This window comes from Streptomyces hokutonensis, from assembly GCF_042751305.1.
GTDB lineage: Bacteria > Actinomycetota > Actinomycetes > Streptomycetales > Streptomycetaceae > Streptomyces > Streptomyces hokutonensis_A.
On sequence record NZ_JBHYWD010000001.1, the window covers coordinates 626,797 to 683,544 of the forward strand.

Consider the following 56,748-nt stretch of genomic DNA (forward strand, 5'->3'; position numbering starts at 1 on the left):
GGTCGGCTTCGCCGAGTGCCACGGACGTCCGCTCACCGAGGCGAGGGGGGACCGGCCGGGGGGGGGGGGGGGGGGGGACAATAAACAACCCGGGGGGGGGGTGGTGGGGGTTGTCCGCCGCGCCGGGCCCCTCGCCCCCCCCCGCCCCCGGCTCTCGCACACACCCCCCCACCGCCCACCCGCAGCCACCAAGGCGCGGCCTGAGGCTGCGCGCCCCGGTGAAGTTCATGCCGCCGCCGCTACGTCCTCGCGGAGTTCGACTCCGCCTCGGCGGCATCGCGCAGCGCCGACGCCGGCACAACCCGGGGCAGGACCGCTCGCGCGATCAGGCCGTGCGGTGCGGCGTCCTCGAGTTCGAGCCGGGCTTCGCCGGCGGTGAGCAGGGCCTTGGCGATGGCCAGGCCGAGGCCCGAGCCGCTTCTGCCGACGGGCTGTCGTCCGCGCCAGAAGCGGTCGGCCGCCCGGTCTTTGTCACCGCCCGTCATACCGGGGCCCTCGTCCTCGACCTCCACGTACACCCAGGTGTCGTCGGAGCGGGTCCGGATGGTCACCCGGCCGCTCGGCCGGGAGAAACTGATGGCGTTGTCGAGGAGGACGTCCAGCACCTGGTCCAGGGCCCCGGGCAGGCAGACCGCGGCAACCGGACGGCCCTGGACCGCGATGGTGACATCGGCCTCCTCCGCCCGGTCGCTCCAGGCCTGGGCGCGGGACTCCACGACCGAGCGGACCTCGACCGTGATGGTCCCGGAGCCTGCGGCCGAGGCGTTGGCCAGGGCGAGGAGTTCGTCGAGGATCCGGCTGAGGCGGTCCGCCTCGGTGATGGCCACCACCAGGTCCTTCTGCCCCTCCTGCGGGACGACCGTTTCCAGCGCCTCCACCCGGACCCGAAGGGCGGTCAGCGGATTGCGCATCTGGTGGGACGCGTCGGCCACGAAGCTGCGCTGGGCTTCCAGGACCGAGACCAGTCGGTCCGTCATCGCGTTGACGGCTTCGGCCAGGTCGCGCAGTTCGACCGGGCCGCGGTGGGCGGGAGCGCGTACCGAGTACTGGCCCTGGGCGATCTTCCGAACCGTCTCGTGCAGTTTCCGGGCCGGACCGAGGCTCCACCGTACGAGGGGTATGGCCACCAGAGCGGAGGCCAACAGCCCTATCAGGCCTGCTCCCAGGAGCAGTAGGAAGTCTTCCGTCACCTCCGAACGCAGGGACGAGGTGGGCGCGATCGTCGCCACCGCTCCGGCTGGTTTCCCGTGCTGAAGAATCGGCTCCGCCACGAACAGGGGCCGTGCCCTCACGTTGAAGGAGTAGTCCAACGGGACCGTGCTCCGTCCCCCGAGCGCCTTCTCCAGAACGTCCTCCCACTCGTCCTCGTTCACCAGCGTGCCCGGGCGTGTGCTGCGAATCTGCTTTCCCTGGGTGTCGAACAGGAGGACCACGGTGTCGTGGTCGCGGGCGTAGGCGTCGGCTCTGTTGGCCCAGGCCTGTTCCGGCTCCGGATTGTCCGCGTCGGCTGCGGCGGCGGAGGCGAGCACAAAGGTGTCCGAAACCTGGCGGATCACCAGATGGTGATAGGTGTTCATGGCCAGGCTGATGCCAAGAGGAATCTCCGTGGCCAGCAGGAGCAGCGCGGTGAGGGTCAGGTATGTGATCAGCAGACGGCGGCGCACGAAGGATGCCTCCAGACGGGGGTGGTCATCAGGGCCTGGCGGGTGGATCCCCGTGGAGGAACGGGCGAGGTCTGGCGCGTGCGATCACAAGGCGGAGGAGGGAGGCAACGCGAACGGGGTCTCCCTGATCGGGCGAAGCCGAGAGCTTGGGGGAGTTGTCGACTGACGACAACGCCGTGAGTGCCGATGCCAGGGCCCGTGCCGCCACGGAGATCCACACACCACGCTCTAAGCGGCAGGAGGAGTGCCGAGGCGGAATCCGACGCCGCGCGTCGTCTCGATCCACTCGTACGATCCGAGTTTCTGGCGCAGCGCCCCGATGTGGACGTCCAGGGTGCGCGTCGAGCCGAACCAGTTCTCGTCCCACACCCGGGCGATGATGGCTTCCCGGGTGTGGACGGTGTCCGGCTGTTCCATAAGCATTGCGAGCAACTCGAACTCCTTGCGGGTGAGTTGGACCGGCAGTCCGTCGAGGGTGACGTCGCGGCTGCGGAGATCCAGGGAGAGGGGGCCGGCGGTCACGATCTCCTGGGCGGTGGCGCCGCACGACGGGTCGTGTCCTCCCGGGCCAACCCCGCAGCGGCAGGACCGGCGCGTCACCGCCTCCATCCGCGCCCGCAGCTCGTGGACGGAGTACGGCTTGACGACGTAGTCGTCGGCTCCGGCGTGGAGGCCCAGCACCTTGTCGATCTCGTCGGTCCTTGCGGTGAGCACGATGATCGGTACCGAGGTCCGGGCCCGCATCCGTTTGCACACCTCGATACCGTCCAGGTCCGGCAGACCCAGGTCGAGTAGGACCAATTCACAGCCGTCGAGGCTGGCCAGTGCTTTGGCCGCCGTAGGCGCGGACACGATGTCGTGCCCTTGCTGGCGCAGCGCCGCGCACAGTGCATCGGCCACATGCTCGTCGTCCTCGACCAGCAGAACACGCATAATTCCCCCATGAAGGGTCCAATTTCACACTCCACACAGCGGAGTGGACAGTTTCGAGCTTAGTTGAACCCCGGCACGACATACAGAGCTACAGACTTGTCATTCATTTGAACGTCACCTGCAGATCCGATGCATTCCCGGCCGGTAACGTCGTACTCGACCACTGTGCACCGGTTCCGACGATCCCGCCGGAGCTGGAAATGGAATGGTGTCTTCCGTAGCCGCGTTCCCCGACGTGGCCTGTGCGGCAGCGAGCGATCCTCTCCTGGCCGGCCCATCTGATCCTGAGCCGGAGCGTTCGGATCGAGGAGTGAGAGCGATCGGCATCGGAAGGAGCCGCATGCGCCAGCCGACCATCGTGGGAAGCATCGAGATCGCTGCCCGCCCGGCCACGATCTACGGCCTCATCACGGATCTCTCGCGCTGGGACCGGTTCGTCGTCGAGACCCGCGTTCCCGCCCGGGCCGTCCCTGACGGCCTTGCCCCTGGTACGACGTTCCGTGCCTGGAACCGGAACGGCCTGTGGCGCTGGCGCACGACCACCAGAGTGCTGCAGGCAGTGCCGCCCCGAAGCCTGGCCTTCGAGGTCACGTCATTAGGCATGCCTGTGGCCACTTGGCGTTACGACATCGTGCCCACAGCTCGCGGTAGCCGGGTCACCGAGAGCACCCGTGACATGCGCGGCAGGACCATGTGCCTGGTGTCCGTGGCGGCCACCGGGGTGGTCGACCGCATCGCCCACAACCGGCGCAATATCGAACGGACCCTGGCCCGGCTCAAGGCCGAGGCAGAGAAGCCGGCATAGCTTCATCCGGCGTTTCCCTCTTCTCTTTCACGCACCCTGAAACGGTTGTTACTTCCTCACGCCTTCGTTCATGGGATGTCCAGCGCGGATGCCATTCGTGGCGGGGAAGACCTGACATCCAATTGCAGTCCACTTGAACCGTCGTTGTATCACAGGTGTTTAGTGTTGGGAGCGTCGCAGCGGCGAAGGGGAACCTCCTCGCCGCCCCGTATCCAGAAATTCCAGCGATCTGGCCAACCGACGTGAGGGCTCGCGGAAAATGATATATCTGGAACATGAACGCGCAGTTCTTGAAAACCTTCTTCCCGGGCTCGATGGCGCCCTGACCGCTTCCCCATTGCACACCTGGGAATCACCGGACAATCCAGGGTTGAAGGAATTTCGCAAAGCCGGCGGTCCCGCCCTGCTGGTGCCGGTCGAACACGGTGGCAAGGGCGCCGACCTGCTCACCGCGGTGCGTGTGCAGCGCGCGGTGGGCTCGCGGTCCCCGTCCCTGGCGGTCGCCACCACCATGCACCACTTCTCGGTGGCCTCCCTGGTGGAGACCGCGGCCCAGAGCGACGGCATGGAGTGGATGCTGCTGGCGGCGATCGCCAAGGACAACCTGCTGCTCGCCTCCGCCTTCGCCGAGGGCCGCACCGGCCAGGGCATCCTCAACCCCTCGATCACCGCACGGGTCGACGGGGACAAGGTGTGGCTGACCGGCACGAAGAAGCCGTGCAGCCTCTCCAGGTCCATGGACCTGCTCACCGCGTCCGTCGCCCTGCCCGACGCGGACGGAACACCCCGGCTGGCCGTCGCCGTCGTCCCGGCCACCGCACCCGGCCTGGAAGTGCGGCCGTTCTGGAACAGCCCGGTGCTGGGCGGCGCGGAGAGCGACGAGGTCGTGCTGTCCGACGTGGAAGTGCCCGCCGATCTGCTGGTGCGTACCGACGTCACCACCGACGGCGAACTCGACCGCCTCAACACGGTCGGGTTCCTGTGGTTCGAGGCACTCATGACTGCCAGTTACCTTGGCGCCGCCTCGTCCCTGGTGGAGCGCACCCTGGGCAACACCCGGATCGCCCCGGCAACCCGGGCGCATGCGGTCACCGCCGTCGAAGGCGTCGTCCTGATGCTGGAAGGGCTCGCCGCGGGAGCCGCTGCCGGGCCGGTCGACGAAGGGACGCTGGCCCGGGCCCTGGTCTGCCGCTACGCCGCCCAGGACGCCATCAGCCGCGTAATGGAACTGTGCGTCGAGGCACTGGGCGGGATGGCCTTCATCTCCTCCGGTGACATCGCCTACCTGCACTCGGCCTGCCGCGCCCTGGCCTTCCACCCGCCCGCCCGTGCCCGGATGTCCGAGCCGCTGGTCGAGTACTTCGCGGGCAGCCCGCTGCGCATCCCCTCCTGACGGCACGCCTCTACGCACAACCTGCTCTGTCCGGCACGGCGGGCCCAACCGAGGCCAAGCCGTCGGTGGGCACTGCCCCTGTACGGCGTCCTGCCGCACGACCGCCGGCGACGGACCGCGCCGTAATCCCTGTCGACCGACTCCCCGAGGTGCACCATCGTGTCTGCTTCCCGTCCCAACGTCCTACTCACCGGCGCCTCGGGCGTCCTCGGCACCGCCCTGCTGGCCGAGCTCCCCTCCTCCTGCCACGTGACCGCCCTGGTCCACCACTGCCCCTGCCCGGTCGCCGACGACCAGCTCACCGGCGACCTGACCGCCCCCGGCCTCGGTCTGAACCGTGAGACGTACCAGGCCCTGGCCCGCCAGGTGGACGCCGTCGTGCACTGCGCCGCCGTCACCGACTTCACCCGCGGGCCCGAGGCCACCCACGCCACGAACGAGGCCGGCACCCGTGCGGTGGCCGAGTTCGCCGCCGACGCCGGTGCGACGCTCTACCACGTCTCCACCGCGTTCGTCGCCCGGCACGAACTGACCCGCTCCCGGCTGGGCCGTGACACCGGGGAAGCCGCCGCCCGGCCGGAGGACTACCTGGACTCCAAACGCGCCGGCGAGCAGGTCGTGCGCGACTCGGGCATACCGGCGGTGATCATCCGTCCGTCGATCGTCATAGGCGACTCCCGTACGGGGGAGATCTCCGCGTTCCAGGGACTGCACAACATCCTGCAGATGCTGCTGCGCGGTCTCATGCCGCTCGTCCCGCTGCCCGCCACCTCACTCATCGACTTCGTCCCGCAGGACCTGGTGGCCCGAACCATCGCCGCACTGATCGCCGAGGAACGCCGCGACGGCGAGGTCTGGGTGACCGCCGGGCCGCAGGCGCTCCGCGCCGAACAGGTGATGGACGTGGTCGCCGACACCTGCGCCGAACTCGGACTGAACCGGAAGATGCCCCGCTTCGTCGGCACCGACATGGTCGACCGGCTGATCCGGCCGGTCTTCCTGGCCGACGGTCTCCCGGACCGTATGCTGCGCCGCTTCGACGACATGCTCGCCATGACCGCGCTGTTCGCCGACGCACCCACCTTCCCCACCTCGCTCGGCGAACTGCCGGGCGGGCCGCCGCCGGTGACCCGGTCCAGGTCGGACTCCGCGCTGCGCAGCTCGATCCTCTACCTCGCGGAGACCAAGCGGATCGGCGAGGTCACCGCCACCGGCAGCCCGGTCCGGACGGCCCCGGCGGGGGTGCCCGCATGACGCCGGTGACCGCGCCGACCGTACGCGGTACGGCGCCGCAGGAATCGTCGGTGGCCGACGTGCTCGACGCCTACCGGAAGCACCTGGGCCGGGGGAGGGCCCGCCTGGCGTCCATGACCGGCGGCGTGATGGAGATCGCCTCCTACGGCGCCCGGGTCTTCGCCGCGGACGGCAGGGAGTACGTCGACTGCGGCGGCTACGGGGTCTTCCTCCTCGGCCACTGCCACCCCCGGGTCGTCGAGGCCGTGGTCGCCCAGGTCCGCCGCCACCCGCTCGCCTCCCGCCTGCTGCTCGAACCGGTGGCGGCCGCCGCCGCGACGGCGCTCGCCGAGATCACCCCGCCCGGACTGGACTACGTGCACTTCGTCAACTCCGGTGCGGAGGCGACCGAGACGGCCATCAAGCTGGCGCGCGCCCACGGACTGCAGCGACTCATCTCCGCTACGGGCGGCTATCACGGCAAGACCACCGGTGCCCTCGCGCTGACCGCCAAGCCGTTCTACCAGGACCCCTTCCGGCCGTTGCTGCCTGCCGAACACATCCCCTACGGAGATGCCGAAGCCCTGGCCTCCGCTCTGGCCGCCGGGCCCGCGGCCTGTGTCGTGATCGAACCGGTGCAGGGGGAGGGCGGAGTCGTCCTGCCGCCTCCGGGCTACCTCCGCGATGTCCAGCTGCTCTGCGTCCAGTACGGAGCGTTCTTCGTCCTGGACGAGATCCAGACCGGCCTCGGCCGCCTGGGCACTTGGTGGGGCGCGGACACCGAGGACGTACGCCCCGACGTACTCCTGGTCGGCAAGAACCTCAGCGGCGGGGTCATCCCGGTGGCCGCGGCGGTAGCCACCGCCGAGGCGTACGCGCCCTTCGACCGCGACCCGTTCCTGCACACCTCCACCTTCGCCGGCGCCCCCGTAGCCATGGCCGCCGCGCACGCCGCGGTGAGGACCATCGCCGAGGAAGGCCTCGTGGAGCAGGCGCACCTGCTCGGGATCGACCTCATCGACCGGGTCCGCGACACCCTCGCACCGCTGGGTGACGCCGTCGCCGACATACGCGGCAAGGGACTGCTCATCGGCATCGAGATGCGCGACGAGGCACTCGCCGGCGAACTCGTACTGCACCTGCTCGAAGCGGGGCTGCTGGTCAACCACTCCCTCAACGCGCACCGCGTGGTGCGCCTGACCCCGCCGGCGGTGCTCACCCGCTCCGACCTGGACCGGATCTCCGAAGCCTTCACCGCCGCGTCCGCCGCCCTATTGAAGGGACTCCACTGACATGCCCGAGGTCACTCTCGACGTCCACGTGCCCGATACCGCCGCCCCGGAAGTCTTCGGCCTGCTGCGCGACTTCGCCGCCTACCCCAAGTACACCGACGCCATCCGCGAGGTCCGCGTCACCGAGGTCGACGACCGCACCGTGGACTCCCACTGGTCGGCCAACTTCCGTAACGGGGTGCTGTGCTGGTCCGAGCGCGACCGCATCGACCCGGCCGCGCTCACCATCGAATTCACCCAGCTCGACGGCGACTTCGAGACCTTCGAGGGCGGCTGGTACGTCCAGCAGGAAGGGCCCGACACCCGCGCCCGGTTCGCAGCCGCCTTCGACCTCGGTATCCCCAGCCTCGCCTCGCTCATCGACCCCATCGCGTCCCGCACCCTGCTGGACACCATGGCGCTGATCGCGCAGGGGCTGTTCGGGTCCCGCATCACCCTGCACGAGCCGGAGCCCGTCGCGGCCGATGCCGGCGGTCGGCCGTGACCTGGCACACCCCCATCGCCCTGCCGCCGCTCCCCGGCTCCGCCCCCGCAGGTCCCGGCGGACCCTGCGCACAGCCGTCAGCCCAGGCGTTCCGCGACGTCATGGCCCACCTGCCCGCCGGGGTGAGCGTCATCACCACCGACGGAATCCACGGCCCGGCCGGCATGACGGCCAGCGCCGTCTGCTCCCTGTCCCTCGACCCGCCCCTGGTCCTGGTGTGCGTCGACAACAACAGCCGCACCCTGGTCCGTATCCGCGACCACGGCACCTTCGCCGTCAACGTGCTGCGCCAGGACCAGGCGAACCTCGCCAAGGACTTCGCCGACCGCGACACCGACCAGCGCGAGCGCTTCGACGCGGCCTCCTGCCGGCACGAGGCCGACGGGTCACTCGTCCTCGACGGGGCACTGGCCTGGCTCTCCTGCCAGGTCCAGGACACCTATCCCGGCGGCGACCACACGATCCTCACCGGCCGCGTCAACGCTCTCGGATACACCCACAGCCAGCCCCTGATCTGGTACTCACGCCGCTTCCACGCCCTCGCCTGACCGCCACCCGAACCCCAACAGCTCCCCACCCAGGAGGACCCGTGTCGAGGAAACTGACCAACCAGGTCGTCGCCATCACCGGCGGCAGCCGCGGCATCGGCCGCGCAACCGCCGAGGCATTCGTCAAGCAGGGCGCCAAGGTCGCCATCGGCGCCCGCAACCACGACTTCGCGGCCACGGTCGCCGACCAGATCGGCGCCCACGCCTACCCGCTGGACGTGACCGACCCGGCATCCGTCAAACAGTTCTGGAAGACGGTCGAGGCCGACCTCGGCCCCATCGACATCTTCGTCAACAACGCGGGCGAAATGCTGGTCAGCCGCTTCGAGAACGAGAGCGACGAGGCCACCCTCCACCAGATCAACGTCAACCTGCTCGGCACCATCAACGGCATGAAGTCCGCGCTGGGCCCGATGCGCGAACGCGGACACGGCCACATCATCAACATGGTCTCCGCCGTCGGCATGATCGGTCTGCCCGGCTGCGCCACCTACTCGGCCGCCAAGCACGCCGTGGTGGGCCTGTCAGAAGGTGTACGCGCCGAACTGCGCGGCTCCGGCGTGGACCTGTCGATCATCCTGCCCATCCCCGCCCAGACCGAACTGACCTCAGGCGTCAGCAAGGGCCGCTTCGTCCCCCTGCTCACTCCCCAGGACATCGCGGCGGCCGTGCTCCGCACCGCCCGCCGACCCCGCTACAACGTCTACGTCCCCGGCTGGACCAACCCGGTCACCCGCTCCCTGTTCCTGCTGCCCCAGCCCTGGCGCGACGCCATGGGACGGCTCCTGAAGGCCGACCAGCTGCTGCGCACCACCGACTACCAGGCCCGTATCGGCTACGAGGCCCGGCTGGGCCACATCGGGCCGAGGGAGGCGAGTCTGTGAACGCCCCGACCAAGCCGAGCTCCGTCAGCAAGGGTGCCGTCCGGCGGGGCAACGCCCCCTCCGTGACCGGCATTCGGCTCCTTGACAAGATCATCCACGTCAGCCCTGCCACCACCGTCATCATGTTCGCGCCCATCGCCATCGGCGCCACCGTCGTCTCGGTCGGCCGCGGCGGCGGCTGGTCCCTCCTCGGCTGGGGGCTCGCCGGCTACGTCTACTGGACCCTGTCCGAATACTGGGGCCACCGGATCGTCCTGCACTACGAACCCGAGCGCGGTTTCGGCGCCAAGCTGCACTACCTCCTGCACGGTGTCCACCACGAGTACCCGCAGGACGCCCGCCGCTCCATCCTCAGCCCCCTGCTGAGCATCCCCATGGTCGGGTCGGCCTTCTACTTCTCCAGCGGCCTGCTCGGTCTGCCGCTGGTCTTCGGAGCCGGCTACATCGTCGGATACCTCGCCTACGACCTGATCCACCTCTACCTGCACCACGGCAAACCGAAGAACCGCCTGCTGCGCACCCTGCGCGAGTACCACATGCGCCATCACTTCCGCGATGACACCCGGGGTTTCGGTATCAGCGCCCCCTACTGGGACGAACTGTTCGGCACCTCCATCGCCCGCTCGCCCCGGACCGGGCAGTCCGTCGGCGCCGCACCCGGCAGCAGCGCCTGACGCCCGGCCGCCCCCAAGAACCGCGTGGGCGCCCCGCCGTCACCGGGACCACAACCTGTCGTCGGTGCCCGGCCCCGGTGACCGGCGCAGGCGCCCACGCGCACGACAGCGGGCGGCCACCGGCCGCTCCTCCCGACACCCGCCGCCCCGGGCCGAGCTGCCCCCTTCCGAGGACAGGCCATGAACCCTTCCGACACCCTTGCCGCACGCCTCGCGCCCCACCCGCCCCCGCGCCCCCAGCCCCCCTACGAGGACCCCGCGTCGCTCCCTGTCTCCGGCGGGGCAGGCCAGGCCGACCCCGCCGAAGCCGAGGACTTCATCCGGATGCACCACCGCGAACACCCCGACCAGCCGCACTCCCTCCACGCGCGGCTCCAGGAGATACAGCGGCAGATCCGCGACACCGGCACCTACCGCCACAGCTCCGCCGAACTCGCCTTCGGCGCCCGGGTGGCCTGGCGCAACAGCAGCCGCTGCATCGGCCGCCTGTACTGGAACAGCCTCCAGGTCCTGGACCGGCGCGACGCCACCGCCCCCGAGGAGATCCACCAGCACCTCATCACTCATCTCCGCCAGGGCACCAACGGCGGCCGCATCCGCCCGGTGATCTCCGTCTTCGCCCCCGACGTCCCCGGCCGCCCCAGCCCGCGGGTATGGAACGACCAGCTCATCCGCTACGCCGGCTACCGCCAGGAGGACGGCAGCGTCACCGGGGACCCCGCGTACGCCGACTTCACCGAACTGGTCCAGCGGATGGGCTGGAACGCCCCCGGCGGCGCCTTCGACGTCCTGCCCCTGGTCATCAGCACCCACGACACCAAGCCGCAGCTCTTCGACGTCCCCGCCGACGCCGTCCTCGAAGTCCCGCTCAGCCACCCCGAGCACCCTTGGTTCGCCGACCTGGAACTGCGCTGGCACGCGCTGCCGGCCATCTCCAACATGCGGCTGCGCATCGGCGGCCTCGACTACCCGCTCGCCCCCTTCAACGGCTGGTACATGGGCACGGAGATCGGCGCCCGCAACCTGGTCGACGAAGGCCGCTACGACCTGCTGCCGCTCATCGCCACCCGCCTGGGTCTGGACACCGACAGCGAAACCTCCCTGTGGCGCGACCGCGCCCTGGTCGAACTCAACGTGGCCGTCCTGCACTCCTTCAACGAGGCCGGCGCCCGTATCAGCGACCACCACACCGAGTCCCGGCGCTTCCTGACCCACCTGGAGAAGGAACAGCGCGCGGGCAGAACCGTCCCCGCCGACTGGACCTGGATCGTCCCCCCGCTGTCCGGCGGCATCACCCCGGTCTTCCACCGCTACTACGACCAGGCAGACCAGCGCCCCAACTTCTACCTCGACGACCAGGCCCGCGACCTCGGCCGCGGTCAGTGCCCGTACCACGGCGGATGAACCGGACGCCGTCCCACAACAGAGTCACGGCGACACGCGCGCGCCGCTTCGACGGAGGTCCGATCCAGTGACGAGTCAGGTCAGCAGCCCGGCGGCCGAACAGCCGGTCCTTGGTGAGCAGCGCCGTCCGGCCAAGGAGATCCGGCGGCTGGATCGGGTGATCATCCGATTCGCCGGGGACTCCGGAGACGGGATGCAGCTCGCGGGGGACCGGTTCACCTCGGAGGCGGCGTCGTTCGGGAACGATCTGTCGACGCTGCCGAACTTCCCGGCCGAGATCCGGGCCCCCGCAGGCACCCTGCCGGGAGTATCCAGTTTCCAGCTGCACTTCGCCGATCACGACATCCTGACTCCGGGCGACGCCCCCGATGTTCTGGTGGCGATGAACCCGGCCGCACTGAAGGCGAACATCGACGACCTGCCGCGCGGTGCGGAGATCATCGTGAACACCGACGAGTTCACCAAGCGCGCACTGGCCAAGGTCGGTTACCCCGCCAGCCCGCTGGACGACGGCTCGCTCCAGGGCTACGCGGTGCACCCGGTGCCGCTTACGGCCCTGACCGTGGGCGCGTTGAAGGATTTCCCGCTGTCGCGGAAGGAGGCCGAGCGCAGTAGGAACATGTTCGCGCTCGGGCTGCTGTCCTGGATGTACCACCGGCCGACGGAGGGCACCGAGGGCTTCCTGCGGAAGAAGTTCGCGAAGAAGCCGGACATCGCCGAGGCGAACATCGCGGCGTTCAGGGCGGGTTGGAACTTCGGCGAGACCACCGAGGACTTCGCGGTCTCCTACGAGGTGCAGCCGGCCGCGGCGGCCTTTCCGGCGGGCCGGTACCGCAACATCTCGGGGAACCTGGCCCTGTCGTACGGCCTGATCGCCGCGAGCAGGCAGGCAGACCTGCCGCTGTACCTGGGCTCGTACCCGATCACCCCGGCGAGCGACATCCTGCACGAGCTGAGCAGGCACAAGAACTTCGGGGTACGCACGTTCCAGGCCGAGGACGAGATCGCGGGCATCGGCGCAGCGCTCGGCGCGGCCTTCGGCGGCTCGCTCGCGGTGACCACCACCTCCGGTCCCGGCGTCGCGCTGAAGTCGGAGACCATCGGCCTCGCGGTCTCCCTCGAACTGCCGCTCCTGGTGATCGACATCCAGCGCGGCGGCCCGTCCACCGGTCTGCCCACCAAGACCGAACAGGCCGACCTCCTCCAGGCGATGTACGGGCGCAACGGCGAGGCGCCGGTACCGATCGTCGCGCCGCGCACCCCCGCGGACTGTTTCGACGCCGCGGTCGAGGCCGCCCGCATCGCACTCGCCTACCGCACCCCCGTCTTCCTGCTCTCCGACGGCTACCTCGCCAACGGCTCCGAACCCTGGCGGATCCCCGAGGCCGACGAACTCCCGGACCTGCGCGTCCAGTTCGCCACACGGCCGAACCACACTGCTGCCGACGGCACTGAAGCCTTCTGGCCGTACAAGCGGGACCCGCAGACCCTGGCCCGGCCCTGGGCGGTCCCCGGCACACCGGGACTCGAACACCGCATCGGCGGCATCGAGAAGCAGGACGGCACCGGCAACATCTCCTACGACCCGGCCAACCACGACCTGATGGTCCGCACCCGGCAGGCGAAGACCGACGGAATCACCGTCCCCGACATCGCGGTCGACGACCCTTCCGGGCAAGCGCGCACTCTGGTGCTCGGCTGGGGTTCCACGTACGGGCCCATCACCGCGGCCGTCCGGCGCATCAGGCGTGCCGGCGGCGCCGTCGCGCAGGCGCATCTGCGCCACCTCAACCCCTTCCCGGGAAATCTCGGCGAAGTGCTGCGCTCCTACGACCGCGTCGTCGTCCCGGAGATGAACCTCGGCCAGCTCGCCCAACTGCTGCGGGCCAGGTACTTGGTCGACGTGCGTTCGTACACGCAGGTCTCCGGCCTGCCGTTCAAGGCCGAGCAGCTCGCCCGCGCCATCACCGCCGTGCAGGAGGAGAGCGCAGATGTCTGAGGCACCCGTCGTCGACCACCCGACGCAGGGGATCACGGCACTCTCCCTGGTCCCGAAGGCCGACGCGAAGCAGTCGATGAAGGACTTCAAGTCGGACCAGGAAGTGCGCTGGTGCCCCGGCTGCGGCGACTACGCGATCCTCGCCGCGGTACAGGGCTTCATGCCCGAACTCGGCCTGGCCCGCGAGAACATCGTCTTCATCTCCGGCATCGGCTGCTCTTCCCGCTTCCCGTACTACATGAACACCTACGGGATGCACTCCATCCACGGCCGCGCCCCCGCCATCGCCACCGGCCTGTCCACCTCGCGCCGCGACCTGAGCGTCTGGGTGGTCACCGGCGACGGCGACGCGCTGTCCATCGGCGGCAACCACCTGATCCACGCTCTGCGCCGCAACGTCAACCTCAAGATCCTGCTCTTCAACAACCGGATCTACGGCCTGACGAAGGGCCAGTACTCACCGACCTCGGAGGTCGGGAAGATCACCAAGTCGACGCCGATGGGTTCGCTGGACGCCCCCTTCAACCCCGTGTCGCTGGCGATCGGCGCGGAGGCGTCCTTCGTGGCCCGCACGATCGACTCGGACCGCAAGCACTTGACGGAGGTCCTCCGCCAGGCGGCCGCCCACCCCGGTACCGCGCTGGTCGAGATCTACCAGAACTGCAACATCTTCAACGACGGCGCCTTCGACGCACTCAAGGACCAACAGTCCGCCCAGGAAGCCCTCATCCGCCTGGAACACGGGCAGCCGATCCGCTTCGGGGTCGACGGTTCGCGCGGTGTCGTACGCGACCCGGCCACCGGCGACCTGCGGGTGGTCGATGTCACCGAGGCCAACCAGTCGGACATCGTGGTCCACGACGCGCACGCGGCCAGCCCCACCAACGCCTTCGCGCTGTCCCGCCTCGCCGACCCCGACACTCTGCACCACACCCCGATCGGCGTACTGCGCGACATCGACCGCCCGGTCTACGACGCCGACATGGCCGACCAGCTCGAACGAGCCGTCGAACAACAGGGCAAGGGCGACCTCGGCGCACTCCTCACCGGAAACGACACCTGGACCGTCACCGGGCCGGCACGCAGATAAAGCCACTGTGGCGCAGATGCGTTGCCGGCCGACAACAAGAGGAATGCACTGTGCATCCGAAAACAGACCGCAAGTTGAATTCCAGCGAATTCGCCGATCTGCGACGCACCGTCGCCATTCGCTCCGAGACCCGGAGAAACCTCGTCCTCGATCCGGGATACGCGACGCCGATGCCGCGTGAGGTGAGCATGCAGCTCACCTATCGGTGCAATCTGCGATGCGACCACTGCTACCAGTGGAGCGATCAGGGTTTCTTCCACGACTTCAGCAAGGAGAAGCAACGCACCGAGCTGGACGTGGACGTGATCGACCGGGTGCTGCAGGCCACCGAGGAGACGCGGGCCAAGGTCTTCCTCTGGGGCGGCGAGCCGCTGATGCACACCCGCTTCGCGGAGATCTCGGAGCTGCTGGCGCGGACCCCGCGCACCATCAACATGTGCACCAACGGCCTGATGCTGGAGCGCAATCTGCCCCACCTGCTGCCGCTCGGGCCAGGCCTGAATCTGCTGGTGAGCCTGGACGGCCTGGGCGGCGACCACGAGGCGCTCCGCGGACGCGGCACCTTCCCGCGCACGATCCGCAACATCAAGACGATGCTCGACCTTCAGCGCTCAGGAGAATTCCAGGGAGAGATCTCGATCTCCTGCATGGTGAGCGACCAAACCGTGGGCGGCATGTACGAGTTCATGGAGTGGGCCGAGGAACTCGGCGTCAACTCCGTCTACTTCCAGTTCCCCTGGTACATCAGCCCGCCTGTGGCCCAGTCCATGGACGAACTGTACGAGAAGTCCTTCAAATGGCTCGACCAGCCGTCCCCCGGCGCGAAACCGACCTGGCACTCCTACACCTACCGCCTGAACCCCGACCTCATCGAGACACTGCGCCGGTCCATGGCCAAGCTCGCCGAACGGACATGGCGGGTGCGCATCCGCTACCAGCCGCAGCTGGAACCCGACGAGGTCGCCGACTTCGTCCTGGGAACGCCGCAGCCGGCGCAGCAGCGCAGCCGCTGTCTGGCGGTGTCCAACCGGCTGGAGGTTCACGCCGACGGCAAGGTCAGCTCCTGCAAGTTCTTCCCCGAGTTCGTCATCGGGGACCTCTACGCGAACAGCGTTTCCGAGGTCTGGCAGGGCGAACCGTTCCGCCGGGTGCGAGAGGTACTCAGCGGCACCGGACTGATGCCCGTCTGCTCCAAGTGCATCCTTCTCTATCTGAACGGAGTGTGACCAGGTGAACGGTTATGGATCGGGTGCCTCGGTCCAGGAGCGGGTCAAGGCCGTCCTGGGCGGGATCCTCGGACAGGATCTGGTGGCCGATATCACCGACGACACCGGAATCGTCAACGACCTCGGGCTCGACTCGATCCAGATGATCACGTTCCTGCTCCGCATCGAGGACGAATTCGACCTGGAACTCGACTTCGAGAGCCTGGAGCTCGTACAGCTCGACTCGGTACGGCAGTTCTGCGAATTCGTGACGGCCGACGCGCGCCAGCAGCATCAGCGTCGGCCGATATGAGCGAGAGCAAGCTGATCCGGCTCGGCACGTTCGACGCCGAGCGCAGCTGGCGTCCGAGCGGGCTGGCCACGCTCCCCAATGTCCGCAGCCCGGGCGGCGACCGGGTGGTCGCTGCCATGGATGAGTTGCTCGCCGTACTGTGCGGCCCCGATGACCTGCTGATTACCGGGTCAGCCCTGCCGGACTCGTTCATCGGCGCCCTGGCCGGAGCCGGCATCGCGCTGCGGTACCGGGCAGTGCCGCCCGCCGTTACCGACGACGACGACACGCACCTGACGGTCGAGCAGCGGCTGCTGCACGCGCCGCCCGGAGACCTGGCCGGCTACGGCCTGGCGCCCTACGCCGTCCTGCCGGAGACCGCACCCCTGATCCGCGCCTGTGGTCTGCGGGCGGATCTGCCCGGTGTCGACGTGGTGCGCCGGGTCTCCTCGAAGACGTGGTCGAACGCGCTCGTACGGACGATGGGACTCCGCGGCGCCGGCACGGTGGCCAGGTCGGTACCGGAACTACTGGCGCAGGTGAAACAACTTGGCACCGCTGCGGCAGTGATCAAGGACCCCTACGGTGTGGCCGGTCGCGGCACCATCGCGGTGTCATCACCACGGATGCTGGCCACCGTCGCCCGGGTCCTTCAACGGCAGGTGGACCGGGGCGCGGCCGTCGAGCTGCTCGTGCAGCCCCACTACGACCGGGCCGCCGACTTCTCGGCGCAGATCCACGTCACCGGGGACGGCGAGATCCGCTGGGGCGGCATCAGGCTCATGCAGAACGAGGAGTTCTCCTACATCGGATCACGTCCCATCCCGGCAGCTTTGGAACAGCACCTCGCCCAGGCCCGCTACCGGGAGTTGATCAACGGCGTCGGTGCGGCCCTGGCCGCCGAGGGGTACCACGGTCCGGTCTGCGTCGACTCGATGCTCCTGCGCGACGGTTCCCTCGTCCCGGTTCTCGAAATCAACCCCCGGGTCTCGATGGGCCTGATCAGCCTGGCCCTTGAGCGGCGGCTGGCCGGCCCGGGCACGACGGCCCGGATGTCCGTCCGTACGGTGCGCCTGCCCGAACCGTCCACGGCCTTCCGTGTCTTCGATCAACTGACGACCGTCCTGGACGAACGTGGCGCACTGCTCCGGGCGGACCGTCCAGGGCTGCTCCCGCTGACAGCCGGAACACTGCGGCCGCCGCGAGGCCGTCTTTTCTACGCCGTGGTGGCCCGCAGCCAAGAAGAGGACCGACTGCTGGACGAGACCATGGGCGAGGCCCTGGACCTGATGGGCCGACAGCCCACCGAGGTGTCACATGCCCCATGAAATCGGGCTGCTCGGCGCAACCGGGATCGCGGAACGGGCCATCGTGCGGCCCTCGGCCGGGCGGCCCGGCGTACGGGTGCGGGCAGTCGCCGCCAGTACCGCCGACCGGGCCGAGACCTTCCGCGCGGCCCACGGGATCCCCGTCGCCCACCGCAACTACCGGGCATTGCTCGCCGACCCGGGCATCGACACCGTCTATGTGTCGCTGCACAACTCGGCTCACGCCCAGTGGGCTGCCGAGGCCGCCCGTGCGGGCAAGCACGTGATCGTGGAGAAGCCGCTGTGCCTCGGACGCCACGAGTTGCACACGCTGCGGACCGCTGCGGTGGTCGGCGGTGTCCACGTCATTGAGGCAGTCATGACCGCCCATCACCCCTGGCAGGCCGTGATCCGAGCCCTGATCGCATCGCGGGAACTGGGCGAACTGACCGGGATCCGCTCCCGGATCGCCTTCGACGTCCCGGCCGGCTCCAGCTACCGCTTCGTGCCCGAGCTGGGCGGCGGCGCGTTTCTCGACACTGCGAGCTACTGGCTGCAGGCCGTACAGGCCACGGTCGGTCTCGCCGAGGCCATCGCGGGCGGCCACTCCGGCTTCAGCGGTCCGGGCGGTGTGGACCTGGACTTCACGGCCACGCTGACCTGGCCGTCCGGTCTGCGCGCCACACTTGACGCCGCCCTGGCCGAGCAGCATTGCGCGAAGCACGAGTTCATCTTCACCGGCGGCCGGGTACGGCTGAACAACTTCCTGCGACCGGCTGCCGGACCGTTCCCCGTCAATCTGGTCATCGCCCCTCAGGACGGCCGACCCCGGGTCGAGTCCTTCGCACCGTCCGTCTACTACGACGATCAGCTCTCCCGGATCCTCCGCACACTGGACCAGCCAGGCGCTGTGGGTTGCTCGGATGCCGCCGCCGAGCGGATCGCCGTCATGGAGGACGTCTACCTCGATGCCCTCAGCGGAAGGCCCGGACGATGACCGGAGCCGTCGGAACACCCATCAACGCGGGCCCATCTATCCGTGCGCGCAAAGGACCGCTGCGCAGGATCACCGGCGCTTTGGCCGCAGCAGGCGCCGCGGGTGCGATCTGCTGGTGGGCACTGCGCGGAGTCGACCGGACAGCTCTGGCCCGAGCCCTCCACGAAACCCACCCAGGGTTGATCGCTCTGGTGACCCTGGGCTACACCGTGGCGTTCTACGCCCTGGACACCACCGGGTTCACACTGGTCTACCGCCGCCATCTCGCCCCTCATGTGCCCATCCGTGACGTAGTGACGATCGTGTGCGGCAAACAGCTTCTCGGGCTGATCTTCCCGCCTCTCACCAAGCTGATCGCCCCGGTGTACTTTCACCGCCACTGGCGGGTGGGGATGGCACGGACCCTTGGAGCCACCGAGATCCTGACCATCGCCGACGCCGCCGCGGTGATCGCATTCGTATTGGCCGGCGCGGCGCTCGGCAGTACCGGACTGTCCGCAGACGTCGTGCTGCTGGGCATCAGCGCGTGCCCGGCACTGGCTCTCCTCCTGTTCTGGGCCTGGCTGCCGGCGGCACGTCGGGTCTTCCCCCGGATACGCGGCAGTGAGTTCCTTGCCGCCTTCATCCGTAGCAGCCCCGCCCAGATGACGATGCAACTGGCGCTGCGGCTCGCCCTGGCGCTGGCAATGATCGCCGCCTGGTGGCTGTTGCTGCTCGACTCGGGCCACCGCCTCGGCCCGGGACACCTCGCGCAGTTCGGCGCGTTGTTCCTCCTCGCCACCCAACTGCCCGTCTCCGTCGGGGGGTTCGGCGGTCCGCAAGGAGTCTGTGTCCTGCTGCTCACCGACACGTGGAAGCTGCTGCCCCGCTCCGACGCGGTCGCCCTGAGCCTGCTGTGGTCCACCGCCTACCTGCTCTCCCGGGCCTTGATCAGCGCGTTCTTCGCGGCTTCCATGATCCGGTTGCTGCGGTCCGGCACCGGCCACACAACCAAGGAGTGAGTGCCGTGCACAATCGGACCAGGCAAGCGGTGAGCGGCGAGGAGCTGTCCGAAGCGGTGAGCGACGGCTTCGGCCAATGCACCGCCGTCCTGGCGACCCGCGAACTCACCGACGGGATGTTCAACGCCGTATGGCTGCTTGAGCTGGACCGCGTCGGCGCGGTGGTGCTGAAGGTCGCGCCGCCCCCGGACATGCCACTGCTCACCTACGAGCACCACATCATGCGGACCGAGGCGCTCTTCCTCCAACTGGCCGCGAACACCGCACCAATACCCGCGCTGCACCACGCCGGATTCGACCGTATCCGCATCGGCCGCGACTTCCTGGTCACCTCCGCTCTGCGAGGGACGTCGTGGCATCGCGCGCGCAAGGAGCTGACCGGCCCGGTGCGCCGCCGACTGCGGCACGAGCTCGGCCAACTGGTGGCCGGTCTGCGCCGGATCCACGGGCCCGCCTTCGGCTACCCGCAGCCGGAGACCGGACTGCACGGGAACAGGTGGGCCGAGGTCTTCCTCACGATGCTCGACGCGGTACTCGCCGACGCCGAACGCTTCGAGGTGTCCGTGCCCGTGCCACCCGGCCACGTCCGCGAGCTCGCCGCCGCGCAGATCCCGGCCCTGGACGAGGTCATCACACGGACGCTGGTCCACTTCGACCTCTGGGAGGGAAACATCGTGCTGGACACCGGCTCGGCAGGACCGCGCATCGAAGGACTCGTCGACGCCGAGCGGGCCTTCTGGGGTGACCCGCACGCCGACTTCGTCTCACTGGCCCTGTTCGACGACATCGAGAAGGACGCCGCGTTCGTGGCCGGCTACCAAGAGGCCGTAGGGCAGGTCGACTTCACACCTCGGCTGCGCCGGCGCCTCACCCTCTACCAGGCCTACTTGTACCTGATCATGATCGTCGAGGCGGTGCCCCGCGGCTACGCGGGTCCCCGGCATCTCGTCACCCAGCGCTTCTGCCGCCACAAACTCAAGGACGCGCTGCCTACCCTGGCCCTCGCCACCGGGGCCGATCGATGATCGCCGTGCTCACCTCGGGCGTGGCACTGGGAGTGCACGTACCGGGACTGCTGCTGGCCCGCCGGCTCACCGAGTGCGGCCAACCGGTCCGCGTCGACGTGCTCGAGCGGTTCCTACCGCAGGACAGGCGCAGCCGGATACCCGCGTCCAAGCACGCCTTTCACCGCGACTTCCGATTGGCACTGGCCGGACAGCGGCTGTCGAACCAGAACTCCGCGGGCCTGGACGAGGAAGCCGTCCGGGCGCTGCTCGCCGAGTGGACGGCCGCAGAGGTGGACCTGCTCGTGGTGCTCTCCGGATTCTGGCTGCCCACCGCCCGGTGGTACGCAGCACAGCGCCCCGGCGTCCGGGTCCATGCCTGCCACGTCGACTCGGTCGCGTCGCCCTCGTTCACGTCTGCCGCGTCGTCGGACACGGGAGCAGACGGGACGCGGACAGGCTGCCGGCGAGTCTGGCTGCTGGAGGAACACGCGGGTGCGATCGCCCGGACCATCCCGGTGAGCCTGGCCGAACCGGTCGGCTGGGCGCACCGGGAACCCCGCTTCCTGGTCCATGGAGGTGGCTGGGGCATGGGGACATACGCGGCCCGTGCCCGCGAACTCGCCGATTGCGGGCTGGCGTTGGACATCATCGCGTACGAGCGCGGAGACATCCCCGGCGCCGGAGCCCAGTCCCGCGCCCCTGACTGCCGGTATTTCATGATCGACCCGAGCTGGCACCCCTGGCACGACGACGGATTCCCGCCGTTCGGCCAGGTGCGGTCCGACGGCACGGCCGACTTCCGGCGATCCGTGGCGCACCACGATTCCTTCCACCTGGCCCGCAGCGCCTTGGCGATGATCAGCAAGCCCGGCGGCGGCACCCTGATGGACTCACTGGCCGCAGCGACCCCCGTCGTCCTGCTTGAGCCTTTCGGAGCACACGAGGCGCACAACGCCCGCCTGTGGGAGCGACTCGGCTTCGGGATCCCGTACGCCGCCTGGCAGCGGAGCGGGCGGTCCCCAGCGCTCCTCGAAGGCATGCACCACCGCCTGCTCGACGCCCGAGCCCGCGCCACGAGCTACCCGGACTCCCTGATCAAGGAGAGCGCACGATGAGATGCGAGATGTCCCTTTCCCAGAGGAACGCCATACAGGCGGAGGAGATCCGGCCCGGCGCCGTCACCAACCCCCGGAACACCATGAACATCGTCGTCGACGTGCAGGGAGCACTGGACCCCCAGGTCCTCGACGCGGCGTTCCGGGACCTGATCGCGCGGCACGAGCCGCTCCGGTCCCAACCGGTGGCAGGTACCACCCAGATGGAGATCGAGTCCGTCGAGGACGCCTCGCTGGAGCCGCTCGACACGTCCGGCGATCCCGCAACCGACGCGAACCGGCTGGCGGCCCTCCTGGAAGAGACTCCGGTCGATCTCGGCTCGCCCCCGTCCGTCCGGGGTTTCCTCATCACCTGCCACCCGCAAAAACACCTGATCGGTCTGGTCTTCCACCACTTCGCCGTCGATCCGACGTCCCTGCGGCTGGCCGTCACCGAACTGGCCGCGCTGTACACCGCCCGGCTGCACGGACAGCAACTGCCGCCCAACACGATGCAGTACGGCCAGTACGCGCGTTGGCAGGTCGAGCGGCTCGCCGACAGGGCAGCATCCGATCGCGAGGCATGGCAGACCGCGCTCGCCGGCGTCCACCCACCCCGGTACGAACGCGACATCTCCTTCCGACCGGGGTCGTCTCCCGCCAGCCGGGTGCTGCGTACCGAATTGCTCGACCACGCCGAAATGCGCACGGTGCTCGCCTGGTCGCGACGTCATCGCAGCACGCCGTTCACCACGCTCCTGGCCGCGTTCGCCCTCGCACTGCGGGCCCGCACCGACACCGATGACCTGTTGCTGGCCACTGTCTTCGAGCAGCGCGACCGTAAGGAAGCCCGGCAGTTGATCGGCCCTTTCATCTATCCCACCGTGCTGCGGTTGCGCACCAGGTCGGGCGAGTCCGGGCCCGACTGGGCGACCAGGGTCCGGACCTCCGTCACAGGCACTTACCAACGGGCGCAGTTCCCCCTGCGAGATCTTCTGGGAACCGTCCCCCAACTGGTTCCCGGGCTCACGGGCCAGGCGCCGACCTGGTACCGCATGTTCGAGTACCTCCCGAACGTCGACACCGGCGGTTTCGCCTTCGGCCAGGCACACGGCAAAGTCACCCACTCCACCGGCACCGAGCAGGAAGACAACCACATGGGCTTCTTCCTGCGGGTCCGACGCACCCCCCAGGGAGCTCTCGTGGGACGGACCGCCTACGACGCGGGCGAGTTCAGCGAGGCCGGCGCCCTGGCGCTGCTCGACGACTTCCGTTCACAGCTGGCACGGCTCTGCGCGACACGGGAGACCGCCTCGCGGTGACCGAGTCCCCCGACTTCTCACCGCGCCGCCAAATGCCATCGGTGACGCCAACTGCCCGGCCGGCTCGCCCCGTTGGGCACACACTCACCCCGTCGAACCCGATAGGAATCCCATGATCCGCAAAGCTGTGATCCCGGTCGCCGGCCTGGGCAGCCGCCTCCTCCCGCTGACCAAGGCCCTGCCCAAGGAGATGCTTCCCATCGGCGACAAGCCGGTGATCGAGCACACAGTGCGAGAGCTCGTCGCCTCGGGGATCAGAGACATCACCATCGTCACCTCCAGCCGCAAGACCCTGATCCAGCAGCACTTCGCCCCCGACACCGACATGGAGCTGCAACTGCGGACCACGGACAAACACGCACTCGCCGACACCGTGCGCGAACTCTCCGACCTGGCCGCGCACGTCAGCTTCATCCACCAGAACGGGCCGTACGGCAACGGCACCCCCATCCTCAACGCCTCCCGCATCATCGGCGACGAGCCGTTCATGGTCCTGTGGGCGGACGACGTCTTCGTCGCCGACGTCCCCCGTGCCCAGCAACTCATGGCTGCGTACGAAGCCACCGGCGCCCCCGTCCTGGCGCTCATGCCGATGGACCCCGCCGATGCCTCGCGCTACGGCGTCCCGGTCGTGAAGGAAGATCTCGGAGGTGGCCGACTACGCATCTCCGGACTGTATGGAGAAGCCGAAGCCGAAGGATGCACCTTCGCCGTACGCCGCGATCGGCGGATACGTGATCACTCCAGGCATCGTCGCCGAGTTGGAGGAGCAGACCCGCCGCTGGCACCTCAACCCGCAGGGGGAGATCTACCTCTCCGACGCCCTGCACACCTACGCCTCCGCCAATCCGGTCTACGGGCAGGTCATCGCCGGTACCTGGTACGACACCGGCTCCCCGCAGGCGTACCTCGAAGCCCAGTTCGCCCACGCCCTCACCCACCCCGAGTACGGCCCGGCACTGCGCCGGCTCGCGTACGGCCTCGACGTCGACGCCGGGACGAACCAGTCCGGCTGAACCCCGCGAGGAGACCGGACAATGCGCTATGGCCTCCGGGGATCTGCAGATTCCCTTTCCAGGCCAGCGGATCCACGGGGGCGCCACCGCCCGGGTGGACCTTCAGATGGAGGTGGGGGCCTGACGAGTCGCCAGAGCTGGGGTACACGGAAACGGGCGCCTCAACTCACGGCGCTGCCCTTCTTTCAGGTGGTCCAGTCGACGTTCCAGTCGCCGTAGCCATTGTTGGTTGCAACTGTGTCGACGGAGTTGAAGACGGTGACCGGGTCGCCGAGGTGGACCTGGTCGTAGAACCAGTTGGCGTCACACGTGCTCATGTCGATGCAGCCGTGACTTCCGGTGACCACGCCGAACTTGCCCGTGTTCTACGGCGCCATGTGGACGTACGTGCCGGACGGGTGAGCTGGACGTCCCACTTCACCGATCCGAGGTTTTACGCCTCGGGACCGAAGATGCCGACGGCTGAGGAGTTCATGCGGATGGTCGGGACTTGGCCCAGCACGACCACCGTGCCGTTCCAGGTCTCGAAGCCCTTCTCGCCGGAGGAGATCTGCAGGGTGCGCAGCGTCCGGCCGTTCTTCGCGACCGTCATGGTCTTCTTGTTGACGTCGAGGTGCTGGTCACGGCGTCGCCGATAGTGCAGTTCACTACGCAGTGCTGAGTGCCGCACACGCCGCCGCCCGCGGCAACGCCCGCGAGGTTCATGCGCGCATTGACGTTTGTGCCTGCCTTCTCCTCTTCTTTACCTAATGGTCTAAGTGTGTTCGTAGATGATCGAGGCCCTTTCGGTTCCCGTGCGTCGGCGCGCTGCCGGTCCGATTGTGACGTGTGTCAGACTTCTCCGAGGTCTACTAAATATTTTCGTAGTCTCACTGGGTCGGGAACCCAAGGGTGAGTATCCGGGTACCCCCCGGGGGTAAGATGTCGATTCCTGCGATCGGTAACCACGACACAGGTGGAGATCATGGCGATACGGGCAGCACACAGCGGAGGCGGCACAGTCGTCCGCTGGACGTACGGGGTGTTCCTCACCCTCTGCGTTGCGCTGGCCGTGTTCGTCCACCACGAGACGTCCGCGATGGGCACCTCCTCGTCCATGTCGATGCCGGGCCATGCCGGGCACGTGATGCCGGGTTCCGCACAGGCTGTACACGTGATGGGTGGCGATGCGTCGACGTCGGTCTCGGACGACTCCTCGCACGACGTCGAAGACGGCGGGTGCGCCATGCCCGGCATGCAGCACTGCACCTCGGCGAGCGTCGACACCGTAGAGCTCGCCGTACCGGGCCAGAGCTCGTTCGACGCTCTGGTGAACCTGAGGCAGGCCGCGGCGGGACGCACACCCGGTGCACTGATCGGCCGCGCTCCGCCAGACCTCTCCGTCCTCTCTCAACTGCGCCTATAGGCCGCGCCGGACGGCGCGCGATGTGCCGTCCCTCCGTGACCACATCGGCAGTTGCGAAACAGAGGACACAACGCAATGAACAGCATCAACCGACGCTCCGTCCTGCTCACCGGCCTGGGAGCCGCCGGAGCAGGCGTACTTGCCGCCTGTACCAATGGCTCCGGCTCCGGCGGTGGCAACGCCCTGGTCAGTCCCACCGCCTCGGCCGTCACCGCCGCCGACATGAAGCGCAAAGCCACGGGACGGCGGAAGAAGGTCGCCCTGACCGCGGCACCCGCGATGATCGACCTGGGTGGCGGGGTCATGCCCAAGACCTGGGCCTTCGACGGCCGCACCCCCGGCAAGGAGGTCCGCCTCTCCGCCGGTGACACTCTCATCGCCGAGTTGTCCAACCAGCTCCCGAACAAGACCACCACGTCGATCCACTGGCACGGCATCGCGCTGCGCAACGACATGGACGGAGTGCCGCCCGCCGTCCAGACCGCCGTGCGGGCCGGTTCCACCTTCACGTACAGCTTCATCGCCCCCGACCCCGGCACGTACTTCTTCCACCCCCACGTCGGCGTCCAGCTCGACCGCGGCCTGTACGCCCCGCTGATCGTCGAGGACCCCAAGGAGCCGCTGTCGTACGACGACGAGTGGGTCGTCCTCCTCGACGACTGGCTCGACGGCGTCACCGGCACCCCCGACGATGCCTTCGCCGAACTCAAGCGCGGCATGGCCGACATGGCCGATATGGGTGACATGGGCGGCATGGACATGGGTGGCAGTGCGAGCCCCAGCAGTTCGGATACCGGCATGGGCAACATGGGGGACATGGGCGGGATGGACATGGGCGGTTCCGCCTCTCCGTCCGCCTCGGTCTCCTCGTCCGGCGACATGTCCAAGAAGTTCATGCTCACGGGCGCCACCAGCACGCTGCTCGGCGGCGACGCCGGCGACGTGAAGTATCCGCACCACCTCATCAACGGCCGGGTGGCCGCCGACCCCGACGTCTACACCGGCAAGCCCGGCAAGAAGGTGCGCCTGCGGATCATCAACGCCGGCTCGGACACCGCTTACCGGGTCGCCCTCGGCGGCCACAAGCTGACGATCACCCACACCGACGGCTTCCCGGTCCGGCACCAGGAGGTGGACGCCCTGCTGGTAGGCATGGGGGAGCGGTACGACGTCCTCGTCACCCTCGGCGACGGCGTCTTCCCGCTCGTCGCTCTGGCCGAGGGCAAGAACGCCAGCGGCCTCGCCCTGGTGCGCACGGGCTCGGGGAGCAAGCCCTCAGCGACGGTCCGCCCGAGGGAACTCAGCGGCATGATCATGACGGCGTCCCAGCTGCAGGCCGCCGACGACGTGCGGCTCAAGTCCGCCAAGACCGACGTCACGCACCAGATCAAGCTGACCGGCGACATGATGAAGTACAACTGGTCCATCAACGGCAAGCAGTTCGACATGGCGAAGCCCGAGGCGTACCCGATCGTCATCGAGGAGGGCCAGCGCGTAAGGCTCGACTTCGTCAACACGACCGAGATGTGGCACCCGATGCACCTGCACGGCCACACCTACCAGCTCGGCACTTCCGGCCCGCGCAAGGACACCGCGATCGTGCTCCCCAAGAAGACGGTGTCCGTGTTCCTCGACGCCGACAACCCGGGCCAGTGGATGCTGCACTGCCACAACGCGTACCACGGTGAGGTCGGCATGATGGCGAACGTGGCCTACAAGGCCTGACGCTCTCCGCTCATCGCCTGGGTGCGCTCATCGGTTCGCGGTGGGCGCGCCCGCATCCGTGCGTATACGAAGGCTGAGTCCAGGAGACGGGCGTGAAATCCCCCTGGCGGGCGGCGAGTTCGCGGCGACGACCGTAGCCGCTGGTTCACAGCCCATCGACGGGCGCGGTAACACTTGACAACGTCGGACGCCATCGGCGCTGCCTCAGCATGAGCGAGGGCCACCTTCCCCGGACGCAGTATTGTCCGGGGAAGGTGGCCCGTTGTGACATCGGCGCGCGTCAGAGCACGCGTACCGCCCCGGTCGGCGGGTCCCAGGAGAGGGGCCTTTCGACGATGCCCGTGGACGGGTTCTCAGCCCCTACGAAGTTGCCGCCGCCCACGTAGAGCGCCACGTGGTAAGCGCCGCTGCCGGCGGAGCCCCAGTAGAGGATGTCGCCCGGCTGGAGGTTGCTCAGCGAGACCGGGGTGCCCGCGGTCGACTGGTCCTGCGACACCCTCGGGAGGCTGATGCCCGCCTGCTTGAACGCGGCTTGGAGCAGGCTGGAGCAGTCCCAGGAGTTGGGGCCGGTGGCGCCGAGCACGTAGGCATCGCCGATCTGTGCCTTGGCGAAGGCGATGACTGCGGCCGCCGAACCATTGGCAGTCGACGAGCTCGTCGAGGCGCTGGAGGTCGTGGAAGTTGCCAGGGTGGTCCGCTCGGTGTTGCGGGAGGTGGCCAGCTCGGCGGCGGCCTTGCGGGCCGTCTCGGCCTTCTGCTTGGCCTCCGCCTTCCTCTGCGCGTCGGCGAGGTCCGCCTTGGCCTGCTTGGCGGCACCGGCCGCGGCCGCATCGCGCTCCGCCTGCAGTTCGTAGTGCGCGGCGGCCTGCTGTGTGGCGTCCGCGGACTGGGCGACCTGAGCGGCCAAGTCGGCGGTGAGCGTGGGCAGTTCGAGGGTCTGCGTCACCGGCTCGGAGGCGTTCGCCGCGCCGGACGCTCCGGCCATTGCCAGGGTGCCGAGGACGCCACTGGCAACTCCGGCCCGCACTGCCATTCTCGACGTGTTGCGGCTGGGCTTCCTGTGGCTTGGTATCTGAGCGGTGTGGGGCATGGGGACAACTGGTACCAGGGTCTCCCCCGAATCTTCAAGGAACGTGTGGTGCGCCACATGTGTCCAGCGTGCACCCCGAATTCCGGGTGCGTCGCACCTTGTTGGCGCCATAACGGTCATTGCGGGCCTCGCGTGCAAGCCTTCAACTAAGCACCTTCGTTGTTAAGTCCGAATTGCGACTGCCTTGTCGCTGGCCAGGGTTGGTGGCCAGGCCTGGTTCCCTTGAGCGCGAGGGTCGTGTGACGCAGGTCACGAATTGCAGCTTGTTGTGGCCGTGAATTGTGGAGACGTTCGGTCGCCGGGTGGGCTCATCGGTTGGCGGGCCTCTCTGGAGCGGTCGACAGCAGCGGTGGGAACCCGACAGACCTGTACGCCCTTGCAAGCGAACCTGGATCAGACCCGGACCCCGAACTCGAACGCGCCGCCGATAGTGCTCATCGACTCGTACCGGACGACCGTGCCCGTCCGGGGGGCGTGCAGGATCTGCCCGTTGCCTGCGTAGAGGCCGACGTGATGCAGATCGCCGAAGAAGAACACCAGGTCACCTACCTGGAGATCGCTCTGTGAGTAGATACGCGTACCGATGTTGGCTTGCTCCTGCGACGTGCGCGGTATGGAGACACCGGCCTGCGCGTACGCCCAGGAGGTGAGGCCCGAGCAGTCGAAGGAGCTGGGGCCGGAGGCACCGTACACGTACGGCGTGCCGATCTTGGTCTGTGCGGCCTGGAAGGCGGCACCCGCCCGGCCGGAGGCCGGCTTCGCGTCGCTGAGCACGCTGCGTGCGCTGTCGCGGCTGGCTCGTTCCTCCTTTGCGGCCAACGTCGCCTTCTCCTGGGTGGTCAGGGTGTTGAGGAGCTTCTGCGCCTGGCCGAGCTTCGCCTGGACCTCTTTCTTCTTCTTGCCCAACTCTGTGCGGGTGTCCGCGAGGTCCTTGAGCTTGGTGGCGGCTTCCTGGCGCTGTTGGGCGAGTGCGCGTTGCTTCGCTTGGACCTTCTTCAACTGCTCGATCTGCTGGGCGCTCAGCTGGTCGAGTGTGGACGCCTTGTCGAGGTAGTCGTCCGGGTCGGAGGAGAGGAAGAGCTGGACCGACGGGTCGATGCCGCCGGTCCGGTACTGGGCGCTGGCCAGCGAGCCGAGGCCGTCTCGCAGGGTGTTCAGGTCGCTCTGGCCGCGCGCGACCTTGTCCTGGAGATCGGCTATCTCCTTCTCGAGCTTCTTCTGCTTGTCCTTGGCCCCGTCGTATTCCTCGGTGGCCTTCTCCGCCTGCTCGTAGAGGGTGTCGGTCTTCGCCTTGACCTGGTCCTTGCTCGGTTTCGGTGCGGCCTGGGCGGCCTGGGACGTCAGGGCCACGGCTGCTGCGGCGGTCGCGGTGAGGACGGTCACGCGGGTGCGGCTCGGCTGCTTTGGTCGACGGTGTGACGCCATAGAGGCGAGCTCCTTCTTCCTTCTTCCTTCAGCCGCCTGCCAACGTGCCGGAGGGCGGGACCCTCCGCCGTCACTCCTCATGAGTGAACACCTGAGCGGAGGTTCGAAGCCAGAATCTACTAACCTTCTTACGAGTAGTTCAAATCCTCGCGGGGGCCTTCTTGTCCCCGGCTGCAATCTGCCCGTTCAACTCGCCTGAGGCGCTGGCGTGGTGACGATGCGCCGCGTGACGGGGTTCGCGAATCGGGGCGTCTTGCGTGTTTGCTGTGATCGGTGCCTAATACTGCAGCCGCAGTTACGGGTGCCGGTGGCTGCTGCGGCGGCCTGAGGGCGGGCATGCGGCGTGTCGAGCTCGGCCACCGAGTGGCCGTAACTCGTCACCCGTGACGTCACCCAATCGGCAGCGCCGGAAAACGGTTCGCGCGAAGACCAGGCAGTCGGCACCCTGGTCCTCTATGTCGAAGGGGGCCGGGTGGCGGCAGCACAGGGATTTACATACGAGGGACGGGGCGACGGCTCCGTAGTGATCCTGCACCGAGGCCGCGTGGCGACGGTACTGCGCGGGAGCCGGAAGGCACAGTTCGTACGGGAGGTAGCGGATGGGGATCCACAGCTGGTGATGGCCCGCTGGACGGGTAACTACCGGCGCGGCAACGAACGGACGGCGCGCCGGCATCCGCGCAATGCGTGCTGATAGGGCAGGTGGAGTTACGGAGGTCGGTGGCCTCGGCGGCGGTAGTGGCTGAGGCGGGCGCGGTGTTGATGGCGGCGGCGCCAGCGTGACCAGTGCAGGATGTGTCCGGCCTCGTGCCGGACGCCGTGGGGGAGTCTGCTCAGCAAGCGGCGGATTTCGTTCACGCTCAGTCGGATCAGGTCGCGGTTGCCTCCCCCTTTTCGGCGGTGGCAGCCCGCAAGGGGGTCAGGTGGGCGGCGGCGGCCGTGGCCAGGGTGATAGGTCGGTACCAGGCCGGGTAGTGACGGACCTGGTAGTGATCCAGGCCGGCTTCGTTCTTCGCGGCCTGGAAGCACTCCTCGATCGCCCAACGAGCGCCGGCGGCCCGCGCAATCTCCGCCGTCGCGGTACCCGCCGGCGTGTGGGTGAGGTAGCAGGCGCGCTCACCGTCGGCGAGGCTGCGGCGGATCAGTAGGGCGTCTTCGAAGCCGTCATCACTCGCCCCGGGAAGCGGGACCAGGGCCCAGGCGTATTCACGCAGACCGTGGGCACCCTCCCCGGCCGAGCGGATCTCCCGGGCGTGCTCCGGCAGGATCGCCGAATCGGTGCGGGCGTTCTGCCCGCGCGGCCCGTACTGGTGCTTGCAGGCGATCGCCAGCACGTGGCTCAGGCGCTGCCCGGCCAGCCAGCCGCGCAGGACGGGGTCCTGGCCGTAGACCTCGTCGCCGGTCACCCAGCGAAACGGCACCTTCGCGGCAACCGCCCGCTCCAGCATCGCGCGGGCCAGCGCGGGCTTGGTGCGGAAGGTGACCTCGTCGCCGACCCTCGCGTCCGCCCGGCGGGCCGGATCCTCCATCCAGGAGGTCGGCAGGTACAACTCCCGGTCGATCAACACCCGCCCCCTCGTGGAGGCGTAGGCCAGGAACACCCCCACCTGGCAGTTGTCGATCTTCCCGGAGGTGCCGGTGTACTGCCGCTGCACACCGGCCGACCGGGTGCCCTTCTTGATGAACCCGGTCTCGTCCACGGCCAGCACACCGTCCTCGGCGCCCAGATGCTCCAGTACGAAACCACCACGAACCTCGTCACGGACCGCATCCGCATCCCGGTCGGCCTGGTTGAGCAACCGCTGCATACCGTCCGGGCACAGCTCACTGGCCTGCTCGGCCAACGGTCCAGCCGTTCTTGCGCTCCAACGGCGCAAGCAGGCCCCGCAGACACTCCCTCGCCCAGTCGCCGGACTGGACGACCGTCGTCAAGCGGCCCGGGCCGGGGGAGCGCGACACCGGTGGGGCGGGATCGCCGCACAGTACGGAGCTTCTGCCGACTCTTCGGCAGGAGCTCCGTCGCCATTGAGTGGCGGACGGTCGTCTGTTGACTCGTGCAGCGCACGCCCCGAGGCCGCGGAACTTCGCTCAGCCTGTCATGGTCGACTTCTTGCCGGACGGGGTGACGGCGAACCACATCTTTTCCTTGGCCTGGCCGTTCATCTGTCCGGCCTTCGTGTCGCCCATGTACCGGTACAGCGGCCAGCCCCCAAGGGTGAGCTGCTTCATGCCGTCCGAGCGGTCGACGGAGCCGAGGAGGCTCTCTTCCACCCCCATCGTCTGGACGGAGTCCTGTGCCATTACCGGCATCCAGGTCTTCGCGCAGTCACCGGTACACATCGACATGGACGGGGTCGGCTTGTCCATGTCGTAGCGGTAGAGGGTCATCCCCTTGTCGTCGGTGACCACGCTGCCCATGCCCTGGACTGTCTTGGCCATCAGCATGGTCGTGGTGGCCATGTGTCCGCTGGCGGAGTCACCCGTGGCGGCCGGTGTCGACGTCGCGGGAGCCGAGGTGGCCGTGGTGACCGGAGCGACGTTGGCTGGGCTCGAACTCGAGGAGCTGTCCTTCGAGCCGCCGCACGCCGCCAGCAGGAGCGTCGAGGCGAGCCCTGTGGCCGCGGCGAGGACGATACGTTGCCGGATCACGGCGTTTCCCTTCGTCGGGGGCTGGTTCTACTTACTCACTTAGTACGTCGGGCAACTCCGTTCCGCTCAGGCGCTGATGCCACATGACCCAGTCTTGACTCTTGATCGCGCGCCCGATCGGCGGGTCGCCGTCGAGTCGCCTCAATCCGGGGCGCGGGCCAGGGCCTCGATGAGGTGCGGTCCCTTGCCGAACCGCACGATCGCCTCCCGGTTGGCCTGGAGTTCGCAGTACGGCAGGTGCCGCACCTTCAGGTCCGCGACCCGTGCTGCGGCCGGGACCGGAGGGAGCACGTCGGGTTGCCCGCCGGGCGCGACCATGAGCTGCTGCCGCGTCCTGCCGTCATCCGCGCTGCTCAGGCCGCCAACGGCCCTTTTTCCCGGGCGGTTCGTTGATCTCCTGCTGCTTGGGGCCGCAGTCGTGCGCGCCGTCGACCTCTGGGAGCGGGTTCTTCTGGTTCTCGCGGATGCCGTTGCACTCCTCGGTGGGAGTCTCGGTCTCCGCGTAGGGCTTCTCCACCCGCTCGCGCACATCGTCCACCGAGGGGCTCCGGCGCCGACTGGCTCTGCGGTGGCAGGCGGCTCATGGCGCCGGTCGCTACGCCGAGGGTGGCGATCCGTGTGCGACCGGGTGGTTCCGGCCGTCGGGTCGGTGCCACCGGCGGCGGCGGGATGTCGGTGAGAACTTAGTAGATTCCTAGTTCGTGTCGCAATCGGGTCTGAGGCACAGTGATCACGCACCCGGCCTGTCGGTCAAGGCTGCTGAGCGGGTCAGCCGAGGCCGGGCGGGCAGGCGACCAACAGCGGCAGCAGCGGGACCACCAAAGCCGCGGCGGCCACGGATCCCCACAGGACGGGGTGCGCGGTCCTGCGTGGACCGAGGACCCGCTGCAGGCGGATGAGTACCGTGTGGCCACCCGCGGCGAGGGCACCCTTCGGGGCGCGCGCCGCGGCCATCTCGTACATGGCGGTGGCCAGCACCTCGTGGGAGTGACGGCGCAGCGCCCGGTCGTCGGCGATCATCTCCAGCAGCAGTGCCGTCTGCTCCCGGGCGTGGCGGGCGAGCGGCACCCATGGGAAGACCGTGTGGAACGCCTCGACAGCGGCGAGGACCAGGTGGTGGCGGCCGGCGATGTGGGCCTGCTCGTGTTCCAGGACGGCGCCGAGTTGGTCGGGCGTCAGCTGGCGTACCGCCGCGTCGCTGATCACGATCCGGGGGTGACGGCCGGGCAGGCAGTAGACGGCCGGGATGTCGTACGGCAGGACGGTGGCGCACAGGCGGGCCGAGTGGCGCCCCACCAGGTCCACGGCTTCCCGGTGTTGTGTCCGCGCCCGACGGGCTCGCACGACGTGGAAGGCGAAGCTAGCGCCGAGGGCGATCCCGATAGCCACCGGGAGGCCGACGGCCAGCCGGTCGGCGGTGTCGGGACTGGGCTGTTTCGCGCCCTCGGTCAGTCCACAGTTGTGCAGCAGGCCCAGGAGTCCCGCGTGCAGATGCTCGGTTGGCGTGGCCAGGGTGGCCGCGGTGAGCGCGGTGGCGATCGAGAACGAGACCGCCAGCGCGTGCCACACCGCCGCGGCCAGGGCGGGGGCCCGGTGCGTCCAGCTGCCGCGCAGCAGCACGTGCGGGGCTGCGAACCCCACCGCTGCCGTGTAGGCGACCAGGGCGGGGACCGCGTTCACGGCTTCGCCTGTCGGCTCACGTTCCGCAGGGCCCTGCGCAGGGCGGCGACCTCTTCCTCGGACATGTTCTCGACGAAGTGGACCAGCGCGGCCGGGCGGTCCTTGCTCTCGCCCAAACCGTCCTCCATGAGTGCGGCCGAGTAGGCCTCACGGCTGCGGACCGGCGAGTACAGCCATGCGCGACCATGCTTGCCGCGCAGCAGCCAGCCCTTGTTGTACAGGATGTTGGTGACGGTCATCACGGTGGTGTAGGCGACCGGACGGGTCTTGTTGATGTCGTCGACGACCTCACGCACCGTCGCCGGACGGTTCCACGTCCAGAAACGATCCATGATCTCCGCCTCAAGGTCCCCCAGCCGTCGCATGGCACTGACTCCCTTTCGCCACCGAATACGCAAGCACATAGTAGACGGCTGGCCTGTGGGGCTTGCGCGGATCCCACGGCGTTCTCGCAGTGGCCGCACGTCATGCCGGACACGTAGTACCGGGTCGTCAGTACGTCGGGCACGGGTTCCTCCTTGTTGGGAAGCCTCAATACCATGGGCGGGTACCGCCCGTCCGCGGGTATTCCAGTGATGTGCGGGATGCAAGGGGCCGGTGGTTCATGCCTACGATGGAGGCGTGGCAGGCTCCGCACAGCTCGCCCGACCGCAACGGACGTTGCGGTTCTGCGAGTTGCTCGTGTGCGCCTTGCTGTTCGGCCTGATCGGCACGCACGGTCTGGGGCCGGTGCCTGCGGCCTTTGACTCCGGGCATGGCGGGATGGCGGCGTCCGCGCACACGGATGTCATGGCCTCCATGCCGGACGAATGCGATCCGGGCGACGGCGGCTGCACGGGCCATGTCGGTCATGCGGACCCGACCTCTGCGTCCGCGTCCGTCGCCGGGGCCCCTGTGTTGGTGCCGGTACTGCTGCCCGATGTAGTGGAGTGCTTCGAGCCGGCGGACGTAGGTACCTCGCCGTTCGGCAGCGGCCCTGACGGCGGCCGGGCCCCGCCCTCCCTCTCCGAACTCCAACTCCTGCGGATCTGGACCGTCCCGCGCGTCGCCGCCCGCCCCGCTGATGCGGCGCCGTGCCTCGGCATGCCCTTTACGGATCCGAACACAGGAGCTCAACCATGACCGCCCACAGCAAGCTCATCCGTCGTACCGCCCTCGCTCTGCCCGCCGTTGCGGCCGCTCTCGTGCTGACCGCCTGTGGCGGCGGCAGCGGTGGTCACGACATGGGGTCGATGAACTCCGACTCCAGCCCGTCCGCGACCGCCTCGGCGAAGGCCGGCGCCCACAACGCCGCTGACGTCTCGTTCTCCAAGGAAATGATCCAGCACCACCGTCAGGCCATCGATTTGGCCGATCTCGCTGACAGCCGCGCCTCCTCGCAGGAGGTCAAGGACCTCGCCACGAAGATCAAGGGGGCGCAGGACCCGGAGATCAAGACGATGTCCGGCTGGCTCACGTCATGGGGTGAGGAGATCCCCGCGGACATGTCCGGCATGAGCCACGACATGTCGTCCTCCATCTCTGGAATGATGAGCAGCGACGACATGCACGAGCTGAAGAAGGTCTCCGGCACCGAGTTCGACAAGATGTTCCTCGACATCATGGTCCAGCACCACCAGGGCGCCATCACGATGGCCACGGCCGAGAAGGCCGACGGCAGGTACGCTCCCGCCACCAAGCTCGCGGATGACGTGATCACGGCCCAGGCTGCCGAAATCAAGGAAATGAACAAGATGCTCGGCAAAAGCTGACGTATCGGCAGGAGTGGGTGTGGCCGACCGGGAGGCCGGTCGGCCACACCTTTCCGCCCGCTCACCGGGTCGCAGAGGTCCGGTCGGCCTTCCACTTGAGGCGTCAGACGGGGGCGGGTTGAGGTTCCTTGCGCACAGTCAGGCGTCCGCTGCGGGCTAGAGCGGCGACGGAGGCGGCGCACACGAACCCGGTGACGGTCAGCGCGCACCACGTCAGCCAGAGAGCCTTGTGCCGTTCGGCGAAGTCCCAGAGGGCGCCGGTGGCCAGGTTGCCGAGGGTGATGCCGAGGCCGGAGACGGTGTTGTAGAGGCCGTAGTGGGTGGCGACGAGGCGGTTGTCGGAGAGCGTGACGACGGTGTCCATCTCGAACGGGTAGACCACTGCACTTCCGGCCGCGAGCAGCGCCACCGCCATCACCAGTGCGGTGACGACAGCGGCGGTGGCGTCCGGTGGAGTGAGGGCCAAGGGCAGGAAGGCGAGGCCCATCGCGGCCAGTCCTCGGACCAGTGCCTGCGCGGGGCTCCACCTTTTTTCTGCCCAGCCGGTGAGCCGGAGCTGACCCAGGACAGCGACGGCCGCCGAGACGACGAACAGTCCGCTCGTCGCCCAAGTCCCCTTGGATCCCAGGGCGTTCGCCGCGGCCAGGGGCAGTGCCAGGTAGACCTGGAAGGTCAGTACGTACGAGCCGATCATCGCGACGGCGAAAAGCAGGAAGGGCCGGTTGGCCACAACCGTGCGCCACTGACCCAGCACGCCGCCCGGCGTCGACGCCGTGGAGTCGCCGCGACGTGCGGGCAGTGCGTGCCACTGCATCACGGTCAGTGCGGCGAAGATCGCGGCGGCGACCGTGCAGACGAGGCGGAAGTCGGCGGCCAGCAGGGCGAGTCCGACGAGCGGGCCCAGCAGCATGCCGGCCTGGTAGTAGACGTTGAAGGTGGCGAAGGCGTCGACGCGTCGCTCACCGGCTTCGGCGGCGAGGTAGGCGCGGACGGCGGGGTTGAACAGGGCGCCCGCGAAGCCGGTGGCCGCGGAGGCGACGATGAGGGCGGGGAGGTTGTCGACCCACCCGAGAAGGCCGAAGCCGACCGTGCGCAACAGACAGCCGGCCATGATCGGGAACTTGTAGCCGAAGCGGTCGGCGATGGTGCCGCCGACGAGGAACATGCCCTGCTGGGAGAAGTTGCGTACGCCCAGGACGAGTCCGATCGCCCAGGCCGCCAGGCCGAGTTCGCCGGAGAGGTGGGCGGCGAGGTAGGGCATGAGCATGTAGAAGGCGAGGTTGATGGCGAACTGGTTGGCCATCAACATCCGCGCGGCGGGCGGGAAGGAGCGGGTCTGCCGCCACAGGGTGTTGTTCATCGGGCAGCTCCTGCCAGGGCGCCGGAGTTGACGTCCCTTCGGCCAGCCGTGGCGAGGGGGTCGATGATGCGGGTGCAGCGCGTCCAGCGGGTGACGGTCCGGTCGCCGGGGTGGGCGATCTCGTCCGGGTCGTCTGCGGGCAGGTGGCCCAGGAGGCCGTGTTCGTGGCAGTAGATGTCGTCGAAGACCGTGCCGACGTAGCGTTGCGGGCCGTCGGGGAAGACGGCGATGATCCGGTCCTCGGCAGGCTGGGTGCGGGCCAGCCAGCGGGCGACGAGCGCGACTGCTCCGACGCTCCAGCCGCCGGTGGCGTAGTGGTGCCGGGCGAGTTGGCGCGCGGCCCACACGGACTCGGGCGCGCCGATCCAGTGGACCTCGTCGAACAGGTCGTAGGCGACGTTGCGGGGGTAGATGCTGCTGCCCAGTCCGCGCATCAGACGGGTCGCCGGGGGCTGGCCGAAGATGGTCGAGCCGGTGGTGTCCACGCCGACCACTCGCAGGTGGGGGAAGTATCCGCGCAGGACGGAGGCGATGCCGGCCGAGTGGCCGCCGGTGCCGACGGAGACGACGAGCGTGTCGATCCGGCCGAGCTGGGCGATGAGTTCGTGGGCGAGTGGGGCGTAGGCGGCCACGTTGTCGGGGTTGTTGTACTGGTCGGGACACCAGGTGTCGGGGTGTGCGGCGAGGAGTTCCTCGACGCGTCGGCGGCGGGCTTCCTGCCAGCCTCCGGTGGGGTGCGGGGTGTCGACGAGGTGGACCTCGACGCCGTACGCGGTGAGCAGTCCCGTCATCAGGGGTTCCATGCCGGGGTCGGTGACGACGGTGACCGGATGGCCGTACGTGGCACCGGCGAGGGCCAGGCCGAGGCCGAGGGTGCCGGAGGTGGACTCGACGATGCGGGCCCCGGGCAACAGTTGTCCGCGTTCGTGGGCGGCTCGCACCATGTGCAGGGCGGTGCGGTCCTTGATGCCGCCGGGGTTGTGGCCTTCGAGCTTGGCCCAGAAGCCGCGGCCGTCGGCTGTGAAGGGGGTGCCGATCCACAGGACGGGGGTGCCGCCGACCAGTCCGGCCGGGGTGAGCGTCGGGCGCTTGGCGTCGGCGAGGAGCTGGGCGGGCGAGGTCAGGCCTGGCGTGGGGGTGGTCTGGTTCATGGCGTGCTTCTCCCGCGGCCGGCGGCGTCAGCGGCTGCCGGCCGTTGAGTGGTGGAAGGAGGCTGGACTGATCGGGAGCCGTTGCCAGACGTGCGGGTGCTGTCCAGGGCTGCGGCTCAGGCGGCGATCAGGTCCGCCACACGCCCAGTTGGGACCGTTCCTGCTCGACGGAGGACGCTGCGGGATCCGGGAACCGTGGTGGTCGCTTCTGCGCGCCTCCGGACAGCGCGTCGATACCTTCGGCGGGCAGCACATGAGCGACCGCTACGGCGAGCGGAGTGATGTCACGCGGCGGCTGCGTCGTCGGCTCATCCAGGTTCGAGCAGTGGTGCCCGCCACCTTCGCCGGGATCCTGTCCCTCGGCGGACGCTTCGTCAGCCGACTCGGAGGACTGGCCCAGAGAGGCGGCGGAGACGACGCGGATGGCGTCGGCACCCGCCGGGCCGGGGCCATGGGCACACGCCAGCAGGTGCATCAGCGCGGCCAGCAACACCACGAGGGCCGCCCCGGTTCGTGCCCCGGGGCGGATGTTGCGGCGTACCGACCAGACCTTCATCAACACAAAAGGTAGTCGATCATGTACATAAAGTGCGTTTAGGGAGGTGTGGCCGACGCGCACTCACGCAAGGCTCGCGTCCGCCAGGCGCCTTCCTTGCAAGCCGGAGCGGGGGCCGTTGTGGCCGGTGTGCTCGGCCGGCTGCCAGCTGTTCTTGCGGCCGGCCAGCCCCAGCGGGCCCCGGACACAGTCCCGCATCCTGCGCCGTACCTCGACCCATCTTCACGTGGCCCAGGGGACCGACTTGCACCGGGACCGTCAGCCGGGCCGTCGGTTCCGGATCCGGTGCTCCACCGCCCACAAGGCGAGGCCGATGAAGGCGAAGGCCAGCCAGGTGCCGACGAATTCCAGCGGTTCGCTCTAGTGTTCGCCGGAAGCGGCGATGCCGGAGACGACGGTGACCACAAGGGCTCCGGCGATCAGCTTGCCGGTGAGCGGGAACCTCTCTGCGGCGCGGCGCCGGGCCGGCTCATGCGTCCCACGGCGCAGCCGAACGGCGGTGTACAGCGCGAGCACCCCGCCGGCCGGCATGCTCAGGCCGACGCCGAGCCAGAGACCCGGATTCGTCGTCGGCGCCTCGACCGTCTGCTGAACGCGCCCGTCGAAGGTGATGTCGGTGCGGCGGCCGTGCCAGACGACCACTCCGATGCGGTCGCCCTTACGCAGCCTCGACAGCACGGGGCCGGAGTCGTCAAGGCTGATCCTGCCGGATACCGACGGGGGACCCGTGACCTCCAGCCAGTAGTGGCCGCCACGACCGTTGGAGTAGTCCTCCAGCTTTCCGACCACGGCAGGGATGCCCAGGTCTTTGGTGCGGCCTCGTAGGCTCGCACGGTGGAAAGGCTGTGGCGGCAGGGCACCGCGAGCACGGCAGCTCCGCCGAGGACGAGGAGCAGCGCCAAGGCCGCCAGGCCCCACGCCCGTTGCCCGGCTTCCCAGGACCTGCCCATCATCGACTCCCCGGGAGGTTCGACTCGAAACAGTCGGGGAGGGTTGTGCCCACTCACCGCAGTGGCACGTTCGGCCGTGTTCAGTTCCGTTTCGAGGGGAGCCGGGTGAGAGTCAACTCGTAGGGAGAGTCGGTCGTTGGAGACACGGGCGTCAGATGAACGGCTTTGCCTCCGCAGCGGAAGCGATCGGGGGAGAAGGACGCGGTGAGTTTCTCGCGGACGACGTAGGTTTCGCCCACCCGGAGACTGAGCTCGCCGGGGTGGCGTAGGGCCGGACTGTAATAGCCGATCTTGCCGTTTGCCGTCCGGTACCGGGTGGTGACGCTGCCACTCGCGTGAAGAACCACGGGGCGGCCGTGGAGAGTTGCCGCCTCCGAGACGCCCTTGCCGTAGTCGATGACCAGGGTGCCGTCGGGCCGGAACGTCCAGGTGCCGCCCTCGCCGGACAGCCACACCCTGCTCCCGTCGACGCGTACACGCTGCCTGGCCGGGAACGCACGCCAACCACCGAGGAGACAGGGGTCGTTCCTCCGGCCGGACGAGCCTGGGGCGTCCTGGCCGTTCATGGGGGGCTGCGCGGCCACCGCGGGAGCAGCAGGTCGCCAGATGAGGTAGTCCTGTGGAACCCCCGCAGCCGCGCCCGCGAGAGGAAGCGCCGCCAGGAGCCCCAGCGTCGTCGGCAGGAGCGCCGGGCGGCGGGTTTCCCCACGCGCGGTGTCCTCCTCACCGTCCGACGGTCGCCGACGGTGTCCGGACAGTGCCGCGACCGCGGCGCCGAGCAGTCCGGCGGGTACCGAGGCGACCACTCCCCAGGCGACGACTTCGTGCAGATGGAAGGCCACGTCGGCATCGGGCATGAACTCCCTCGCGCCGCAGACGTCCGGAGCGACGCCGGTGACGGCGACGCACAGGGATGTCCCATGGCTGACGTAGAAGCCCAGAGTGCCGAGGACCGCGGTCACGGTCACGGCCAGCGGAACCAGCACGGGCCGCAGCCTGCGGCAGATTAGAGCGGTCCCCGCCGCCGCTGCCGCCTGGAGCAAGGCGGTGACCGCCAGGTACGTGCTCGCGCGCACGACGGAGAACGGCAGGGTCCCCAGGACGGCCGACGGGTCGGCGATCCGGCGGACCTCGGACGGCAGCGCGCTCCGGGCGGCATAGGGCAGAGCGATCCCGGCCGCGACCGCCGCGAGGCCCGCGATCATGCCGACCGCCAGAGCTCTCCCGACGCCTTCGGTCGCGGCGAGGGACCCGCGCCGCCGGTAGAGCAGCAGCAGCGGGACCGCCCAGACGAGGACGAGTCCGACGGGTAGGAAGGGCGTGGCACGGACGAAAGTGAGCGGGACGTAGAAGTAGGCGTCGGCGAGGCCGCCGGTCAGAGCGGAGTACCAGCCGATCGTCCGGCCGGCGGCCGGTACCGCGTGCAGGGGCGTCGTCGTGAGGACGGCCGGGTCCAGCTGAAGGCTGTTGCACAGGGCCACGAGCGGTCCCCAGACGGCCCCGGCCGTGGTGACGATCGCGCGTCGGCGCAGCCCACGGGGCACACCCGACTCCTCCGGGGAAACACGGCGGCGCACCGACCGCGTCCACAGCGCGAGCGGGAGCAGGATCGCCAGCTGGACGAGACCGATCAGCGCGTACTGGCCGAGGGTCGGGTTGACCGCCGTCAGGTCGGCTGTTCCCAGCGAGATCTTCCCGCTGCACACCATGCCGCCCGTGAGTGCGGCCGGCAGGACGACGACGTCCCACCGGGAACGGGCCGTCTCCGGGGCAACCGGCGTGTGGCGGCCCGCCGTTGCGACCAGTGCCGAGGCCAGTGCCAACGTGGCGACGACACCGACGGGCAGCGCGAGCAGCGTCAGGCCCACCGTGACGAAGCGACCGGTGACATTCCCTGTCAGCAGTGCGAGATTGTGGAGGACCAGGCCGGTCAGGAGTCCGATTCCGGCCATCTCCCAGCCACCGGTGCGCAGCAGCCGTACGGGGTCGAGCATTGCAGCCACCCGCTGACCGGGACTGGGATGTGTGCCGGCACGAGCTGCCCAGCGCATCCATCCGGCCGGAACCCACCGCCACGCCGCGCGCCTGCACGGCCAAGGCAGCTCGGCGACCATCCGGGGGAGGGAGCTCCGGGGGGAGCCCCAGGAGTGGGCGACCGCGTCGGCGTGCAGTTCCCGTGCACGCAGGATCATGTTCCTGGCCAGGTAGGCAGTGACACTCAGCACCAGCAGGGCGACCAGCCGGTACGCCAGTTTCGCCTCGCCGCCCGGCGAGGTGGTGCCCAGCGGGCCGTCTGCACCTCCGGCATTCAGCAGCGCCCCCGGATACACCGACAGCAGTACGCAGGGTACGAGTGCCGTCGCGACGAACGACCACCAGAGCGCGACCGTCAGATAGGTGCGGCCGACATCGCGATGGCGATGGTGGGCCAGTTCGTGTCTGACGACGGCGCGGAAACCGTTCCGGTCCAGGTCGTAGCGGACCAGCAGCCCCACGTCGAGACAGATCCGGGGACGTCCTGGCAGACCGTACGCCCGGCCGCCCGTCGTGGTCGCGTAGGGATCGACCAGCCAGAGGGGAAGCTGGGACAGCCCCGTCGCGCGGGCCAGAGAGTTCAGTTCCTCCAGCACGTCGGCGTTGTCGTCCCCGGTCAGCTGGACCTTCCCGGACCATTGAGGCAGACGAAAGCTTCCGGCCCGGCGCCACCGCGATCCGGACTCGCCGCGCGAGGTCGGCCGCCGCCTGAGCCGCGGCCACCAGGGGTGGAGCGCGTACAGCAGGACGGCGACGGCCGCTTCGGCCATGAGCCCGGTCGCGATGCACCCGGCCTCGTGCAGGAAGTACGGTCGCTCGCACGCGTTGGCCATCGTGATCTGTGTGTTCAGACGGTCACTCCGCTCAACGATCCAGGCGGTCGCCGGATCGATCCGGGCCAAGCAGGGACTGACCTGAACCCGGGAAAGGCGCTCGGAGGACGGCAGCGTGGCGCACACCACGCCGAACGCCACGACACTGGACGCCAGCACCGCACTCACCAGGACCGCGAACCGCAGATCCGTTCTGGCCCGCAGTAGCCGCCCCGGCACCGTGGCAGGACCGGGCGGAACCGCGTTGGGAGCCATGCCTTCGAAGACCCCTGCACGTTCGGTCACTGCGGGATCTCCCCAGCCAGCCCATCACCCACCACCGCCGCGGCCATGAGCTCTGCTCTGTCCTGCGGCATGCCACCGTGGCGAACCAGCGTGCGCAGCACGATCCGCCGTACCTCGCGCCACTGCTCGGGCTCCAGCCGCACCACCTCGGTCGGTTCTCCCGCCGAACCGGCATCCCGCGCTCCCTCCTCCGCGGAGACGTCGGCGGTCGGTCGGGCGAACATCCTGCGGATCACATCCCGTGACGCGCCGACCGCCTTGTCACCCAGATACGCCCCCACAGCGGACGCCGCAGCCAGGAACACGGGCGTCAGCAACTGCTCCGCATCCGGCCCGCCGAACCCGAGAGGCCCGCTTCCGCGCGCCTCGGCGCAGGGCGCCAGCGCCTGCTGCGGATCACTGAAGTAGGCCGCGCACAGCATGTCGAACGCCCGGCGTTCGGCGGCGACCCGTTCCGGTGCCACGCAGGCGGCCCGATCGAGCATTGCCCGCGCCACTGCCGCCACGTCCACCGCTTCGGAGTCGTACACACGACGTGATGTCTTCACGCCACCCCCAGACCGGAGTTACCACGAGACCCCGCAGACGCGTCCCTGACACGGACCGTCCGCTCAGCTCCTATGCCGCCTGACGCTAGGGGAATTGCGGTAATACGCCGTGAATATCAGCAAATAGACAGTGATGTGCGTTGCGGTGGTGTAGGGGATGGACCCGGGCCGCCGTTCGGTCTTCCGGTTCAGCCGTTCCAGCGGGTTGAACGCGGTCAGGCGGGCGGTTCGCCGCGGCCGGCTCTGGACGGCCGCTGTCGGTGCCTCACCCGGCGCCGATCGGGCCGCACATCAGGTTGCCGGGTTCGGCAGGGTCGTCGCTGGTCCAGAACTGGGTCCACAGCGCGGCGAACTCAGGGCGGCTGAGGTAGCCGTCGGCGTCCTGGTCGAGCCGGTCGAAGGCACCGCCGGTCTCCACGGGCCGTCCGTGCCAGGTGTCGACGAGACGCTGGTGCTCGCCGCGCGAGATACGCCCGTCGGCGTTCTCGTCGACCGCGTCGAAGATGGTGTCGGCGGTGGCGGTGACGGCCTCGGGCATGGTCTGCAGCAGGTCCACCATGGCGAGGAGGTCGTCCAGGTCGATCCGGCCGTCCCGGTCCGTGTCCACGGCATCCGACAGATGCTGCCACCAGCCCCTCAGTACGCCGTCCACGCGCACGGCCAGTTCCGATCCCTCTCTCACTCGCGGCAGTCGGCCCCAGCGGTCCGCCAGGGCCACGAAGTCCGCCTCCTCCAGATAGCCGTTGCCGTCCGCGTCGAACGCCTCGAACATGGCCTGGAGCTTGGTCCGCTGGAACTCGCTGGACATCACATGTCTCCTCACGCGCAGTACTGAGGACATGCTTTCCGCGGCCGGCCGCCCCGCAACGGCGCTCGCGCTCACCGCGGCGGGTGCCCGTGCGCCCGCGAGCCCGCCCAGTGCGCCGTGCGCCGGTACTGGGCGTGCAGCCCCTCGGGCCGACGCCTTCGGGCGGGCCCGCTCCGACGCGGGACACCTGGCGGTGGCTGCCTTCGCCCGCGACGCCCGCGTCCCGGGCGTGATCACCCAGAACGTCGACGGCCTGCACCAGGCCGCAGGCAGCGAGGACGTCGTGGAACTCCAAGGCAGCCGGGACCGGGTCGTGTGCCTCTCCTGCCGAGCCGTCAGCCCGCGCCGTGAACTCGCCCGGCGCCTGGAGGCCGAGGACCCGGGCTTCGACCCGGTCGCCGCCTGGATCAACCCGGACGGTGACGTTGACCTCACCGACGTGCAGGTCGGGGACTTCCGCGTCGTGTCGTGTGCCGACTGCGGGGGCGTGCTCGAACCGGACGTGGTGTTCTTCAGTGAGGCGGTTCCTCCACAGCGCGTCGAGCACTGCCGACGGCCGGTCCACCAGCGGACCGCGCTGCTGATCCTCGACTCGTCGCTGACGGCGGTGTCCAGGCTGCGGTTCGTCCGTCAGGCGTCGCAGGAGGGCAAGCCGGTGCCGATCGTCAACCGGGACCCCAGCCGGGGCGGCCCGCACGCGTGCATCCGGGTCGCGCTGCCGCTGGGAACGGCCCTGACGGCCGTCGCCGACGACTCGGCATCCCGGTCGGCGGGCCGGCGGGCCGAGGAACAGGTCTGGATGACGGCCTTGAACGAAGCGGGGTTCAGAGGACCTCGCGTATGCCGGGAGGGGAGGGGGGCGACGGGGCGCCGCCGTCGGCTCTTGAGCTGCCGCCGGCGGCGTTGAAAACCGCGATGGAGGGTGCGTTGACTGGGGTTACAGCGCGACGGCCGCCTGCGGTGAGCGGAGCACGAGCAGGGTGATCTCGCTGGGGGCGAAGACGCGGAACGGCGGGCCCCAGAAGCCGGTGCCTCGGCTGGTGTAGAGGAGGGTGCGGTCGCCGTGGTTGCTGAGACCGGCCAGCGCGGGCTGGTCGAGGCGGACCAGGTGGTGGAAGGGCCAGATCTGGCCGCCGTGGGTGTGGCCGGACAGCTGGAGGTCGATGCCCGCGGCCGCCGCCCGGTCGACGAACTTGGGCTGGTGGGCCAGAAGCATGACGGGCAGGTCGGGGTCGGCGCCGTCCAGGGCGCCGGCGAGGTGGGCGCGGTGGCCCGCCAGGCCGGAGGACTCGGCGGTGACGTCGTCGACGCCGGCCACCACGAGGGTGTCGCCGCCGCGTTCGAGCAGCAGATGGCGGTTGCGCAGCGGCTCCCAGCCGAGCTCGTCCATCAGGTCGACCCAGCCCTGGGCCTCGCTGTAGTACTCGTGGTTGCCGGTGACGTAGACCCGGGCTTTGGCGGCTCGCACGGTACCGAGCGGGACCGCCTGGGCGCGGCGGCGCTCGGCCGTGCCGTCCGCGATGTCGCCGGTGTGACAGACCAGATCGGCCTCCAGCGTGTTCACGGTCTCGCACACCCGCTCCGACCAGCGGGCGCGGTCGAGCGGGCCGTAGTGGGTGTCGGTGATGAGGACGACCCGGGTGCCGTCCAACCCGGCGCCCAGCCGGGGGAGTTGGACGTCGAGGCGGCGCACGCGCGGCACGCGGCGGGCTTCGGCGTACCCCCAGACGAGCAGTACGGCGGTGGTGCCGAGGACGGCCCAGGCGACGATACGGGCCCGGTCCTGGCTCTCGCCGACGCCCGCCAGGGTCAGGGCGAGCCGCAGCAGGATGCCGAGCAGCACGGACCAGGTGAACAGGATCCAGCTGCCGCCCAGCAGGGTGTCACCGACGATCGCCGCCCGATCCTGCTGACGCCGGCCGTGACCGCGCCCCATCGCGAGCGGCATCCCGACCAGACCGAGGACGAACAGGGCGGTGCCGGCGAGCGTCACGGGCAGCGGCCAGTGCTGGCCGGTGTACAGCAGCACCCCGCAGGGCACGGCCCACAGCAGGACCGGTGCGATCAGGGGGAGGTAGCGCATCAGGCGGAGCAGTGGGCTCCGCCGTGGAGCGTGCGCCTCGCTGTCGGCGGGGAGGGTTTCGCTGGTGTCGGTCACGCCTCCCACTCTAGGTATGGCCGCCGCCACCGGACACGCCCAGGGTGATGTCGTCGGCGTAGTAGTCGCCCTGCACGTACCAGCCGTGGACGTAGATCGTCGCGCTGGTCTGGGACGGGCCCGTGGTGAAGGAGACGGTCAGGGGGCTGTAGCCGGCGGGGGAATTGGTCCAGGTGGAAGTGCCGCCGTTCACGCCCAGGTAGACGTAGGAGCCGCGGACCCATCCGCTGAGCGAGTAGGTGGTGTTCGGCCGTACGGTGACGGTCTGGTCGCACTGCGCGGTGTCGCTCGAACTGACCGTGCCCTTAAGGGCTTTGGAGCCCGAGTGGACGGGGGAGGAGACGATCGAGCCCGGGTTTCCGGCACAGTTCCACGGTGAGACGGCGCCCGACTCGAAGCCGGGGTTCGTCAGCACGTCGGGAATCCCAACTGCGCTCGGGGCTGCGGACGTCGGAGCGGTCGACGCGCTCGCCGAAGACGCGGGCGGGGTGGTGGCTTTGGTGGCGCCGGGGATCAGGAGGGAGCAGCCGAAGCCGGCGACCGCCGCCGCGGCGACCGCGATCACTACGGCCGCCCGGCGCTGACCGGGTCCAAAGCGCGGGCGGACCGCGGGGAGTTCCTCCGTCTCGCCGTCGGGCGGGGTCTGCGGGACAGGTACGGTCTCGGTCGCGTGGCCGCGGTAGTGCTCGTCCTGGCGTATGTCGTCGAGGAGTTGGGCCAGCGCGGCGGTGCTGCGCGGGCGCAGTACGCGAATGGGTTCCAGCGCGGTGCGGTCGTCCCCCGAGTCGGACACGGGCGGTATGGGCACGGCGCTCTCCTTACGTCACATCCCGTGGCAGAGACCGGAGTTGTTCCTGCGGATGGATACGCACCGCCTGCTGCGGAGGTTCAGCCAGAGTCTCTGAACGCCGCCGCGCGGGCCGCGCCCACCAGCGCGGCGTCGCCCGCGGGGTCGGCGGATTTCATTGCGCGAGGGGGTCGGAGCCCGGCCGCACTCTCGGCACGCGAGTCGTCCGGTGTCCAGCCCCCGACCCCGAGACCGGCGGTCAGCGCCGGGGCGACGAGGTCCCAGGAGCGGGCCATTGAGCCCCCGACGACCAGGGCGGTCGCGCCGAAGTCCAGCAGGCGCGGGCCAGCACGGCGCCCAGGCCGGTGAATACGTCTGCCGGCAACCGCCGGGCCGACTCCTCTCCCGTCCTGGCGCGGTCGGCGATGTCGCGCACACCGGCGGCGGGGTCGCCGTAGCGGGGGGCGATCGCCCGGCGGGAGACGGTGTCCTCCAGCAAGTCCCGCACGATCCCGGCTAGTTCGATCCAGGCCTCCACATGCTCGGTGGACGGCTCCTCGGGCAGCTGCGGCCGTCTGCCGTGCAGCTGCTCGATGGAGGAGGGATGGACGTCCAGGCCCTCGGTCACGTAGTCCCAGAACTCACCGATGAGCCGGTCGCGGTTCGTCGTCGGACATCGACACCAGCTTGTGCATCAGGCTCACCCGTTCCGTCGTGGTGTGCTGCCGAACGATGGTCCGCAGCACGGCCGAGCGCGCCCGGAACTGCCGTAACTGGTCCTCGACCAGGCGGAGATGAGTGACCGCCAGGTCGTGCAGCGTGGTCTCGGCGCCGAGTACCCGGCGGATGTCGTCCAGGCCTGCGCCCGGGTCGCGCAGGGTCCGCACGAGTTCGAGCCGGGCGATGGCGTGCACGTCGTACTGCCGCAAGCCGCCCCCGGTGAGGCCGGTGGGCGTGACGACGCCCTCGTCGGCAAGGGAACAGCCTGCAAAGTCCGCGTGGGTAGAATCTGAGTATAGTGTTTGGACTGTCTGTCTAGGTTCGGGAGAGGGGAAGCGTGGACAGCAACCCTGCCCTGGATGCCCAACGAGACGCGATCATCGGTGCGTTGGGGTCCGTCGTCGAGGGCATCGCGGCGACCTTCGGGCCGGTCTGCGAGGTCGTGCTGCACGACTACCGGCACCCGGAGAAGTCCGTGGTCGCCGTCGCCGGAGCCGTCACCGGGCGCTCGGTGGGTGGCGCGATGAGTGAGATCGGGCTGCGGGTGCTGGCGCGCGGGGATGAGGCCGGCGACGAGTTGAACTACCTCACCCGGACCAAGGGCGGCCACCTGCTCAAGTCCTCCACGATGGTGCTGCGGGACTCGACGGGCGCGGTGTTCGGCGCGCTGTGCGTCAACGTCGACGTCACCGCCGTACAGCAGGCGCAGGCCGTGCTCGCCGGGATCGGCGGGGGAGTCGGGGCCGGGACGGGCGAGGCGTCGGGTACGACCACCTTCGGCAACGACATCGACTCCGTGGTCGAGGCCATCGTCGACGCCCATCAGCTGCGGCAGAGCAGGACCTGGGTCCAACTCGGCCGCGCCGAACGGCTGGAGCTGTTCCGCAGCCTCGACGAGCACGGGGTCTTCGCCGTGCGCCGGGCCGTCGAACAGGTCGCCGCCCGGCTGGGCATCTCCCGCGCCTCCGCCTACAACTACCTGTCCCAGGCCCGCGCTGAGACCGGCTCCCGCGCTGAGACCGGCTCCCGCGCTGAGACCGGCTCCCGCGCCGAGACCGAACCCCCCGCCGAGACCGGCACCCCTGCCACATCCGGCGGCCCCGCCGACTCCGCTCCCGATGGAGGATCCGCGTGACGACCACCACCCCGCCCATCACCCTCGACGACGTCCGTGACGCCGCCGCGCAGATCAAGGGTGTCGCCCACCGCACACCGGTGCTGCGCTCGCGCACCCTCGACGAGCTCGTCGGCGCCGAGGTGTTCCTGAAGTGCGAGAACTTCCAGCGGATCGGCGCCTTCAAGTTCCGCGGCGCCTACAACGCGGCCTCCCGGCTGACCCCGGAGCAACTGGCCCGGGGCATCGCCGCCTACTCCTCCGGTAACCACGCCCAGGCCGTCGCCCTCGCCGCCCGCGAACTCGGCACCACCGCGGTGATCGTCATGCCCGAGGACACCCCGGCCTCGAAGCTGGCCGCCACCGCGGGGTACGGCGCCGAGATCGTCACCTACGACCGCTACACCGGCGACCGGGTGGCCATCGGGGAAGCCCTGGCGGCCGAGCGCGGACTAACCCTCATCCCGCCCTACGAGCACCCGCACGTCATGGCGGGGCAGGGCACGGCGGCACTCGAACTCGTAGAGGAAGTGGGGGAGTTGGACGCCGTGCTGACGCCCGTGGGCGGTGGCGGGCTGATCGCCGGGACGGCCACCGCCGTCAAGGGGCTGCACCCGGGCACCCGCCTGGTCGGCGTCGAACCGGAGGCCGGGGACGACACCAAGCGGTCCCTGGAGGCGGGTCGGCGCGTGACCATCGCGGTGCCGCGCACCATCGCCGACGGGCAGGCGGCCGAGACGCCCGGTGAGCTGACCTTCTCCGTGAACCGGCGGCTGGTCGACGAGATCGCGCTGGTGAGTGACGAGGAGATCAAGGAGGCGATGCGGTTCGCCTTCGAGCGGCTGAAAATCGTCGTCGAGCCGAGCGGCGCCACCCCGCTGGCCGCACTCCTCGCCGGGCGCGCGGGCCCGGTCACCGGCCGGGTGGGGCTGATCGTCTCGGGCGGCAACATCGGCGCCGAGCGCTTCGCGCAGTTGTGCGGAAGCGGCCCGGCGTGACAGTGACCGTGACCTGGGGCCGGTCCGGCGGGGCGTGTCGCAGCCGCGGGCGCGCCCACTTCCTGTGACCTGACCCGCCGGACGGGCCCCGCGGCCGTTCCCCCGAATGGCGCTCCCGGGTGGGCAGGAAGACGATGGAGTGGTGGGGCGCGGCCCCCGCCGGAGCGCCGGTGCCGTTCGGGGTCGCCGGGAGACGGAGACCGGCCCCGGCCGTGCTGCGCGCGGCCGGAATGGAGGCAGCCGTCATGCTGGAAGTGAAGACGGTCGAGAAGCCGGACGAGCGGCGTGACTTCCCGCGCGGCCACCTCGAAGCGGTCCACCTGACCGGACTCGACTTCGCGGTGGGCACGTTCGAACCGGGCTGGCGCTGGTCCGAGTCCGTGGCCCCGATCGCGGGCACCAAGAGCTGCGAGATCCATCACAACGGTTATGTGGTCCAGGGGCGGATGCATCTCCGCATGGACGACGGCGGAGAGAGTGAAGTGGGCCCCGGTGACGTCTTCGTGTGTCCGCCGGGACATGACGCGTGGGTGGTCGGCGACGAGCAGGTGATCGTGTACGACTTCGCCGGCGGCATGGCCACGGACTACGCGAAGGCTCCGTAGCCCTCCGGACATACGCGCCTCGCGGCACCGCACCCGCCGGGCGCGTATGTCATGCCCGGTACTCGACGACCTGCCCCTCCGCGTACGCGACGCCCTCCCCGTGCCCGAACAGGCCGGGCAGCCCGCCCGTGTGCACGAACACGGTCCGCTCGCCCGGCCTGATGTCACCGTCCCGGACGGCCGCGATCAGACCGGCCATCGCCCGTCCCGTGTACGTCGGGTCGAGCACGAGCCCGGTGGTCCGGGCGGCCAGGGTGAGCGCTTCGGCGGTCGGCGCGGTGAGCGAGGCGTACCCGTCACCGACCTGGTCGCGTCGGATCCGCAGTCCGTCCGGTGCGGTCAGACCGGCGAACTCGCTTACGGCGGCGGCCGGTTCGGGCAGTGCGCCCACGTCGACGCCGAGCACCGCCGCCACCCCGAGCGAGATCACCAGCCCCGCCATCGTGCCGCCCGAGCCGAGCGCGACCACGGCGGTGCGGAGATCGGGGAGCTGCCCGCGCAGCTCCTCGCCGCAGCGTGCGTACCCGCGTGCGCCGAGCGCGCTGGAACCGCCGAACGGGATCAACGCGGGGCTGGCGCCGGTGGCGCGGAGTTGCTCGCACACCTCGGCCGCCGCCCGGTCGAGTCCGGCCTGGTCCACCTCGCCCGCCCAGGCGATCCGGGCGCCGAACAGCCCGTCGAGGGCGAGGTTCCCCGAGCGCGACACGCCCGGCGATCCGCGCAGCACCAGCACCACGGCAAGCCCCAGCCGGGCTCCGGCGGCGGCCGTCAGGCGGGCGTGGTTGCTCTGCGGGGCGCCCGTGGTGACCAGGGTGTCCGCGCCCTCGGCCAGCGCCGCACCCACGGTCCACTCCAGCTTGCGGATCTTGTTGCCGCCGCCTCCGAGGCCGGTCAGGTCGTCGCGCTTGATCCACAGGTCGTCCGGGCCGAGCCCGATCGCGGTGGCCAGCCGGGGCGCCGGTTCGACGGGGGTGGGGAAGGTGGCCAGTTCCACGCGGGGGTCGCTCATGGCGTACATCATCGCGCGCTCCGGAAGTTCACCGGCGGTCGGGCTTGCTCTTGGAAACCGATCGGTTTACTGTGGTCGGCGTGAGGGAACCGATCGGTTTCCACTCTGTGTCGGATGCTCTACGGCATCCCCTCATCCCGGAGATCTCCATGACGAACATCGAAGGTTCCGTCGTCCTCGTCACCGGCGGCAGCCGTGGCATCGGCCGCGCACTGGTGGAGGCCCTGTACGAGCGCGGCGCCAAGAAGGTGTACGCGACCGCCCGCGACCCGAAGACCGTCACCCACCCCGACGCCGTACCGCTGGCGCTGGAGGTCAGCGACCCCGCGTCCGTCGCGGCGGCGGCCGAGCAGGCGCAGGACGTCACGATCCTGATCAACAACGCGGGCGCGGCCGTGAGCGCGAACTTCCTGGACTCGCCCGTCGAGGACATCCGCCGCGAGTTCGAGACCAACTTCTACGGCCCGCTGCTCGTCACGCGCGCCTTCGTGCCGATCATCGAGCGCAACGGCGGCGGCCACATCCTGAACTTCCACTCGGTGCTGTCCTGGGTCGGCCTCGCCGGCTCCTACAGCGCGTCCAAGGCCGCCTTCTGGTCGCAGACCAACTCCCTGCGCCTGGACCTGAAGCCGCGCGGTATCGAGGTCACCGGACTGCACGTCGGCTACGTCGACACCGACATGGCCGCGCATGTCGACGGGCCCAAGTCCACTCCCGAGAGCGTGGCGGCACAGGCCCTCGACGGCATCGAGGCCGGCGCCTTCGAGGTACTCGCCGACGACCTGACCCGGCAGGTGAAGGCCGGGCTGTCGGCCGAAGGCGGGGCGCTCTACCCGCAGTTGGCGACCGCCTAGTCGGAACCGTCCGGTCAGATCGGCAGCAACCGGCCGACCAGCGCGCTGAGTTGCTTCGCGTTCCGGCACTCGTGCATCTCGACCAGTTCCGCGTAGTCGGGCGCGGCCGAGTCACCGGTGCCCCACCGGGAGCGCTGCTCGGGGTTCAACCAGTAGACGCGGCGGGCCCGTTGGGCGATGTGCCGGACGGCCGGGAGATTCGGGTCGCTCATGTTGGTGCGGGCGTCGCCGAGGACGAACACGGTCGTGCGCGGGCCGACCGCGTCGCCGTAGCGCTCGGCGAACTCGCCCAGGGCGACGCCGTAGTCGCTGCTTCCGTGCCAGCCGGTGAGGGTGGCCTCGGCGCGGATGCGGGCGCCCAGGCCCTCGGGGTCGGCCGTGCCGTGCGCGAGCAGCGGGGTCACCTCGTCGAGGCGGTTGACGAAGGCGAACACGCGGACCTTGCTGAACTGGTCGTGCAGCGCCTGCACCAGCAGCATCGTGAAGTCGGAGAAGCCCGACACCGAGCCCGACACATCGCACAGCAGCACCAGTTCGGGCCGGACCGGCCGACGCCTGCGCAGCACCGGCCGCATCGGCACCCCACCCGTGGACAGCGAACCGCGCAGGGTGCGCCGCAGGTCGATCGTGCCCCGGGAGGCGCGGCGCCGACGGGCGGCGAGGCGGGTGGCCAGCTTCCGGGCCAGCGGCTGAACAGCCCTGCGCAGCTCGGCCAGTTGGGCCCGGCCCGCGAACAGGAAGTCGACGCGGTCGGCCGTCGGCGCCACCGCCCGGCGGGCGATCTCGTCCCGGCCGCGCCGCTCGGCGACCCGGCGCCGCGCCTCCCCGGCGACCTGCCGCCGGAAGCCCTCGATGCGCTGCCGGATCTCGTCGTCCAGCAGCCGGTCGGTGAACCCCGTGTCCCCGCCCTGCGCCCGGATGCTCGTCCGCACCCGGGCCAGCAGCGTCTGCGGGCGCAGCCACTCCAGGGTCTGGTGCGAGGACCAGCCGTCCGTCGTGGGGGAGTTGCCGTAGCCGCCGAAACCGTCGACGGCCTCCGCCGCCAACTGCCCCATCAGAGCCCGGTCGTTGGCGGCCAGCGCCGCCGCGAGCCGGTCGCGCAGGTCGTCGCGGCCGGTGGGCTCGCCCTGCGGTGCGCCGATGCCGCGCGGGAAGTAGAGGTCGAAGACCGGGTCGAACACCGGGCGTTGGGCCGTCCCGTGCAGCAGTGTCGCGGCCAGTCCCTCGCGCAGCAGCTCCCGGTCCGTGAACCCGAGCGCCTCCATCGCCAGCGCCGCGTCGACGGTCTCGCCGGTCCCGATCCGCAGACCGTGCGCGCGCAGCGCCGCGACAAGGCCCGTCAGCCGCTCGGCGACACCGGTGGCGGTCACACCGCGTCCAGGTCGAGCTTCGCCGCCGCCCTGAGGATGTCGTCCTGGTGCTTGAGGAGTACGCCGAGGGTGTCCCGTACGACCGTCTCGTCGAGCGTGTCGGCGCCGAGGGCCAGGAGGGTGCGGGCCCAGTCGATGGTCTCGGCCACCGACGGCACCTTCCGCAGTTCCATCTCGCGCAGCGCCCCGACCACCCGGACCACCGACTCGGCCAGCGCCTCACCGAGCCCCGGCACCTTCAGCCGTACGATCCGACGCTCCAACTCCTCGTCGGGGAAGCCGATATGGAGGAACAGGCAGCGGCGGCGCAGGGCCTCGGAGAGTTCGCGGCTCGCGTTGGAGGTGAGGACCACGAAGGGGCGGCGGGTCGCGGTGATGGTCCCCAACTCCGGGACGGTGACCTGGAAGTCGCTGAGCACCTCCAGCAGCAGGCCCTCCACCTCGACGTCCGCCTTGTCGGTCTCGTCGATCAGCAGGACCTTCGGGGCGTCGCCGCGGATCGCCGTGAGCAGCGGGCGGGGGAGCAGGAACTCCTCGCTGAAGATGTCGGTGCGGGTCTCGTCCCAGCTCTCGTCGCGGCCCGCGCTGATGCGCAGCAGCTGCTTGGCGTGGTTCCACTCGTACAGCGCACGGGACTCGTCGACGCCCTCGTAGCACTGGAGCCGGACCAGCTCCGCGCCGGCGACCTCGGCGACGGCCTTCGCCAGCTCCGTTTTGCCGACGCCGGCCGGGCCCTCGACGAGGAGCGGCTTGCCGAGGCGGTCGGCGAGGAACACGGTCGTGGCGACGGCGGGCGAGGCCAGATAGCCGGTCTCGGCGAGGCGCGCGGCGACTTCGTCGACGGAACGGAACAACGGGGCCTCCGGCGGATCGAGGGCGGTGCACTGCATCGAGGACGGATGGTGCATCGACATCCAGCTGCATGTCTAAGTCCGGCTACATGTCTAAGCGCTTGTTCACCTCCACTGTCACCCGTGATCGGGCCGTCGCGCAAGCCTGTATACCGATCGGTTTCCTCTTGGCTTCAGGCGCGGTAACCTCGCAGTATGGCCACGACAGACAGGGCGTCCCCCCGAGACCGGCTGCTCGACGCGGCGGCCGAGCTCTTCTACCGCGACGGCATCTCCATCGGCGTCGAGGCCCTGTGCCGGTCCGCCGGAGTCTCGAAGCGGTCGATGTACCAGCTCTTCGACAGCAAGGACGAGGTCCTGGCCGCGAGCCTGGAACGCCGGGCCCCCGGCTACGCGGCGCGGCTCATGCCCGGCCCGGACGACGCCGGTACGCCACGCGAGCGCATCCTGTACGTCTTCGAGCAGGTGGAGCAGGCCTCGACCCAGCCCGAGTACATGGGATGCCCCTTTCTCGCCGCACTGGTCGAGCTGAAGGACCCCGAACATCCGGCGAGTGTGGTCGCCCGTGCCGCGAAGGAGACGTTGCAGGAGGCCCTCCGCGCACAGGCCGAGCTGGGCGGCGCACACGATCCCGCCCTGCTGGCCCGCCAGTTGATGCTGATCTTCGACGGGGCGAGCGCCCGCGCCGGAGCCAAGGTGGAGACACTTGACGACGGGCTGACGACGCGGACCGTGGCGGTCCTGCTGGACGCGGCGGGCGTGAAGTAGACATGCGGCAGGGGCAGTTGCCGTAGCGACTGCCCCGACCGGACCGGCTGTGCTCACGCGGCCAGTGCCACCGCCTCCACCGCCGGTGTCCGCAGCACCCGCCGTGCCGTCAGCAGGCTCGTCCCCAGTGTCACCGTCGCCGCCACCGCGACGACCGCCAGCCAGATCCCAAGCCCCTGCTGCGGCACCACCGAGTCCGTGCGGACCATGGTGAACGGGATGATCCCCGCCAGCGCGGCGACCGTGCCGGACAGGACTCCGGTGACCGTGAGGATCGCCGTCTCGGTGCCCACCGTGCGCAGCACCTGCCCCGGAGTCGCACCCGCCAGCCGCTGGCCGCCGAACTCCCGGGCGCGGTAAGTCGTCGCCGCGTACAGCGAGTTGACCAGCATCACGCAGACGAAGACCACGATGATGCCGACGACCGTGAAGTTGAGCGTCTCCAGGTTCTTCGCGTCCACCGACTTTGTCAGCCCCGAGGCCTTCACCGCGTCGCTCTCCACCGCCTGCATGTACAGCGTCGCCGTGGACACCGCCGTGAACAGGATCAGCGACATCAGGATCCCGGTCGGCTGGTCGGCCCGCTCGCGCAGGTTGCGTACGGCCAACCAGCCGCTCGCGCCGGCCAGTCGGAGCCGGTCGAGCACCCACTTCAGCAACCGTGGGGCGAGCAGGGCCAGCCCCACCGAGAGCAGGATCGCCCCGTACGCCGGTGCCGCCATCAGCGCCGCGTCCGTCGCGGAGAACGCGAAGGTCGACGACACCGACACCACACCCGCGACCAGCGCGCCGTACGCGAGCAACGTCCGGGCCCGGCCCGGCTGTTGGCGTCCGCGCGTCGCCCGCCGTACGGCCAGGAACGCGGCGCCCGCCGAGGCGAGCAGCGTGATGCCGAGGCCCGATTGGAGGGCGAAGGGACCGAAGGAGTAGTCCACGGACCGCGCCACCTGGCCGCTGTCCTGGAACACCCCGAGCAGCGCCCGTCCGCCGAGCATCGCCGGACCGACGGCGAGGATCGCGCCCAGTAGGGCGACGGCCACCGCCTCACCCACGACCATCCGCTTCAGCTGCGCCGGGGTCGCCCCCGAGCAGCGCAGGGTCTCCAACTCCCTTGACCGTTGCCGCACGTTGACCGTCAGCGTCGAGGCGACCGCGAAGAACACCAGCAGGGTGCCGTAGCCGCCGACGACGCTCGCCGACGTGGACAGCGTCTCGGAGCTGACCGAGTCGATGCCGTGCTGTGCCGCCGTGTCGTGCAGCGAGTTGAACGTCATGATGATCGTCGCGCCGAGGAACGCGGCCAGCAGTGTCGCCAGGAAGCGTCCCGGCCGCTGCCGGATCGAACGCATCGCCAGTACGAACATCGCTCACACCCCCACCGTCATGTCGTCGCCCAGGTGCGCCAGCCGCTCGGCGACCGCGTCGACCGTCGGCGCGTGCATCCGGCCGGCGAGCCTGCCGTCGGCGAGGAACACGACCGAGTCGGCGTACGAGGCCGCGACCGGGTCGTGCGTCACCATCACCACGGTCCGCCCGTGCACCCGCACCGCCTCCCGCAACAGCAGCAGCACGTCCCGTGCGCTGCGCGTGTCCAGGGCGCCGGTCGGCTCGTCCGCGAAG

The 56,748-nt window shown here is 69.8% G+C and carries 55 protein-coding genes and 4 pseudogenes (1 of these 59 only partly in view); 31 read left to right on the top strand and 28 right to left on the bottom strand.

All coding sequences use genetic code 11. The features are described 5' to 3' along the window. Positions 1-239: 239 nt before the first annotated feature. Together ACFXC1_RS02845 and ACFXC1_RS02850 are read right to left on the bottom strand one after the other, a co-directional pair. The gene (locus ACFXC1_RS02845; protein WP_381237854.1) at positions 240-1,664 is read right to left on the bottom strand and encodes a sensor histidine kinase; all 1,425 of its coding nucleotides are present in this window, start codon (positions 1,662-1,664) and stop codon (positions 240-242) included. 228 nt (positions 1,665-1,892) lie between these two features. Next, positions 1,893-2,597 carry a response regulator transcription factor gene (locus tag ACFXC1_RS02850; protein ID WP_381237856.1) on the bottom strand — a complete coding sequence of 235 codons (705 nt, stop codon included), beginning with the start codon at positions 2,595-2,597 and terminating at the stop codon, positions 1,893-1,895. 340 nt (positions 2,598-2,937) lie between these two features. On the opposite strand from ACFXC1_RS02850, the gene ACFXC1_RS02855 reads away from it, so the two are divergent. From ACFXC1_RS02855 to ACFXC1_RS02950, 20 genes and pseudogenes are all read left to right on the top strand, one after another. After that, positions 2,938-3,402 carry an SRPBCC family protein gene (locus tag ACFXC1_RS02855; RefSeq protein WP_381237860.1) on the top strand — a complete coding sequence of 155 codons (465 nt, stop codon included), beginning with the start codon at positions 2,938-2,940 and terminating at the stop codon, positions 3,400-3,402. Positions 3,403-3,772: 370 nt separating this feature from the next. Beyond that, a complete protein-coding gene (locus ACFXC1_RS02860; RefSeq protein ID WP_381237863.1) occupies positions 3,773-4,795 on the top strand; it encodes an acyl-CoA dehydrogenase in 1,023 nt (340 codons plus the stop codon). Positions 4,796-4,954: 159 nt separating this feature from the next. After that, the gene (locus ACFXC1_RS02865; RefSeq protein ID WP_381237866.1) at positions 4,955-6,049 is read left to right on the top strand and encodes an SDR family oxidoreductase; all 1,095 of its coding nucleotides are present in this window, start codon (positions 4,955-4,957) and stop codon (positions 6,047-6,049) included. Next, a complete protein-coding gene (locus tag ACFXC1_RS02870) occupies positions 6,046-7,320 on the top strand; it encodes an aspartate aminotransferase family protein (RefSeq protein ID WP_381237869.1) in 1,275 nt (424 codons plus the stop codon). Before ACFXC1_RS02865 ends, ACFXC1_RS02870 begins: the two co-directional genes overlap by 4 nt. Before the next feature lies 1 nt (position 7,321). Further along, positions 7,322-7,804 carry a type II toxin-antitoxin system RatA family toxin gene (locus ACFXC1_RS02875; RefSeq protein ID WP_328747277.1) on the top strand — a complete coding sequence of 161 codons (483 nt, stop codon included), beginning with the start codon at positions 7,322-7,324 and terminating at the stop codon, positions 7,802-7,804. Next, the gene (locus ACFXC1_RS02880; protein ID WP_381237873.1) at positions 7,801-8,352 is read left to right on the top strand and encodes a flavin reductase family protein; all 552 of its coding nucleotides are present in this window, start codon (positions 7,801-7,803) and stop codon (positions 8,350-8,352) included. The genes ACFXC1_RS02875 and ACFXC1_RS02880 overlap by 4 nt, the downstream gene beginning before the upstream one ends. Positions 8,353-8,393: 41 nt before the next feature. Then, positions 8,394-9,236, top strand: a complete 843-nt coding sequence (locus ACFXC1_RS02885; protein ID WP_381237876.1) for an SDR family oxidoreductase — start codon at positions 8,394-8,396, stop codon at positions 9,234-9,236. After that, entirely contained in the window at positions 9,233-9,910 is a 678-nt protein-coding gene (locus tag ACFXC1_RS02890; RefSeq protein ID WP_381237879.1) for a sterol desaturase family protein, read from the top strand. The genes ACFXC1_RS02885 and ACFXC1_RS02890 overlap by 4 nt, the downstream gene beginning before the upstream one ends. Before the next feature lie 180 nt (positions 9,911-10,090). Beyond that, positions 10,091-11,314: a nitric oxide synthase oxygenase gene (locus ACFXC1_RS02895; RefSeq protein WP_381237883.1), complete on the top strand. Its 1,224-nt coding sequence runs from the start codon at positions 10,091-10,093 to the stop codon at positions 11,312-11,314. A gap of 67 nt (positions 11,315-11,381) precedes the next feature. Beyond that, the gene (locus ACFXC1_RS02900; protein ID WP_381237886.1) at positions 11,382-13,313 is read left to right on the top strand and encodes a 2-oxoacid:acceptor oxidoreductase subunit alpha; all 1,932 of its coding nucleotides are present in this window, start codon (positions 11,382-11,384) and stop codon (positions 13,311-13,313) included. After that, complete coding sequence (locus ACFXC1_RS02905) at positions 13,306-14,403, top strand: 2-oxoacid:ferredoxin oxidoreductase subunit beta (RefSeq protein ID WP_381237889.1); 1,098 nt, start codon at positions 13,306-13,308, stop codon at positions 14,401-14,403. The genes ACFXC1_RS02900 and ACFXC1_RS02905 overlap by 8 nt, the downstream gene beginning before the upstream one ends. Positions 14,404-14,477: 74 nt before the next feature. Then, entirely contained in the window at positions 14,478-15,629 is a 1,152-nt protein-coding gene (locus ACFXC1_RS02910) for a radical SAM protein (RefSeq protein ID WP_381237892.1), read from the top strand. A gap of 4 nt (positions 15,630-15,633) precedes the next feature. Then, positions 15,634-15,921: an acyl carrier protein gene (locus ACFXC1_RS02915; RefSeq protein ID WP_381237895.1), complete on the top strand. Its 288-nt coding sequence runs from the start codon at positions 15,634-15,636 to the stop codon at positions 15,919-15,921. After that, on the top strand, positions 15,918-17,228 hold the full coding sequence (locus tag ACFXC1_RS02920; protein ID WP_381237898.1) for an ATP-grasp domain-containing protein: 1,311 nt from the start codon (positions 15,918-15,920) through the stop codon (positions 17,226-17,228). The genes ACFXC1_RS02915 and ACFXC1_RS02920 overlap by 4 nt, the downstream gene beginning before the upstream one ends. Beyond that, complete coding sequence (locus ACFXC1_RS02925) at positions 17,218-18,204, top strand: Gfo/Idh/MocA family protein (protein ID WP_381237900.1); 987 nt, start codon at positions 17,218-17,220, stop codon at positions 18,202-18,204. The genes ACFXC1_RS02920 and ACFXC1_RS02925 overlap by 11 nt, the downstream gene beginning before the upstream one ends. Positions 18,205-18,284: 80 nt before the next feature. Further along, entirely contained in the window at positions 18,285-19,205 is a 921-nt protein-coding gene (locus ACFXC1_RS02930) for a lysylphosphatidylglycerol synthase domain-containing protein (RefSeq protein WP_381237903.1), read from the top strand. Between the two features lie 5 nt (positions 19,206-19,210). After that, positions 19,211-20,230 carry a phosphotransferase family protein gene (locus tag ACFXC1_RS02935; protein WP_381237905.1) on the top strand — a complete coding sequence of 340 codons (1,020 nt, stop codon included), beginning with the start codon at positions 19,211-19,213 and terminating at the stop codon, positions 20,228-20,230. Further along, positions 20,227-21,327 carry a hypothetical protein gene (locus ACFXC1_RS02940; protein WP_381237908.1) on the top strand — a complete coding sequence of 367 codons (1,101 nt, stop codon included), beginning with the start codon at positions 20,227-20,229 and terminating at the stop codon, positions 21,325-21,327. Before ACFXC1_RS02935 ends, ACFXC1_RS02940 begins: the two co-directional genes overlap by 4 nt. 8 nt (positions 21,328-21,335) lie before the next feature. Beyond that, positions 21,336-22,628, top strand: a complete 1,293-nt coding sequence (locus tag ACFXC1_RS02945) for a condensation domain-containing protein (protein WP_381237910.1) — start codon at positions 21,336-21,338, stop codon at positions 22,626-22,628. A gap of 112 nt (positions 22,629-22,740) precedes the next feature. After that, positions 22,741-23,644 (top strand): annotated as a pseudogene (locus tag ACFXC1_RS02950) (UTP--glucose-1-phosphate uridylyltransferase). Positions 23,645-23,829: 185 nt separating this feature from the next. Here the strand turns inward: ACFXC1_RS02950 and ACFXC1_RS02955 are convergent. Both ACFXC1_RS02955 and ACFXC1_RS02960 read right to left on the bottom strand, forming a co-directional pair. Next, positions 23,830-23,961, bottom strand: a complete 132-nt coding sequence (locus ACFXC1_RS02955; protein WP_381237913.1) for a hypothetical protein — start codon at positions 23,959-23,961, stop codon at positions 23,830-23,832. 116 nt (positions 23,962-24,077) lie between these two features. Continuing rightward, positions 24,078-24,314 (bottom strand): L,D-transpeptidase, encoded by a 237-nt coding sequence (locus tag ACFXC1_RS02960; protein ID WP_381237916.1) that lies wholly within the window; start codon positions 24,312-24,314, stop codon positions 24,078-24,080. A gap of 294 nt (positions 24,315-24,608) precedes the next feature. On the opposite strand from ACFXC1_RS02960, the gene ACFXC1_RS02965 reads away from it, so the two are divergent. Beyond that, on the top strand, positions 24,609-25,049 hold the full coding sequence (locus ACFXC1_RS02965; protein ID WP_381237919.1) for a hypothetical protein: 441 nt from the start codon (positions 24,609-24,611) through the stop codon (positions 25,047-25,049). A 75-nt stretch (positions 25,050-25,124) separates the two neighbouring features. Continuing rightward, positions 25,125-26,774: a multicopper oxidase family protein gene (locus tag ACFXC1_RS02970; RefSeq protein ID WP_381237922.1), complete on the top strand. Its 1,650-nt coding sequence runs from the start codon at positions 25,125-25,127 to the stop codon at positions 26,772-26,774. Between the two features lie 280 nt (positions 26,775-27,054). On the opposite strand, the gene ACFXC1_RS02975 is transcribed toward ACFXC1_RS02970, so the two are convergent. Both ACFXC1_RS02975 and ACFXC1_RS02980 read right to left on the bottom strand, forming a co-directional pair. Beyond that, positions 27,055-27,864 carry a C40 family peptidase gene (locus ACFXC1_RS02975; RefSeq protein ID WP_381237925.1) on the bottom strand — a complete coding sequence of 270 codons (810 nt, stop codon included), beginning with the start codon at positions 27,862-27,864 and terminating at the stop codon, positions 27,055-27,057. A gap of 393 nt (positions 27,865-28,257) precedes the next feature. Beyond that, entirely contained in the window at positions 28,258-29,289 is a 1,032-nt protein-coding gene (locus ACFXC1_RS02980; protein WP_381237928.1) for a C40 family peptidase, read from the bottom strand. A gap of 472 nt (positions 29,290-29,761) precedes the next feature. Between ACFXC1_RS02980 and ACFXC1_RS02985 the strand changes: the two genes are divergently transcribed. Then, complete coding sequence (locus ACFXC1_RS02985; RefSeq protein ID WP_381237931.1) at positions 29,762-29,983, top strand: hypothetical protein; 222 nt, start codon at positions 29,762-29,764, stop codon at positions 29,981-29,983. A 175-nt stretch (positions 29,984-30,158) separates the two neighbouring features. On the opposite strand, the pseudogene ACFXC1_RS02990 reads toward ACFXC1_RS02985, so the two are convergent. The 6 genes and pseudogenes from ACFXC1_RS02990 to ACFXC1_RS03015 form a co-directional block, all read right to left on the bottom strand. Next, positions 30,159-31,248, bottom strand: a pseudogene (locus ACFXC1_RS02990) (IS701 family transposase). 129 nt (positions 31,249-31,377) lie between these two features. Further along, positions 31,378-31,938 carry a hypothetical protein gene (locus tag ACFXC1_RS02995; protein ID WP_381237936.1) on the bottom strand — a complete coding sequence of 187 codons (561 nt, stop codon included), beginning with the start codon at positions 31,936-31,938 and terminating at the stop codon, positions 31,378-31,380. A 141-nt stretch (positions 31,939-32,079) separates the two neighbouring features. Beyond that, positions 32,080-32,256, bottom strand: coding sequence for a hypothetical protein (locus ACFXC1_RS03000; RefSeq protein WP_381237938.1), 177 nt, complete (start codon positions 32,254-32,256; stop codon positions 32,080-32,082). A gap of 22 nt (positions 32,257-32,278) precedes the next feature. Further along, on the bottom strand, positions 32,279-32,476 hold the full coding sequence (locus ACFXC1_RS03005) for a hypothetical protein (RefSeq protein WP_381237940.1): 198 nt from the start codon (positions 32,474-32,476) through the stop codon (positions 32,279-32,281). Positions 32,477-32,706: 230 nt separating this feature from the next. Beyond that, positions 32,707-33,618, bottom strand: coding sequence for a M56 family metallopeptidase (locus tag ACFXC1_RS03010; RefSeq protein WP_381237942.1), 912 nt, complete (start codon positions 33,616-33,618; stop codon positions 32,707-32,709). Beyond that, positions 33,615-33,983 (bottom strand): BlaI/MecI/CopY family transcriptional regulator, encoded by a 369-nt coding sequence (locus ACFXC1_RS03015; RefSeq protein ID WP_381237945.1) that lies wholly within the window; start codon positions 33,981-33,983, stop codon positions 33,615-33,617. Before ACFXC1_RS03015 ends, ACFXC1_RS03010 begins: the two co-directional genes overlap by 4 nt. 256 nt (positions 33,984-34,239) lie before the next feature. Here ACFXC1_RS03015 and ACFXC1_RS03020 point away from each other — a divergent pair, with 256 nt between their 5' ends. Then, the gene (locus ACFXC1_RS03020; protein WP_381237948.1) at positions 34,240-34,740 is read left to right on the top strand and encodes a DUF6153 family protein; all 501 of its coding nucleotides are present in this window, start codon (positions 34,240-34,242) and stop codon (positions 34,738-34,740) included. Beyond that, positions 34,737-35,369 carry a DUF305 domain-containing protein gene (locus ACFXC1_RS03025; RefSeq protein ID WP_381237951.1) on the top strand — a complete coding sequence of 211 codons (633 nt, stop codon included), beginning with the start codon at positions 34,737-34,739 and terminating at the stop codon, positions 35,367-35,369. The genes ACFXC1_RS03020 and ACFXC1_RS03025 overlap by 4 nt, the downstream gene beginning before the upstream one ends. Before the next feature lie 103 nt (positions 35,370-35,472). Here ACFXC1_RS03025 and ACFXC1_RS03030 read toward each other — a convergent pair whose 3' ends face one another. From ACFXC1_RS03030 to ACFXC1_RS03060, 7 genes are all read right to left on the bottom strand, one after another. Next, positions 35,473-36,729 carry an MFS transporter gene (locus tag ACFXC1_RS03030; RefSeq protein ID WP_381237954.1) on the bottom strand — a complete coding sequence of 419 codons (1,257 nt, stop codon included), beginning with the start codon at positions 36,727-36,729 and terminating at the stop codon, positions 35,473-35,475. Further along, positions 36,726-37,880: a PLP-dependent cysteine synthase family protein gene (locus ACFXC1_RS03035; RefSeq protein WP_381237957.1), complete on the bottom strand. Its 1,155-nt coding sequence runs from the start codon at positions 37,878-37,880 to the stop codon at positions 36,726-36,728. The genes ACFXC1_RS03030 and ACFXC1_RS03035 overlap by 4 nt, the downstream gene beginning before the upstream one ends. Positions 37,881-38,007: 127 nt before the next feature. Continuing rightward, positions 38,008-38,436: a hypothetical protein gene (locus ACFXC1_RS03040; RefSeq protein ID WP_381237960.1), complete on the bottom strand. Its 429-nt coding sequence runs from the start codon at positions 38,434-38,436 to the stop codon at positions 38,008-38,010. Between the two features lie 360 nt (positions 38,437-38,796). Further along, a complete protein-coding gene (locus ACFXC1_RS03045) occupies positions 38,797-39,225 on the bottom strand; it encodes a hypothetical protein (protein WP_381237962.1) in 429 nt (142 codons plus the stop codon). A 241-nt stretch (positions 39,226-39,466) separates the two neighbouring features. Continuing rightward, complete coding sequence (locus ACFXC1_RS03050; RefSeq protein WP_381237964.1) at positions 39,467-42,538, bottom strand: M48 family metalloprotease; 3,072 nt, start codon at positions 42,536-42,538, stop codon at positions 39,467-39,469. Next, the gene (locus ACFXC1_RS03055) at positions 42,535-43,068 is read right to left on the bottom strand and encodes a hypothetical protein (RefSeq protein ID WP_381237966.1); all 534 of its coding nucleotides are present in this window, start codon (positions 43,066-43,068) and stop codon (positions 42,535-42,537) included. The genes ACFXC1_RS03050 and ACFXC1_RS03055 overlap by 4 nt, the downstream gene beginning before the upstream one ends. 283 nt (positions 43,069-43,351) lie before the next feature. Continuing rightward, positions 43,352-43,927, bottom strand: a complete 576-nt coding sequence (locus ACFXC1_RS03060; protein WP_381237969.1) for an EF-hand domain-containing protein — start codon at positions 43,925-43,927, stop codon at positions 43,352-43,354. Positions 43,928-44,008: 81 nt separating this feature from the next. On the opposite strand from ACFXC1_RS03060, the pseudogene ACFXC1_RS03065 reads away from it, so the two are divergent. Further along, positions 44,009-44,671 (top strand): annotated as a pseudogene (locus ACFXC1_RS03065) (Sir2 family NAD-dependent protein deacetylase); the annotation flags it as partial. A 160-nt stretch (positions 44,672-44,831) separates the two neighbouring features. On the opposite strand, the gene ACFXC1_RS03070 reads toward ACFXC1_RS03065, so the two are convergent. From ACFXC1_RS03070 to ACFXC1_RS03085, 4 genes and pseudogenes are all read right to left on the bottom strand, one after another. Next, on the bottom strand, positions 44,832-46,052 hold the full coding sequence (locus tag ACFXC1_RS03070) for a metallophosphoesterase (RefSeq protein ID WP_381237971.1): 1,221 nt from the start codon (positions 46,050-46,052) through the stop codon (positions 44,832-44,834). 19 nt (positions 46,053-46,071) lie between these two features. Beyond that, positions 46,072-46,617: pseudogene (locus tag ACFXC1_RS03075) on the bottom strand (carbohydrate binding domain-containing protein); the annotation flags it as partial. A gap of 481 nt (positions 46,618-47,098) precedes the next feature. Beyond that, positions 47,099-47,467 (bottom strand): hypothetical protein, encoded by a 369-nt coding sequence (locus ACFXC1_RS03080; protein ID WP_381237974.1) that lies wholly within the window; start codon positions 47,465-47,467, stop codon positions 47,099-47,101. Between the two features lie 13 nt (positions 47,468-47,480). Further along, positions 47,481-47,768, bottom strand: coding sequence for a MerR family transcriptional regulator (locus tag ACFXC1_RS03085; protein ID WP_381237977.1), 288 nt, complete (start codon positions 47,766-47,768; stop codon positions 47,481-47,483). Positions 47,769-47,896: 128 nt separating this feature from the next. Here ACFXC1_RS03085 and ACFXC1_RS03090 point away from each other — a divergent pair, with 128 nt between their 5' ends. The 3 genes from ACFXC1_RS03090 to ACFXC1_RS03100 all read left to right on the top strand — a co-directional run bounded on the left by ACFXC1_RS03090 (position 47,897) and on the right by ACFXC1_RS03100 (position 50,276). Continuing rightward, positions 47,897-48,694, top strand: a complete 798-nt coding sequence (locus ACFXC1_RS03090; RefSeq protein ID WP_381237979.1) for a helix-turn-helix transcriptional regulator — start codon at positions 47,897-47,899, stop codon at positions 48,692-48,694. Beyond that, positions 48,691-49,671: a pyridoxal-phosphate dependent enzyme gene (locus tag ACFXC1_RS03095; protein ID WP_381237981.1), complete on the top strand. Its 981-nt coding sequence runs from the start codon at positions 48,691-48,693 to the stop codon at positions 49,669-49,671. Before ACFXC1_RS03090 ends, ACFXC1_RS03095 begins: the two co-directional genes overlap by 4 nt. Positions 49,672-49,916: 245 nt before the next feature. Beyond that, a complete protein-coding gene (locus ACFXC1_RS03100) occupies positions 49,917-50,276 on the top strand; it encodes a cupin domain-containing protein (RefSeq protein ID WP_381239415.1) in 360 nt (119 codons plus the stop codon). Between the two features lie 49 nt (positions 50,277-50,325). On the opposite strand, the gene ACFXC1_RS03105 is transcribed toward ACFXC1_RS03100, so the two are convergent. Continuing rightward, entirely contained in the window at positions 50,326-51,285 is a 960-nt protein-coding gene (locus tag ACFXC1_RS03105) for a pyridoxal-phosphate dependent enzyme (protein WP_381237984.1), read from the bottom strand. A 149-nt stretch (positions 51,286-51,434) separates the two neighbouring features. On the opposite strand from ACFXC1_RS03105, the gene ACFXC1_RS03110 reads away from it, so the two are divergent. Beyond that, on the top strand, positions 51,435-52,139 hold the full coding sequence (locus ACFXC1_RS03110) for an SDR family oxidoreductase (RefSeq protein WP_381237987.1): 705 nt from the start codon (positions 51,435-51,437) through the stop codon (positions 52,137-52,139). A 14-nt stretch (positions 52,140-52,153) separates the two neighbouring features. Here ACFXC1_RS03110 and ACFXC1_RS03115 read toward each other — a convergent pair whose 3' ends face one another. Next, positions 52,154-53,509: a vWA domain-containing protein gene (locus ACFXC1_RS03115; RefSeq protein WP_381237989.1), complete on the bottom strand. Its 1,356-nt coding sequence runs from the start codon at positions 53,507-53,509 to the stop codon at positions 52,154-52,156. Continuing rightward, positions 53,506-54,363, bottom strand: coding sequence for an AAA family ATPase (locus ACFXC1_RS03120; protein ID WP_381239416.1), 858 nt, complete (start codon positions 54,361-54,363; stop codon positions 53,506-53,508). Before ACFXC1_RS03120 ends, ACFXC1_RS03115 begins: the two co-directional genes overlap by 4 nt. Positions 54,364-54,555: 192 nt before the next feature. On the opposite strand from ACFXC1_RS03120, the gene ACFXC1_RS03125 reads away from it, so the two are divergent. Next, the gene (locus tag ACFXC1_RS03125; RefSeq protein WP_381237992.1) at positions 54,556-55,128 is read left to right on the top strand and encodes a TetR/AcrR family transcriptional regulator; all 573 of its coding nucleotides are present in this window, start codon (positions 54,556-54,558) and stop codon (positions 55,126-55,128) included. Positions 55,129-55,181: 53 nt separating this feature from the next. Here ACFXC1_RS03125 and ACFXC1_RS03130 read toward each other — a convergent pair whose 3' ends face one another. Both ACFXC1_RS03130 and ACFXC1_RS03135 read right to left on the bottom strand, forming a co-directional pair. Beyond that, positions 55,182-56,492, bottom strand: coding sequence for an FtsX-like permease family protein (locus tag ACFXC1_RS03130; RefSeq protein WP_381237995.1), 1,311 nt, complete (start codon positions 56,490-56,492; stop codon positions 55,182-55,184). A 3-nt stretch (positions 56,493-56,495) separates the two neighbouring features. Beyond that, positions 56,496-56,748 carry the 3' end of an ABC transporter ATP-binding protein gene (locus ACFXC1_RS03135; RefSeq protein WP_381237997.1) on the bottom strand. Its footprint extends 530 nt past the window's final position, so the window shows 253 of its 783 coding nt (coding positions 531-783); its start codon lies off the right edge, out of view; the stop codon is at positions 56,496-56,498.

Coding starts and splice junctions, on each gene's coding strand:
- ACFXC1_RS02850 (WP_381237856.1), bottom strand. CDS start 2,597: ATGCGTGTTCTGCTGGTCGAGGACGACGAGCATGTGGCCGATGCACTG.
- ACFXC1_RS02855 (WP_381237860.1), top strand. CDS start 2,938: ATGCGCCAGCCGACCATCGTGGGAAGCATCGAGATCGCTGCCCGCCCG.
- ACFXC1_RS02870 (WP_381237869.1), top strand. CDS start 6,046: ATGACGCCGGTGACCGCGCCGACCGTACGCGGTACGGCGCCGCAGGAA.
- ACFXC1_RS02875 (WP_328747277.1), top strand. CDS start 7,322: ATGCCCGAGGTCACTCTCGACGTCCACGTGCCCGATACCGCCGCCCCG.
- ACFXC1_RS02895 (WP_381237883.1), top strand. CDS start 10,091: ATGAACCCTTCCGACACCCTTGCCGCACGCCTCGCGCCCCACCCGCCC.
- ACFXC1_RS02905 (WP_381237889.1), top strand. CDS start 13,306: ATGTCTGAGGCACCCGTCGTCGACCACCCGACGCAGGGGATCACGGCA.
- ACFXC1_RS02920 (WP_381237898.1), top strand. CDS start 15,918: ATGAGCGAGAGCAAGCTGATCCGGCTCGGCACGTTCGACGCCGAGCGC.
- ACFXC1_RS02925 (WP_381237900.1), top strand. CDS start 17,218: ATGCCCCATGAAATCGGGCTGCTCGGCGCAACCGGGATCGCGGAACGG.
- ACFXC1_RS02940 (WP_381237908.1), top strand. CDS start 20,227: ATGATCGCCGTGCTCACCTCGGGCGTGGCACTGGGAGTGCACGTACCG.
- ACFXC1_RS02945 (WP_381237910.1), top strand. CDS start 21,336: ATGTCCCTTTCCCAGAGGAACGCCATACAGGCGGAGGAGATCCGGCCC.
- ACFXC1_RS02955 (WP_381237913.1), bottom strand. CDS start 23,961: ATGAGCACGTGTGACGCCAACTGGTTCTACGACCAGGTCCACCTCGGC.
- ACFXC1_RS02965 (WP_381237919.1), top strand. CDS start 24,609: ATGGCGATACGGGCAGCACACAGCGGAGGCGGCACAGTCGTCCGCTGG.
- ACFXC1_RS02970 (WP_381237922.1), top strand. CDS start 25,125: ATGAACAGCATCAACCGACGCTCCGTCCTGCTCACCGGCCTGGGAGCC.
- ACFXC1_RS02975 (WP_381237925.1), bottom strand. CDS start 27,864: ATGCCCCACACCGCTCAGATACCAAGCCACAGGAAGCCCAGCCGCAAC.
- ACFXC1_RS02980 (WP_381237928.1), bottom strand. CDS start 29,289: ATGGCGTCACACCGTCGACCAAAGCAGCCGAGCCGCACCCGCGTGACC.
- ACFXC1_RS03000 (WP_381237938.1), bottom strand. CDS start 32,256: ATGGTCGCGCCCGGCGGGCAACCCGACGTGCTCCCTCCGGTCCCGGCC.
- ACFXC1_RS03015 (WP_381237945.1), bottom strand. CDS start 33,983: ATGCGACGGCTGGGGGACCTTGAGGCGGAGATCATGGATCGTTTCTGG.
- ACFXC1_RS03025 (WP_381237951.1), top strand. CDS start 34,737: ATGACCGCCCACAGCAAGCTCATCCGTCGTACCGCCCTCGCTCTGCCC.
- ACFXC1_RS03030 (WP_381237954.1), bottom strand. CDS start 36,729: ATGAACAACACCCTGTGGCGGCAGACCCGCTCCTTCCCGCCCGCCGCG.
- ACFXC1_RS03035 (WP_381237957.1), bottom strand. CDS start 37,880: ATGAACCAGACCACCCCCACGCCAGGCCTGACCTCGCCCGCCCAGCTC.
- ACFXC1_RS03040 (WP_381237960.1), bottom strand. CDS start 38,436: ATGAAGGTCTGGTCGGTACGCCGCAACATCCGCCCCGGGGCACGAACC.
- ACFXC1_RS03060 (WP_381237969.1), bottom strand. CDS start 43,927: ATGTCCTCAGTACTGCGCGTGAGGAGACATGTGATGTCCAGCGAGTTC.
- ACFXC1_RS03100 (WP_381239415.1), top strand. CDS start 49,917: ATGCTGGAAGTGAAGACGGTCGAGAAGCCGGACGAGCGGCGTGACTTC.
- ACFXC1_RS03105 (WP_381237984.1), bottom strand. CDS start 51,285: ATGAGCGACCCCCGCGTGGAACTGGCCACCTTCCCCACCCCCGTCGAA.
- ACFXC1_RS03110 (WP_381237987.1), top strand. CDS start 51,435: ATGACGAACATCGAAGGTTCCGTCGTCCTCGTCACCGGCGGCAGCCGT.
- ACFXC1_RS03125 (WP_381237992.1), top strand. CDS start 54,556: ATGGCCACGACAGACAGGGCGTCCCCCCGAGACCGGCTGCTCGACGCG.
- ACFXC1_RS03130 (WP_381237995.1), bottom strand. CDS start 56,492: ATGTTCGTACTGGCGATGCGTTCGATCCGGCAGCGGCCGGGACGCTTC.